The organism is Leisingera sp., from assembly GCF_982940295.1.
The window spans coordinates 1-54,774 of sequence record NZ_CEYXRG010000005.1 but is presented as its reverse complement, the minus strand read 5'-3'; the positions used below and the strand labels follow the sequence as shown (position 1 = coordinate 54,774).

The window sequence follows — 54,774 nt, the reverse complement described above, 5'->3', positions numbered from 1 at the left end:
ATGCTCGATCGCCTCATAGATCTGCCGGGTGCAAAGCATTGCGCCGATTGGCTGGTAGCCGGCGCCCAAGCCCTTGGCGATGCAGAGGATATCGGGCGCCACGCCGTCCGCCTCGCAGGCAAACAGATGCCCGGTGCGGCCCATGCCGCACATCACCTCGTCCAGGATCAGCAGCACGCCGTATTGGTCGCAGATCTCGCGGATGCGCTTGAAATAACCCTCAACCGCCGGCACCGCGCCAGAGGTGGCGCCGACCACAGGCTCCGCCATAAAGGCCATCACGGTCTCGGGGCCGAGGCGGAGGATTTCCGCCTCCAGCTCATTCGCCACCCGCTGGCCATAGTCGTAGCTGCTCTCCCCCTCTGCCCGGCCCACATACTCATAGCAGGGCGAGATATGGGAGATGTCGATCAGCAGCGGTGCGAACTGGGTGCGGCGCCACTCGTTGCCGCCTGCCGCCAGCGCGCCAAGGGTGTTGCCGTGGTAGCTCTGCTTGCGGGCGATGATATGGCGGCGCTGCGGCTCTCCGCGCTCCAGGTGGTACTGGCGGGCGAGCTTGATCGCGGCCTCGGTGGCCTCCGACCCGCCGGAGACGAAATAGACCCGGTCGATGTCGCCCGGCGCGTTGGCCACCAGCAGGTCCGCCAGTTCCTCCGCCGGTTCCGAGGTGAGAAAGCCGGTATGGGCAAAGGCCAGCTTGCCGACCTGCTCCTGCACCGCCTTGATCACATCGGCGTCGGAATGGCCCAGGCAGGAGACTGCCGCGCCGCCGGAACCGTCGAAATAGCGCTTGCCGTCCGCGTCGATCAGATAGCAGCCGTCACCGGCAACAGCGGTGGGCAGGCTGGCTTTGGTGTGGCGGGGAAAGACATGGCTCATGATCAGCACTCCTTGAGGGTATGGCCCTGGGCCGCAGCGGCCTGAACGAGGGCGGCAACCGAGGCCGCATTATCTGCCAGCAGCCCGCCCTGTGGTGTTTCGATGTTATTCTCAAATCCGATTCGCGCATCCCCTCCGGCGGCAACCGCCGCCAGCAGGCAGGCCTGCTCATACCGGCCAAAGGCGCAGACGGTCCAGTTGAGGCGCAGATCCGCTGCGGCGTCCTGGAAGACGGCGAGCCCTTCGGGCCGTGCCAGAACCGGCGGGTTGTATTTACCCAGAACAAAGATCGCATCGCGCATGCCATCTGGAACGGTGCCGTCCTGATACCAGACGCGCAGCTGGGAAATGCAGTCCGGACCATAGAGGATGTGCTGCACCTGAGTGCCTGCTTCGGCGCACAGGGCATAGGCGCGCGCGGCCAGCCCCGCATCCCGCGCCATTTCCCGCACCGAGACAGAGGCCGCCGCCGGTCGCAGCGCCTCCAGACAGGCAAACTGGGCTGCCACATCGTAGAGGCCCGCGCTTTCCGTGGTGATCTGCACCGCCATCGCCGGAGCGCTTTCCCGCACCGCATCAAGGGCTTCACGGTAGCGGCCCGCATCCAGCGAATGCCGCCCCTCATCATCGCGCACATGCAGGTGCAGCGCATGGGCCCCTGCCGCAAAACAGGCCGCTGCGGTCTCCGCCGTTTGCTGCGGCGTGACCGGCAGCTGCGGATGATCCCCGCGTCCCCGCCGGGCCCCGTTGGGCGCCACCATCAAACTGTATTCCGCCACCGGTTTCCTCCTTTGCCGACTGACCCGCAGCGACTCGCGTCCGGGCTGCCCGCAGCTTGACCAGCAGCACAGAAGCTCTCAAGGCGGGAATATCAGAACATTTGTTTTCTTACCCGCACCGGCGGGCCGCTGGCCCATGACGTCAACCGGCCGCCTCTGGACCTAAGCAAGCACATGCTCTGGCCCTAACGAATTCCGCGAAACTGACGTTTCTGGTACATAATACGCCTTAAAGCCCGTGTAGGGTGCCGGGCAGCCCGATTCACTTCCAATGCCGAAAGGACATGTCATGGACGGCACGTTCAACGAAAACGATCTCTCCCGCGTGGTGGAGGCCGACAAGGCCCACATGTGGCACCACCTGTTCCAGCACAAGGCGCTGGAAAGCGCCGACCCGCGCATCATTGTCGAGGGCAAGGGCATGCGCGTCTGGGATCAGAACGGCAAGGAGTTCCTGGATGCGGTTTCCGGCGGCGTCTGGACCGTCAACGTTGGCTATGGCCGCGAAAGCGTCTGCAAGGCCGTCTACGACCAGCTGATGAAGGTCTGCTATTTCGCCAACTCCGCGGGCTCCATTCCCGGCGCGCTGTTTGCCGAAAAGCTGATCGAGAAGATGCCGGGCATGACCCGCGTTTACTACACCAACTCCGGATCGGAGGCCAACGAGAAGGCCTTCAAGATGATCCGCCAGATCGCCCACAAGAAATACGGCGGCAAGAAAACCAAGATCCTGTACCGCGACCGTGACTATCACGGCTCCACCCTGGCGACCATGTCGGCGGGCGGCCAGGACGAGCGCAACGCGCAGTACGGTCCCTTCGCGCCGGACTTTGTCCGCGTGCCGCACTGCATGGAGTACCGCAAGCATGAGCTGGGCCTGGAGCACCTGTCCGGCCGCGAGTTCGGTATTGCCGCTGCGGACGCCATTGAAGAAGTCATCCTGCGTGAAGGCCCGGAAACCGTCGGCGCGCTGTGCCTGGAGCCGGTGACCGCCGGCGGCGGTGTCATTGAGGCCCCCGAGGGTTACTGGGAGCGTGTGCAGGAGATCTGCAAGAAGCACGACGTGCTGCTGCACATCGACGAAGTGGTCTGCGGCGTCGGGCGCACCGGCAAATGGTTCGGCTACCAGCAGTACGGCATCAAGCCCGATTTCGTGACCATGGCCAAGGGCGTGGCCTCCGGCTATGCGGCAATTGCCTGCATGGTGACCACCGAGGAAGTCTTTGAGATGTTCAAAGACGACGCGGGCGATCCGATGAACTACTTCCGCGACATCTCCACCTTCGGAGGCTGCACCGCGGGCCCCGCGGCGGCGCTGGAAAACATGCGCATCATCGAGGACGAGAACCTGCTGGAAAACACCGTGGCCATGGGTGAGCGGATGCTGAACAACCTGCGCGCGCTGCAGGAGAAGCACGCCGTGATCGGCGATGTGCGCGGCAAGGGCCTGTTCCTGGGCGCCGAGCTGGTTCAGGACCGCGAAACCAAAGAGCCGGTGGACGAGAAGCTGGCGCAGCAGGTGGTCGCGGAATGCGGCGCGCAGGGCGTGATCATCGGCGTCACCAACCGCTCGCTGCCGGGCCGCAACAACACCCTGTGCTTCAGCCCGGCGCTGATCGCCACCGCAGACGACATCGACGCGATCTGCGATGCGGTCGACAAGGCCCTGACCAAAGTTTTCGGCTGACACCTCTCCCTGTTGGACGAACAAACTGCGCCCCGGTAAATCCGGGGCGCTTTTTTGTTCGGGACACCGCGGCTTAGACCAGACGCACGGCAACCCCGCCGTCCACTGCCACGGGCGCCCCGGTCACAAAGCTGGCGCGGTCGGACAGCAAGAACAGCGCCGCCTGGGCAATTTCTTTCGGAGCGGCCATCCGTTTCATCGGGTGCAGCCCTGCGATAAAGCTGTGGGTTTCCGGATCATCGCCTGCCATTGCCGTCTTGGTCCCGCCCGGCAGCACGGCATTCACCCGGATGCCATCCGCTGCCAAATCCGAGGCGAGTGACTGGACCAGCCCGGCCAGCCCGGCCTTGGACGCGGCATAAGCCCCCATACCCGGCATCCCGCCGTTGCTGACTCCGACAAAGGATCCGGTGAAGACCAGCGATCCGCCGCCCCGCTCTTTCAGAGCCGGAACTTGCGCTTTGGCACAATAAAAGGCGCCGGTCAGGTTGGCGGCTATCACCGCGTTCCAATTGGCGGCTTCCATGTGCTCTACCGGCCCGGTCTCCCCCATCATACCCGCGTTGTTAAAGGCACCATCCAACCCGCCGAACTCTTCGGTGGCAAGCGCCGCCAGCGCCTGAGAATAGGCCTCGCTGGTGACATCGCCAGCCAGAAAGGCTGCATGGCCGCCGCTTTGATTTATCTGCCCCGCAAGGGTTTCCAGTTCAGCCTGCCGCCGGGCCCCCAGAACCACATTGGCTCCTTCTGCCGCAAACAGCAGCGCTGCGGCGGCGCCAATGCCACTGCTGGCCCCGGTTATGATCAGTGTCTTGTTCTGAAGTTCCATCGTCATAGCCTCCGTTGATTGGGTGGCTCTGACCTAAGCGCCGCGCGCGGCGCCGCTCGACCCGCTTCCTGCTCTTCCCGCCTGGGGCGGGTCCTTTACCGCAAGAAACGGGTCAAAGCGGGGAATTGGCGGCGGCCCGGGTCAAGGGGACCGTAAGCCCCGCCGGCAGGCGGCAGGCTTCGCCTGTTCGCGAGCGAAACGTTCCCCGAGAACATTTCCGGGAAGCCCGCTCATCCTTGGCGCGCCTTCCTCAAGACAAAGCGGATTTGGCATCTTAGGGGCAAGCTTGCCCCTAAGACCCTTCTCAGCAAAACGGACAGCGCCGCGCGTCAGCGCGGCGCTGGGCCCAACGGGAGCGGGGCAATCTTTGATTGCGTCGCGACGGGCGGGAGTGCCCCGTTCCGCCGCCACCTCTCAGATCAGCTGAAACAGGATGCCAGACAAGACCGCTCCGCTCACCCCAAGTCCCAGGTAGGCCGCGAAGACCTTGGGCTTGACCAGCGACCAGACCGCGGCCATGGCCGGGACCGAGCTGACCGCGCCTGCCACCATAAAGGCCATTGCGGCACCTGCGCTCATCCCCTGCTCCATCAGCCCCGCCAGCAGCGGCGGCGCGACATAGGAGTTCAGATAGGCAGGCATCCCGACAAGCGCCGCGGTCGCAATCGGCAGCACACCTTCGCCGCCCACCAGCCCGGCGATCACCCCAGCCGGAACATAATGGACCAGGAGCGATTCCAGCACATAGGCCAGCGCCAGCCATCTCAGCAGGAACAGACCGTTGGACACAAACTCTTCGCGGAACTTCACCCGGCGCTGTGCCTCGGTCCAGAACCGCCAGTTCGGCTTAGCGTCCGGCTTCGGCCCGCCGCAGCCGCAGCAGCCTGTGCTTTGCTGCTTGCGCAGCGGGTTAGCAAAAACCCCATGACCCCGCAGCAGCTTGATGGCAAAGCCGCCAAACAGTCCCAGCGCCACTGCCGCCACCGCCTTGCCAATGGCGAAGGGCCAGCCCAATGCGCCTGCGGTGATCAGCAGAGTCGGCGGGTCGATCAGCGGCGAGGACAGCCAGAACGCCATCACCGCCGACAGCGGCGCGCCCAGCGCCAGAAGGCCGGCAATGAACGGGATCACCTCGCAAGAGCAGAACGGCGCCAGCCCGCCGAACAGCGCCGCCAGCAGGATCATCCGCGTCTCGCGCCCCTCAAAGGCACGCGCCACCATCGCCTCCGCCCCCGTCGCTTTCAGATAGGCCAGCAGCAGCACCGCAAACAATATGTATCGCGCGGTGCTGCCCAGCGCTGCCAGGGTGAACTCCACGACCGAGCGGAAGTTGCCCGGATCAAGGATGGCTGCGCCTGCCAGCAGCGCAAGGCTCAGCGCCCAAGGCGTCTTCAGCCAGTTGCCCAGTGATTTTGCCTTACCGGGGTTTTGTGTCAGTTCAGCCATCGTTTGCCGCCTTTTTGCCTGCATCTGCGCAGCATTCGCTGAGAATGAAACCGGCCAATGCCTCCAGCCGGGAGAATTCGGCGCGGCTGATAGTCGACCGCCCCACGCGCTCCTGCGCCACCACACCGGCTCCGGTAAGGAATTTCAGATGATGCGCCAAGGTCGAAGGCGCAATGCCGGTGCGCTCCTGGATGTCCCCGACCGTCAGCCCGGCCTCGCCCGCCCGGATCAGGCAGCGCAACACCTGCAGCCGCGCCTCCGATCCCATCGCGGCAAAACCCTGTGCGGCTTCTTCCCATTGCATGATGTCAGCTCCGATTGATTCGACTAAACTAGTTTTATGGTTTTATTGATCGGTATTCAAGAGCGCTGCATATTATCCGTAACACGACCTGCCGGCCGAGAATTGCAGATCAGATTGCGAAGCCACAGCAAGGCGCAGATTTCCCTAAACTGGCCCTAAGTCCAGATTGCACCGCGTTTAAGTCCACCCTAAGGTGGCGCGCATGGCCATCTCCGTTGACACATTCTTCCTCAACCCGGACGCCCAGGGCACCCTGCAGGCGCAGATCCAGGAAATGATTGCCGAGGGCATTCTGTCCGGCCGGTTCCGGGTCGGGGAGAAGCTGCCGTCCTCGCGCAAGCTGGCGGCGCATCTTGGCATCAGCCGGATCACTGTGACGCTGGCCTATACCGAGCTTCTGGCCAACGATTACCTCACTTCACGCGGGCGCTCGGGGTATTTCGTGTCGGAAAACGCCCCGGTGCCACCCTCCTATACGCCGCAACAGAAGGCCGGCGATGCGATGGACTGGGACAAGGTGCTGGCGCGCAGCTTTTCCGGCGGCGACACGCCGCGCAAACCCCAGGACTGGCGCGACTACCGCTATCCGTTCATCTACGGGCAGGCGGACGCGTCGCTGTTCGACCACGCCAACTGGCGGCTGTGCGCGCTCAGGGCGCTGGGGCAAAAGGATTTCGCGGCGCTGGCAAACGACTACTTTGATCAGGATGACCCGCTGCTGATCGAGTACATCGCCCGCCACACGCTGCCGCGGCGCGGGATCACCGCGCGGCCGGAAGAAATCCTGATCACGCTGGGTGCCCAGAACGCGCTGTGGATCACATGCCAGCTGCTGCTGAACCGCAACCGCCAGGCCACGGTAGAGGACCCGGCCTATTACACCCTGCGCGACCAGGTGGTGCAAACCCGCTGCCATGTGGACTGTATTCCGGTGGACGAAGGCGGGCTGCCGCCGGAGGAGATCCCGGACGGCACCGATGTGATCTTCTGCACTCCCAGCCACCAGAGTCCGACCACCTTCACCATGCCGATGGAGCGGCGCAAGGAGCTGCTGCGGCGGGCCGGCGATATCGACGCGGTGATTGTCGAGGATGACTACGAGTTCGAGATGTCGTTCCTCGGCGCCCCCTCGCCATCGCTGAAATCGCTCGATACCGAGGGGCGTGTGATCTATGCAGGCAGCTTCTCCAAGTCGCTGTTTCCGGGTCTGCGTCTGGGGTATCTGGTTGGATCGGAGCCGTTTATCCGTCAGGCAAGGGCGTTGCGCGCCAGCGTGCTGCGGCATCCGCCGGGCCATGTCCAGCGCACGGTCGCCTATTTCCTGTCGCTGGGACACTACGATGCGCAGATCCGCCGTACTGCAAAAGTGCTGCATGACCGGCGCGCGGTCATCGAGGACGCCATCCGCAAGCACGGGCTGGAGATTGCAGGCGTCGGCGGTTACGGCGGCTCCGCCCTGTGGATGCGCGCACCCGACGGGGTGGACACTTCGGCCGTGGCGGAGCGGCTGAAAGAGAAAAGCGTGATCATCGAACCCGGCGCGCCGTTCTTTGCCGCCGGGAACCGCAAGCAAAACCACTACCGGCTTGGTTACTCCTCGATCCCCGCCACCCGGATCGAACCCGGTCTCGCCCTGCTTGCCCAGGCGCTGAAGCAAGGCTGAACCCCGCATTTCGGGAAAATCGCGAAAAAATGATACTCTCAGTATCATTTTTTAAACGCCATTGGGAATAGCCTCCCCATCGGGTGACTGGCTGAACTATATTGGAAAATACCGGTTCACTGGCTCTATGGGCGGGCATTTGGACCTATCCCACCGGGTCAACTGGCCCTAACCCGGCCCTGCCCCGCCCCCTAAACCAGAGTCAATTCCGGCCTCCGCGCCCGGAGGAATTTCGCGTCTCACTCAGGAGAACCCCGCCATGAAAATGACCACCGAAGAAGCCTTTGTCAAAACGCTGCAGATGCATGGCATCCAGCACGCGTTCGGCATCATCGGCTCCGCAATGATGCCGATTTCGGACATCTTCCCTGCCGCAGGCATCACCTTCTGGGACTGCGCCCACGAAGGCTCCGGCGGCATGATGGCGGACGGCTATACCCGCGCCACCGGCAAGATGTCGATGATGATCGCCCAGAACGGCCCCGGCATCACCAACTTCGTCACCGCCGTCAAAACCGCCTACTGGAACCACACCCCGCTGCTGCTGGTCACCCCGCAGGCGGCCAACAAGACCATCGGCCAGGGCGGCTTCCAGGAGATGGAGCAGATGCGCATGTTCGCCGACTGCGTCTGCTACCAGGAGGAAGTGCGCGACCCGACCCGCGTGGCGGAAGTGCTGAACCGGGTGATCATGAACGCCAAGCGCGCCTCGGCGCCGGCCCAGCTGAACATCCCGCGTGACATGTGGACCCAGGTGATCGACATCGAACTGCCCGCCATCGTCGAGTTCGAGCGCCCCTCCGGCGGCGAGACCGCCGTGGCCGAAGCGGCGAAACTGCTCTCTGAGGCGAAGAACCCGGTGATCCTGAACGGTGCCGGCGTCGTCCTGTCCAAGGGCGGCATCGAAGCGTCCAAGGATCTGGCCGAGCGCCTGGATGCTCCGGTCTGCGTTGGCTACCAGCACAACGACGCCTTCCCCGGCTCGCACCCGCTGTTTGCAGGCCCGCTGGGCTACAACGGCTCCAAGGCCGGCATGGAGCTGATCAAGGACGCCGACGTGGTGCTGTGTCTTGGCACCCGCCTGAACCCGTTCTCCACCCTGCCCGGCTATGGCATGGAGTACTGGCCGGCCAACGCCAAGATCATCCAGGTTGACATCAACCCGGACCGTATCGGCCTGACCAAGAAAGTCTCCGTCGGCATCATCGGCGACGCCGCCAAGGTGGCGCAGGGCATCCTGGCACAGCTGTCTGACACCGCAGGCGACGAGGGCCGTGCCGAGCGCAAGAACCGTATCGCGGAAACCAAATCCCGCTGGGCCCAGCAGCTGACCGAGATGACCCACGAGGACGACGATCCGGGCACCACCTGGAACGAGCGCGCCCGTGCCGACAAGCCGGACTGGATGAGCCCCCGCATGGCGTGGCGCGCAATCCAGGCTGCCCTGCCGAAAGAGGCGATCATCTCCTCTGACATCGGCAACAACTGCGCCATCGGCAACGCCTACCCCTCGTTCGAGGAAGGCCGCAAATACCTGGCTCCTGGCCTGTTCGGCCCCTGCGGCTACGGCCTGCCGGCGGTTGTCGGCGCCAAGATCGGCAACCCGGACACTCCGGTTGTCGGCTTCTCCGGCGACGGTGCCTTTGGCATCGCGGTGAACGAGCTGACCGCCATCGGCCGCGGCGAGTGGCCCGCCGTGACCCAGATCGTCTTCCGCAACTACCAGTGGGGCGCGGAAAAGCGGAACTCCACCCTGTGGTTCGATGACAACTTCGTCGGCACAGAGCTGGACCAGCAGGTCTCCTATGCCGGCATCGCTCAGGCCTGCGGCCTGAAAGGCGTGGTCGCCCGCACCATGGACGAGCTGACCTCGGCGCTGGCCCAGGCCATCGAAGACCAGAAGAACGGCACCACCACCCTGATCGAAGCGATGATCAACCAGGAGCTGGGTGAGCCGTTCCGCCGTGACGCCATGAAGAAGCCGGTCCGCGTGGCAGGCATCGACAAGGCGGACATGCGCGAACAGCAGGTCTGACGCCCGTGCCCCTGCCCTTTGACCTCTCAATGGGCCAGGGGGCCTATCTGGCCGCCGCGTTGTTCGCGGCGGCCCTGATCCGGGGCTTTTCCGGCTTCGGGTTCTCCGCGATCTTCATCATCCTGGCGGCGCTGACCACCAATCCGCTGCCGCTGATCCCGGTGGTGTTTTCCTGCGAAATCGCCATGACCGCCCTTCAGGCCAGGGGGATCCGCCCGCATATCGACTGGCACCGGGCCATAGCCCTGCTGGGCGGGGCTGCCATCGCCACCGTTCCCGCCATCGCGATCATGGCGCGTCTGGGCGAACAGGAAGCGCGGCTGGCGATCTCCAGCCTGATCCTGGTGCTAAGCCTGGTGCTGCTGAGCGGCTGGCAGCTGGCGCGCCCGGTGGGGCGCAACGGCAATGTGGGTGTGGGCGCCATTGCAGGCATTGCCAACAGTGCCGGCGTTGGCGGCCTGCCGGTGGCGGCCTTTCTGACCGCGCAGCCGGTGCCGCCCGCGGTGTTCCGCGCCACCATGATCGTGTTCCTGACCGGCATCGACGTGATGGCGCTGCCGGTTATGGCCGCAAACGGGCTGGTTGGGCCGGAAACCCTGACCGGCATCCTGCTGGCCTTTCCCATTCTGGGTCTCGGCATCTGGGCCGGGTCTCATGGCTTCCAGGCGGTCTCCCAAAGGCTGTTCCGCCGCGCGGTGGTGCTGATGCTGACCGCGCTGTCACTGATCAATATCGCTCGGCTGGCGCTCTGACCGCCCGCCCTGCCCCGAAACCGCTGTTACAGGACGCACGCCCGTGACCCAGACCTCGTCCCCGCTCGAACTGCTGCAGGCTGAAGCCCCCGCATCACGTCCCGTCGTCGTGCTGAGCGAAGGCACCGATCCCCGCGTCGTTGCGGGTGCCCTGGCGGCGCATCGGGCCGGTATCGCCGATGTGATCCTGGTCGGTCCGCAGGCTGAGGTAGAGGCTGCCCTGCAGGCCGAAGGCGCCCGCGCCGGCAAGGGCGTGGCGATCCATGACCCGGCAACCTCGGAGCTGACTGAGGCCTTCGCGGCCGAGTATTTTGAGCTTCGCAAACACAAGGGCGTTGATGCGGCCAAGGCCCGCGCCGCCGCCGAAACCCCGCTGGTCTATGCTGCCATGCTCGTGCGAATGGGCCATGCTGCCGGCACCGTCGGCGGTGCTGTTCATACCACCGGAGACGTGGTGCGCAGCGCCATTCAGGTGATCGGTATGGCGCCGGATGCGGGCATGGTCTCATCCTTCTTCCTGATGTACCCGCCCGAAGGCGCGCCCGCGGGCGCCCGGGCCATGCTCTATTCCGATTGCGGGCTGGTCATTGACCCCAGCCCTGCCGAGATGGTCTCGATCGCCGCCGCCTCCGCTCAATCGGCCCGCGCCCTGCTGCGGGTGGACCCCAAGCTTGCATTCCTCAGCTTCTCCACCACCGGCAGCGCCAAGCACCCCGCGGTGGACAAGGTGACCGAGGCCCTGAGCCTGTTCCGGGAAGCGCATCCTGACCTGCCGGCAGATGGCGAACTGCAATTTGACGCAGCCTTTGTGCCCGCGGTTGGAGAGCGCAAGTCGCCCGGATCCAGCGTCGCGGGCCAGGCCAACGTGATGATCTTCCCGAACCTGGATGCAGGCAACATCGGCTACAAGATCACCCAGCGGCTGGGCGGTTATTCCGCCATCGGCCCGGTCCTGCAGGGGCTGGCCAAACCGGCCAACGACCTGTCCCGCGGCTGCAGCGCCGAGGATGTCACCCAGATTATCGCCGTCACCATTCTGCAGGCGAACCCGTAAATCTACCCTTCGGGCGCAGCACACTCTTGACCAGAGGCCAGAATGTGCACCCCATGGGTCAATCAGGAAAGTTTCCCGCCATGTCCGTTCTGGCACAGATAACATCTCTGCAATCGGGTGAATTGCAAAACAAACTCCGCCAGCTCCTGCCAGGGGTGGCGGTTTCGGCGCTTGTGGCCGTCACTGCGCAGTTCCTTGCGGAGCATTACGCAACACCGGCCATGCTGCTGGCGCTGCTGCTGGGGATTGCCGTCAGCTTCCTGGGAGAAGAGGGCAAGACAGTGCCCGGCATTGCCTTTTCCGCCCGCTCGCTGCTGCGGCTGGGGGTGGCGCTCCTGGGGGTGCGGGTGTCGATGGTGCTGATGATGGGGCTTGGCTGGGACCTGATCGCGCTGGTCGTTGGCGGCGTGATCGCCACCATCGCGTTCGGCCTCGCCGTGGCCCGGTTCTTTGGCCACAAGTGGCGCTTTGCCTTTCTGACCGCGGGCTCCGTGGCGATTTGCGGCGCGTCGGCTGCGATGGCGATCAGTGCCATCCTGCCCCGAGATGAGCGCTCCGAGGAGCGGCTGATCTTTACCGTGATGGGCGTCACTGTGCTGTCGACCGTGGCGATGATCGCCTATCCGATCCTGGTGAACCTGCTGGAGCTGAACTCGATCCAGGCCGGTGTGTTCCTGGGCGGCACCATCCATGACGTGGCACAGGTGGTCGGCGCGGGCTTTTCGATTTCCGAGCAGACGGGCGACACGGCCACCCTGGTCAAGCTGATGAGGGTGGCGATGCTCGCCCCCATCGTGCTCGCGGCTTCGCTGATGATCCGCTCCTTCGCTGAGCTGCCCAGCGACGGCAAGCGGCCGCCAATCCTGCCGGGCTTTGTGATCGCATTTCTGGTGCTGGCCGGGCTCAACTCCTTTGGGCTGATCCCGTCGGCCGTTACCGAATTCCTCAGCCAGGCCTCGCGCTGGCTGCTGCTCACCGCGATTGCCGCGGTGGGAATGAAAACAAATCTGAAACAGGTCCTGGCCGTAGGAGGCGCGGCCATTGCCCTGATCATCGTCGAAACTCTGTTCATTGCCGGGCTGATCCTGGCGGGGATTGAGCTGTTGACCTGATCGGGGAGACCAGAAGGGAGGCCAGATGACATTCCAGCAACCCCGGGTGGACACGTCCCCCCCTGTATCCGATGAGGTGCGGAAAACCACCTGCTACATGTGCGCCTGCCGTTGCGGCATTAACGTGCACATGAAGGATGGAAAGGTCGCCTATATCGAGGGCAACCGCGACCACCCGGTGAACAAGGGTGTCCTGTGCGCCAAGGGGTCTGCGGGGATCATGCAGGTGAATGCCCCCTCGCGGCTGCGCGCCCCGCTCAAGCGGGTGGGGCCGCGCGGATCCGGCGAGTTCCGGGAGATTTCCTGGGACGAGGCGATCAGCACCGCCGTCGGCTGGCTGAACGAGCTGCACGAAACCGCGCCGCAGAAACTGGCCTTCTTCACCGGGCGCGACCAGAGCCAGAGCTTCACCAGTTTCTGGGCCCAGAATTTCGGCACTCCGAATTACGCTGCGCACGGCGGCTTCTGCTCGGTTAACATGGCAACCGCCGGCATCTACACGATGGGCGGCGCGTTCTGGGAATTCGGCCAGCCCGACTGGGAGCACACCAAGCTGTTCATGCTGTTCGGCGTGGCCGAGGATCATGACTCCAACCCGATCAAGATGGGCATCGGCAAGATCAAGAAGCACGGCGCGCGGGTGATCGGCGTCAATCCGATCCGTTCCGGCTATAATGCGGTGGCGGATGACTGGGTCGGCATCACCCCGGGCACCGACGGGCTGTTCATCCTGTCGCTGATCCACGTGCTGATGAAGGCGGGGAAGATCGACCTCGACTACCTCAGCCGCTACACCAACGCGCCGGTGCTGATCAACGCCTCCGAAGGCCCGGACAAGGGCCTGTTCCTGCGCGACGGTGACGGCAAGATGCTGGTGATCGACCGCAACACCGGCGAGCTCACGCCCTTTGACCAGCCCGGCGTGCGCCCGGACCTGACCGCGGTTTACGAGAAGGACGGCGTCACCCACCGCCCGGTCTTCCACCTGATGGCAGAGCGGTATCTGTCGCCGGACTACGCGCCCGAGGCTATTGCCGGCAAATGCGGCATCCCCGCCAAGCGCATCCGCGCCATCGCCGGCGAACTGGCCCGCGTTGCCTTTGACGAGGCGTTTGAACTGGACGTCGAATGGACCGACTTCCGCGGCGAGAAACACAGCAAGATGACCGGCCGCCCGGTGTCGATGCACGCGATGCGCGGGGTGTCGGCGCACGCCAACGGCTTCCAGACCTGCCGCGCGCTGCATGTGCTGCAGATCCTTCTGGGCACCGTTGAGGTGCCCGGGGGCTTCCGCTTTAAACCGCCCTACCCCAAACCGGTTGAGGCCCACCCCACCCCGCACGGCGACCGCCGACCCGGCCGCCCGCTGGATGGCCCGCATCTGGGCTTCCCGCGCGGCCCCGAGGATCTGCTGCTGGACGAAAACGGCAAGCCCCAGCGTATCGACAAGGCGTTCACCTGGGAAAACCCGATGTCGGCGCACGGGCTGATGCACATGGTGATCTCCAACGCCCATGCGGGCGATCCGTACAAGATCGACACGCTGTTCATGTACATGGCCAACATGTCGTGGAACTCCTCGATGAACACCAAGGGCGTGATGGAGATGCTGAGCGCCCGCAACGACGACGGCGGCTACATGATCCCGCACATCATCTACTCCGACGCCTACTCGTCGGAGATGGTTGCCTATGCCGATCTGATCCTGCCTGACACCACCTATCTGGAACGCCACGATTGCATTTCGCTGCTGGACCGTCCGATCTGCGAGGCGGATGCGGCCGCCGATGCGATCCGCTGGCCTGTGATCGAGCCCGACCGGGACGTGCGCGGTTTCCAGTCGGTGCTGATCGAGCTGGCCAACCGGATGAGCCTGCCGGGCTTCACCAACGATGACGGCAGCCCCAAGTGGAAGGATTACGCCGACTACATCGTCAACCACGAGCGCAAGCCCGGCATCGGCCCGCTGGCAGGCTTCCGCGGGCAAAACGGCGACAAGGAAGGCCGTGGCGAGGTGAACCCGGACCAGCTGAACCGCTACATCGAAAACGGCGGCTTCTATGTGGCGCATATCCCGGAAGGCGCGGATTACTACAAACCCTGGAATGCCGCCTATCAGGACTGGGCGGTGGGCATGGGGCTGTTTGACAGCCCGCAGCCCTATCTGTTCCAGCTTTACGCCGAGCCGATGCGCAAGTTCCAGCTCGCTGCCGAAGGCCACGGCGAGCGGCAGCCGCCGGAGCACCTGCGCCAGCGGGTCAAGGACGTGATGGACCCATTGCCGATCTGGTACGAGACCGACCAGCAGGGCAACGAGGGCTTCACCGTTAACGCGCTGACCCAGCGGCCGATGGCAATGTACCACTCCTGGGGCACCCAGAACGCCTGGCTGCGCCAGCTGCATGGCCGCAATCCGCTATATGTGCCGACCAAGCTGATGCGGGAGCACGGGCTGCAGGACGGCGACTGGGCCAAGGTCACCTCACCGCACGGCGAGATCACCGTGCCGGTGATGGAGATGGCGGCGCTCAACGAAAACACCGTCTGGACCTGGAACGCCATCGGCAAGCGCAAGGGTGCCTGGGCGCTGGAAGAAGACGCGCCGGAGGCCACCAAGGGTTTCTTGCTCAACCATCTGATACACGAGCTGCTGCCGCCCAAGGGCGACGGTATGCGGTGGGCCAACTCTGACCCGATCACCGGCCAGGCGGCCTGGTTCGACCTGAAGGTCAAAATCGAAAAAGCCGCCGCCCCGGACAGCCTGCAGGAAAGCCAGCCAGCCTTCCCGGCGCAGAAGTCGCCGGTCGGCACCGGCCCTGAGGAACTGAAATGGAAGGTCGGCAAATGATGGGAGCAATTTTCTTCGAAGAAAATTGCCAAGAAAATTGGAATTTTCTTGGCTCCGCACTCTGCACTGGGGGTACGCAATGACTGAGCTTCCCGCCAAGACAGACCGCAAGATGGGCCTGGTCATCGACCTGGACACTTGCGTTGGCTGCCATGCTTGCGTGATCTCCTGCAAGGGCTGGAACACCGAAAATTACGGTGCGCCGCTGAGCGATCAGGACCCCTATGGCGGCGATCCCTCGGGCACGTTCCTGAACCGGGTCCATTCTTATGAGATCCAGCCGGAGCAGGGCCATGCCCAGCTGATCCACTTCCCCAAATCCTGCCTGCACTGCGAAGACGCGCCCTGCGTCACCGTCTGCCCCACCGGCGCCAGCTACAAGCGTGCTGAGGACGGCATCGTGCTGGTGAACGAGGATCACTGCATAGGCTGCGGCCTGTGCGCCTGGTCCTGCCCCTACGGCGCGCGGGAACTGGACTTGGCCGAAGGTGTGATGAAGAAATGCACGCTCTGCGTTGACCGGATCTATAACGAGAACCTGCCGGAGGTGGACCGCATCCCCTCCTGCGTGCGGACCTGCCCGGCGGGTGCCCGCCACTTCGGCGATCTGGGCGACCCGGACAGCGATGTCTCCAAACTGGTGGCAGAGCGCGGCGGCATGGATCTGATGCCGGAAATGGGCACCAAACCGGTCAACAAATATCTGCCGCCCCGGCCCAAGGACAGGATCGAGGATCAGATCGACATCCTCGCCCCGCTGCTGGCACCGGTTGCCGAAGAGCCGCAGGGGTTTCTGGGCTGGCTGGACAAGGCGCTCGACAAGCTTCCGGGCCAATCTTCGGGAGGAGCGAACTGATGCATCCTGCACCATCCGTCATATTGTTCACCACCCTCTCCGGCCTGGGTTTTGGCCTGCTGTTCTTTCTCGGCCTTGGCCAGCCCGCAGTGACCGGCGCGGTGGCCTTTGTATTCTACGCCATCGCCTACGCGCTGGCCGTGGGCGGGCTGCTGGCCTCTACCTTCCACCTGGGCCGCCCGGAGCGGGCCTGGCGGGCGCTCACCCAGTGGAGGACCAGCTGGCTGTCCCGCGAGGGCATTTGTGCTGTTGCGGCGCTGATTGTCATGGGCCTATACGCGCTCGGCGCGGTCTTCCTGAACAGCCATTGGACACCTCTCGGCTGGATCGGTGCAGGCCTGAGCCTCGCCACCGTCTTCACCACCTCGATGATCTACACCCAGCTCAAGACCATCCCACGGTGGAACATGGAGCTGACACCCGCGGTGTTCCTCTCCTTCAGCCTGGCGGGCGGTGCGCTGCTGGCCGGGGCAGAAGGCTTGGCACCCTGGCTGCTGGCCATCGCAGGCGCGGTGCAGCTGGCCTACTGGGCCAAGGGCGACCGGGCGCTGGAAAACTCCGGAACCAATCTCGGCACGGCCACCGGCCTGGGGGACCGCGGCGCGGTGCGGGCCTTTGAGCCGCCGCATACCGGTTCCAACTACCTCTTGCGCGAGTTTGTGCATGTGGTGGGCCGCAAGCACGCGCAGAAGCTGCGGATCATTGCTTTTGCCCTCGGCTTTGCGCTGCCGCTGCTGCTGATCCTGACGCCGGTCCAGGGTTTTGCGGTCAAACATCTGTTTGCAGCCCTTGCAGTGCTCTCCCACCTCGCAGGCGTTGCGGTCTCGCGCTGGCTGTTCTTTGCCCAGGCCGAACATGTGGTCGGCCTCTACTACGGCAAACGCTGACACGATCCGGGGCGCCAGTCTCAGGTGCCCCGGAACTTTTTTCAGCATTTTTTCAGGCAGCATGTCACAAACCGCCCCGCTGCCTCGTCCTGTTCCTGAAGCCATCAGAAAGGAACAGATTGATGACCCCGCGCCTCGACACTTTCGCCGTCGCCCCCGACCTGTTTAAACCGATGCTGGAGCAGGAAAACCTGTTCAAGGACAGCGGCCTGGAGCACAGCCTGGTGGAGCTGGTGAAACTGCGCGCCTCGCAGATCAACGGCTGCGCTTTCTGCATCCACATGCACAGCCACGACCTGCGCGCCCATGGCGAAAGCGAAGACCGGATGCAGCTCTTGAACGCGTGGCGCGAGTCCAGCCTCTACTCGGGCCGCGAACGCGCCGCCCTGGCCTGGACTGAGGCGCTCACCCGGGTGGAAACCAGCGGTGCACCGGACGCGGATTACGAGGCTGTAGCGCAGCTGTTCTCCCCGCGAGAGCAGGTGGTTCTGACGCTGCTGGTCAGCGCGATCAACGCCTGGAACCGGATTGCAATCGGCTTCCGCACCCCGCATCCTGCCGCGCAGGAGGCCAATGCCGCGTGACCGCACCTGCACTAAATGACGGAACCGATGCGTTCCTGACCGCGCGGCCGCGATTATTCGCGGCCGCCTACCGCATGCTGGGCACCGTCAGCGACGCCGAGGACATCCTGCAGGACGCCTACCTGCGCTGGCAGACGGCACCGCAGGCAGAGGTGAAGGACGCCACAGGCTATTTGATGCGGATAACCACACGGCTGTGTCTCGACCAGCTGAAGTCCGCCCGCGCCCGGCGCGAGACTTATCCCGGCGAATGGCTGCCCGAGCCGCTGCTGACCGAAGACGCGACTGAGAAGCTCGATCACGACGTCTCGGTTGCGCTGCTTCTGGCGCTGGAAACCCTCTCACCGCTGGAGCGCGCCGCCTTTCTGCTGCATGACATTTTTGACAGCGCCTACGGCGAAATCGGTGCCGCGCTGAACCGCAGCCCCGATGCTTGCCGGCAGCTGGCCGCCCGGGCACGGCGCAAAGTCCAGCAGCTCCGGCCGCAGGCGCCTGCCGACCCGGATCAGGGGCGGGACTTGGCCGAAGCCTTTTTTCGCGCGTCCAAAACCGGAGACACCGCGGCGCTGACGCAGCTTTTGGCGCAGGATGTGCAGCTGATCTCCGATGGCGGCGGCAAGGCGATGGCCACGCTGAACCCGATTTACGGGCTGGAACGGGTGCTGCGGCTGTGCGAGGGGCTGGCCCGCAAAGCAGGGCGCAACCTGCCGGACCGCTGGCGGCTGTGCCAGCTGAACGGCCTGCCTGCCATTCTCAGCCGCGAACCGGACGGAATTCTTCAGGCGATAGCGCTGGAAGTCCGGAACGGGCGGATTGTCCGCATTTATGTAACGCGCAACCCGGACAAGATGCGGCATCTGGCGGACACGCTGAATTAGGCAGGAGGGGCCAGCCCCTCTTGCCCCTGCAGGGGCAATTCACCCCGGGATATTTTCAGCCAGATGAACAGAGGATCCCGGAAAGAAAGCGGGCGGCGCTCCGTGAGGAGGCCGCCCGGCAATTTCTGAATACGCCTGTGGTCAGAGCAGCCCCGCGTGGGCCATGGCAGCGTCAATGGCCGCCTTGGTGCTGTCTTCCAGAGTGGTCAGCGGCGAACGGACCTCTTCGCTGCACATGCCGAGTTTCGACAGTCCGTATTTGGCACCGGCCAAGCCGGGCTCGATGAAGATTGCCTCATGCAGCGGCATCAGCTTGTCCTGATACTCCAGCGCCTTGGCATAGTCGCCTGCCAGGGTTGCGGCCTGGAATTCGGCGCAGAGCTTCGGCGCCACGTTGGCGGTTACCGAAATGCAGCCGACGCCGCCGTGGGCGTTGAAGCCCAGTGCAGTGGCATCCTCGCCGGAAAGCTGGATGAAATCCGCACCGCAAGAGGCACGCTGCTGGCTGACGCGGGCCAGATCGCCGGTTGCGTCCTTCACACCCGCGATGCGCGGCAGCTTGGCCAGCTCACCCATGGTCGCAGGCGTCATATCGACAACCGAGCGGCCGGGGATGTTGTAGATGATGATCGGAATTCCGGCACAATCGTGGGCCGCGGTGAAATGCTGCACCATGCCGCGCTGGGTCGGCTTGTTGTAGTAGGGCGTCACAACCAGGGCCGCATCGGCGCCGACCTTCTCCGCGAATTCCACGAAGCGAATCATCTCGACGGTGTTGTTGGAGCCCGCACCGGCAATAACCGGCACCCGGCCTGCTGCGGCCTTGACCACTTCGGCGATGACAGTTTCATGCTCCTCGTGGGTCAGTGTCGGGCTTTCACCGGTCGTGCCGACCGGCACCAGGGCGCTGGAGCCCTCGGCAATCTGCCATTCCACCAAGCGTTTGAGCGCATCCAGATCCAGCTCGCCGTTCGAAAACGGGGTGACGAGTGCTGGCATAGAGCCTTTGAACATGGGCACGCTCCCTTTGCTGCAGGTGCAGGCGGCAATCCGCCGCCGTCAAGATACGGAATGCCGGTGATTTGAGTTGATACCGGCACGCCAATGAGTAACGTTCAAGCCTCTATCCCCGGACCGCTGGAAAATGCAAGAGATGACACGCATCCTGGCCCTTATTCTGCTGATATCCGCGGCTCTGCCCGCACCCCCCGCGCAGGCGCGCGATCTTGGCACCGCGCTGGAGCTGATGCGGTCCGAGAAATGGGACAGGGCCGCCCGCGAGGCCGGGGCACAGCGGAGCATTGCCCGCGATATCATCGAATGGCACCGGCTGCGCGCCGGGCTGGGGTCGGCGGGCGATGTGATGGCGTTTTTGCAGCGGCGCCCGGACTGGCCGGGGCTGGCTTATCTGCGGCGCCAGAACGAGGACGTGATTGCCGCCACCGGCCGCGAGACCATCCTGGCGTTTTATGCGGACGCGCGGCCGCAAACCGCCGAGGGCGCGCTGAGCCTGGGCAAGGCGCTGATTGACGATGGGCGGCGCGGCGATGGTGAGGCGGAGATCGTGCTGGCCTGGCGCACTATGGCGATGGGCAGCGCCATTCAGGATCTGTATCTGCGCGACTTCGCCAAACTGCTGAAGCCTCATCACACCGCGCGGCTGGACCGGCTGTTGTGGGAGGACCACCTTGTCAGCTCCAAGCGGATGCTGCCTCTGGTGCCCGAGGGCGAGCGCAAACTGGCGGAGGCGCGCATCGCCCTGCAGGAGCGCGCGCCCGGCGTTGATGCAAAGATCGAGGCCATTCCAGACCGGCTGCAGGGATCGGCGGGCCTCGCCTATGACCGGTTTGCCTGGCGCGACCGCAAACGGCTGCAGGACAGTGCCATTGCCATGATGATGGACCGCAGCACCAGCGCCGAAAGCCTGGGCGAGCCCGGCAAATGGCTGCGCCGCCGCCGCGATCTGGCCCGGCAGGTGATGCGGGACGGCGATCATGAGCGGGCCTATCAGCTGGCGGCCTATCACTTCTCTACCCCCGCAGACGGCTATGGCTATTCCGATTGCGAATGGCTGGCCGGCTACATCGCCCTGCAAAAGCTGCGCGACCCGGAACTCGCCGCAATGCATTTTGAGCGTTTCCTTGCCTCGGTCGAAACTCCGATCTCGATCGGCCGCGGCGGTTACTGGCTGGGCCGCGCATATGCTGCAATGGGCGAGGCCGACAAGGCGCATGAGGCCTATGCCAAGGGGGCAGAATATCAGACGTCTTTCTATGGGCTGCTGGCGGCCGAGAAACTGGGCCGGCCCTTTGACCCGGCGCTGGTGAAACCTGCACCGCTGCCGGATTGGCGGTCCGCGGGCTTCATGAAGTCCTCAGTGGCCGAGGCCGGTTTGCTGCTGCTCAAGGCGGATGATTTGGCGCTGGCCGAACGCTTCTTTACTCATCTGGTCGAGGACCTGCCGCCGGTGCAGGCGCGCCAGCTGGGGCAGATGGCGGTGGAGCTGAACCAGCCGCACCTGGCGGTGATGATCGCCAAACGTGCCGCCCGTGGCGGAGTGGAGCTGGAGGGCGCTTATTACCCGCTGCACCCCGTTGCCAGGCGGCAGCTGCCGATGGCCGAAGAAATGACCCTGGCGATTGCCCGGCGCGAAAGCGAGTTCGACCCGGCGGTGATCAGCCATGCCGGCGCGCGCGGGCTGATGCAGGTGATGCCTGCCACTGCAAAACTGGTGGCGACCGAGCTGGGCATCCTGGCGGGCCACAAAACCTCCCGCCTGACGGCGGAGTGGGACTACAACGCCAAGCTGGGGGCGAACTACCTGGCCGGGCTGGCCGGCAAGTTCCGCGGCAACGTGGTGATGATGGCCGCGGGCTACAACGCCGGGCCGCACCGCCCCGCGTCCTGGATGGAACGCTATGGCGATCCGCGCGGCGGCACCCCCGATATCATCGACTGGATCGAGCACATCCCGTTCAACGAGACCCGCAACTACGTGATGCGGGTCACCGAAAGCCTGCCGGTCTACCGAGCGCGGCTGGGCAAGACGCCGCTGCCGGTGCCGTTTTCGCAAGAACTGCGCGGCTCAACGCTTCACGCGTTCGCGCCATAGGGTGAACAGCCCCGCCGCGATGATGACCCCCGCGCCGATGGCCACATTGGTACGGATCACCTCGCCGAACACTGCCATGCCCAGGATCGCCGCCCAGATCAGGTGGAAATAGGCAAACGGCTGCACCGCGCTGGCCTCGGCCATCTCGTAGCATTTGATCAGCAGCCAGTGGCCGGTCACGCCGGAGACGCACAGAAGGGCCATCCAGAACCAGTCCCGCTGGCTCATCGGCTCCCAGAACCAGATGCCGATGGCGGTCATGAAGACCATGCCGGCGACCCCGGTCCAGAAGAAGCTGGTGGCGGTGCTGTCCTTGCGCGCGGCATAGCGGGTGACCAGGCCATACACGGCAAACATCAGCGCCGAGATAAAGGGGATCACCGCCGCCGGATTGAACACGCCCATGCCCGGCTGCAGGATTATCAGCACGCCGATCAGGCCGACCCCGATCGCCGCCCACCGCCGCCAGCCGACGCTTTCCCCCAGCACAGGGCCGCTGAGTGCAGCCACCAGCAGCGGATAGCAAATGAAAACGGCTTGGCTTTCGATCAGGCCGAGAATGGTAAAGCCGTAGACCGCCACGCAGATTTCGCCGACCAGAAGCACACCGCGGAAGATCTGCAGCCAAAGCTGATCGGTACGGGCGGCCTCCTTTATCCCGCCCTGCGCACGTGCTGCCAGAAACACCACAAAGGCGGCAAAGAACCAGTAGCGCACCATCACGACCATGTAGGTGTTATAGGTGCCCGCCAGATGGCGCGAGATACCGTCCTGCAGGGCAAAGACAATGGTCGCGCCGATCATCAGCAGGATGCCCAGCGGCACGTTGTTCTGCTGCACCCGGGGCTGGGGCAGGCTCTTGGCCTGTGGAACCATGCTCATCGCAGTACCGCCTTTGTCATATGCCGCTTTCGCCCGTAGCCGGGAATGCGGGTCACTTCGAATCCTGCCGCCTCCAGCCCGCGGCGCACGAACCCCGCCGCGGTATAGGTCGCAGCCGTTCCGCCCGGCGCGGTGTGCGCGGCAACCTGGGCCATCAGGGCCTCCTCCCACAGTTCGGGGTTCTTGGCCGGCGAAAACCCGTCCAGAAACCAGGCATCCGCCTGCCCTGTCCACTCCGGCAGCGACATCCGGGCGTCGCCCTGGATCACCTCCAGTTGCAGGCTGCCCAGATCGCAAGCCCCGGTGCCCTGCCACTTGGCCAGAAACCGCTCTGCCCACGGAGCGACCGCCGGAAACGCCTCCAGCGCCTTGGCCATGTCGGCAGGCGCCATCGGGAAGGCCTCGAAACTGGTGAAGCGCAGCGGCCCCGCCTGCCCCGCCGCCTCCCAGGCGCGCCAGACGGCCAGCATGTTGAGGCCGGTGCCAAAGCCCAGTTCGGCAATCCGGAACCCCGGCGCAAACCGGTCCGGCAGGCCGTTGCCCGCCAGGAACACATGCTCCGTTTCCGCCAGCCCGTCCTGGATCGAGAAATAGGGATCATCGAACTGATCCGACACCGGAACGGTGCCATCGCGCCAGCTGAGGCGGGCCTGCTGGTCTGCCATGCTATAATCCCCTAAGTGGTTGTCCGGAACGGCGCGACACTGGCGAAAGGAATACCAAATGGCAATGGCAGATGTAACGGTGCGCGGAGCGGGCATCTTCGGCCTGTCAATCGCCTGGCTCTGCGCCCGGCTCGGTGCAAAGGTGCAGGTGGTGGATCCTTACGGCGCAGGCTCTGGCTCCAGCGGCGGGCTGGTCGGCGCGCTGGCGCCCCATGTGCCGGAAAACTGGAACCCCAAGAAGCAGTTCCAGCTGGAAAGCCTGCTGATGGCCGAGAGCTTCTGGGAGGAAGTTGAGGCGACCGGCGGCGTTTCCCCCGGCTACGGGCGCACCGGACGGCTGCAGCCGATCAACGACGACCGCACGCTGGAGCTTGCCCGCCAGCGCGAACAAACCGCCCGCGAGTTCTGGAAGGACGAGGCCGAATGGCGCGTCTGCGAGGCCGCGTCCTTGGGTCCCTGGGTGCCGCCCAGCGCCACCGGCTATGTCATCCACGACACCCTCAGCGCCCGCATGCACCCGCGCCGCGCCTGCGCCGCACTGGTATCTGCCCTTGCGGTGATGGGCGTCGAGGTGCAGCCGGAAGCGCCCGATCAGGGCAAGGTGGTGCACGCCAAGGGCTATGCAGGTCTGCTGGAGCTGAACGAGCGTTTCGGCAAGACCATCGGCGGCGGCGTCAAGGGCCAGGCCGCGCTTCTGCGCTTCCACGAGGGCGAGGTGCCACAGCTTTACGCCGACAGCCTGCACATCATCCCGCACGCGGACGGCACCCTCGCCATCGGCTCCACATCCGAGCGCGAGTTCGAGGATGGCAAAACTACCGATGCCCAGCTCGACGACGTGATCGAGCGCGCCCGTGCCGCGGTGCCGGTGCTGCACGGCGCCGAGGTGATCGAACGCTGGGCCGGGGTGCGGCCCCGCGCCAAGTCCCGCGCGCCGATGCTGGGCGCCTGGCCCGGCCGCGACGGACACTTTATCGCCAACGGCGGTTTCAAGATCGGCTTCGGCATGGCCCCCAAGGCGGCCCTTGTGATGGCGGATCTTCTGCTGGAGGGTAAGGACAGCATTCCCGAGGGCTTCCGGGTCGAAGACAACCTTTAAGCCCAGCCCTTTCAGCCCTTTGACGGGTCAAGGGCGGCACAGCCGTCGCGCGGCACGCGCGGTTACCACTGACGCGTCAAAGAAGCCCTTACAATCGAACTCGCGCTTTGAAGAGCAAACCTGCTCTGCAAACGCTTCTCAGCCAAACCCCCGCGCCGCGCAGCGGCGCCACGCCCAAGCACCTAATCTGCCCTCTCAGGGCAGCTTGGGGCGCGGGAGCCCCTCGATTCAGCCTTTGGTAACCGCCACGGCACTCATGCACTGCCGCCCGTCCGGTCCGCGTACCCACAGGTCCTGGCCCTTGCGGCACAGCGTTGCGTTTTCGAAATGCATCAGCGGCGAGGACGCCCGGAAAGAGAACTCCGCCAGCGGTCCCATCAGCTCCTCCGCAAGCAGCATCAGATGCTGCGCGAGCAAGGGGCCATGCACCACCAGTCCCTCATACCCCTCAACATCACGGGCGTAGTCCAGGTCATAGTGGATCCTGTGCCCGTTGAAGGTCAGCGCCGAGTAGCGGAACAGCAGGGTTGAACTGAAGGACACCTCCCGCGCTTCCGTCTCATCGGTCCGCGCCACCGGCGGCACCGGTTTCGGCGCGACGGGGTCAGGGTCTTCGCGGTAGACCAGGTCATGCCATTCGGTGAGGCAGAGCCTCCCTTCTTGGCGGATCTCATGGCGCAGTGTCACCAGACCCAAGGGTCCGGTGCGGCCAGTCTTCTGCTCCGCTTTTTCCAGCACCGAGGACTTCTCTGCCGCAATCCCGGCCCGCAAAGCCCCCTCGAACCGCAGCCGTCCGCCAGCCCACATCCGGCGCGGCAGCCCCATGTCCGGAATCAGCCCGGCGCCGCCCACCTTGGGGTGGCCGTCTCGGCCCAGCGCCTCCGGCGGTAACGGTGCCCAGAAATAGAGCTGGTGAAAGAACGGCGGCAGCTCGCTGCCGGCGGTAATGTCCGGCGCCCGCCCCAGCGCCGCCTGAAACGCGGCGGCCCGGGCCGGGTCCATCATATCGGTCAGATGCTGCGCGGGGGCGGCGGCGGTATCACTGGTCATGCCGCCACCTTAGCCGCGCCCGGCCGCGAGGCAAGCTCAGCGGTCGAGCTCGGCGCGCAGTTTCTGCATCAGCTTGGTCAGCGTCGCCTCATACTGCTCGCTGGTCAGCCGGCCGGTCTCATCGAATTCCTTGCTGGAGCCTGCCAGATGCACCCCCGGACCGGGCAGCACGCGCGGCTGGAACGGCACCAGGAAACCGCGCAGCAGCGCCTGCGCCTGCTCGCCTCCCGCGCGGCCCGCCGCCGCCGACATCACCGCAACCGGCTTGTCCGCCCAAGGATTGCCCTCGGTCCGGCTCACCCAGTCGAGCGCATTCTTCAGCACCCCCGACGGCCCCTTGTTGTATTCCGGGGTGGAGATCACCACCGCGTTTGCCGCCGCAATCTGATCCGCAAGCTTCTGCACTGCGGGCGGGATACCATCCGCCGCCTCGGCGTCGCCATCATACAGCGGCAGATTCAGATCCGCCTCTGCCACCGACGCGGGCCCGAACACCCGTACCGCCTCCGCCAGCAGCTTGCGATTGGTCGCCTCGCGGCGCAGCGAGCCGGAAATGGTGAGCAATACGGGGTCAGCCATGGGAGATTCCTTCTGTTCGCGTCTCTGTTGCACCCATCATGCAGGAGACAGCCCCCGGTACGAAACAGCTATCGGCGCGCAGGCTATGTGCAGCGTTACGGCAATCGGGCCGGGAGCGCATAAAAAACAGCCCGCCCCACTGGGGGACGGGCTGCGAATACTGCCGTCAGGTGCCGGATCAGGCCGCCTGCGGGATCACCACCACCTCGACGCGGCGGTTACGGGCCTTGCCCTCCGGCGTCAGGTTGGAGGCCACGGGCTGCTCCTCGCCCCGGCCGATGATGCGCATGCGGTGGTAGGGCACGCCGCCGGCCTGGATGTGGCTGGCCACTGCGTTGGCGCGGCGCTCCGAGAGGCCCTGGTTGTAGCCGGCATCGCCATCGCTGTCGGTATGGCCGATCACCTGGATGGTGCTGTTGGGGTAGCGCACGAGGCTGTCGGCCACCCGGCGCAAATCACCCTGCACCGCCGGGGCCACCGCAGCGCTGTCGGTGGCAAAGGTCAGGTCATTGGGGAACGACAGGATCAGCCGGTCGCCGGTGTTGACAATGGTGATCGAGTCATTGGCGAGCGTCTGGCGCAGCTCGCGCTCCTGCGCGTCCAGCTGGTTGCCGATCACGCTGCCGGCGGCGGCACCGACCAGGGCACCGGTTGCCGCGCCAAGGCCACGGTCGGAATCATTGGCGATCGCACCGACACCCGCACCGATGAGGCCGCCCAGAACTGCGCCCTTCTGGGTGTTGCTGCCCGGCGTGCCGACGGTTGCGGGATCCGTACAGGCGCTCAGGCCCAGTGCTGCGGCGACAATACCAGCCGTGGTGAGTTTCATCTGCATCATCAAATTGCCTTCTGCTTTCTAAGGTCCGGGCGGTGCCCGGCGGTCGGGACGAATATCGTGCCGGCACCGCGCCTACTCAAGACAGGGTCTCGATGTTTCGGCGAAATACCGCGCAAAATCCGCGTAAACACCGCATTTTAGGGTGCAAAGGCAAAGTCCCAGCCCTCCTGTTCCATCCACAGTTTGCGCAAGGCACCGGCTTCAGGGGCAAAGCCGTCCTCCAGTATGCCCGCCGCGAGCATCCGGTCGGTGCGGAAGTGGCGGAAACCGCCGCGCAGTTCGCACCAGGCCGCCAGCATGGTGCAGTCGATATGATAGATCAGTGCCAGAGGCCGCAGGGTGCGGCAGCTCTCGCCGCTCTCCGGGCTGAGGTAGGTGAGCTGCAGCTTGCGGCTTTCCCGCACCGCCTGGCGCAGCAGCGCCTTGGAGACGCAGCCCTGCTCAGGGTCGTCCAACGGCGCGCCCCAGGGCGCCACCTGCAGCCAGTCGGCAGTTGCATGGACATCCTTGATCTTGTGGCTCACCCGCTGTGCCGCCTTCTGCAAGGCGCCGTCCCCGGTGCGCATCAGCATCGCCAGGCCGACATGCAGCGCCTCCAGCTCTTCCTCGTCGAAATTCAGCGGCGGCAAGTCGTAGCCGTTGCGCAGCATGTAGCCGATCCCCGCCTCGCCCTCCACTGGCGTGCGCATCGCTTGCAGCGCTGAAATATCGCGGTAGATCGTGCGTTTGCTGACCTCCAGGGCCTCCGCAAGGTCCTCCGCCCGCACCGGTGCCGTGGCGGTGCGCAGGATCTGGATGATTTCAAACAAGCGGCCGGTGCGGGGCATGGGGCAGGCTCCAGTGACAGTCTGCTGACACTCTAGCACATACCACTGACAACAGCCTGTCAGCAGTGCTATGGTTTTCTGGCCTCCTCAAGAAGGAGAAACCCCATGCTGAGTTACGACTGGATCGTGCTGATCACCCTGGGACTGGACCGCTGGGAATCCCAGCGCCGCCCATTGGTCCCGCATGAAATTGAGCTTGAGGCAGCGCGCAGGCGCCACGAGACGCAACAGGCGGCCAAGCCCGCCCGCCAAGGATTCCTGGAGCACCTGTTCAGCCGGCGGCGCGCACTTCCTGCGCCGCGCTGTCCTCGTCCCGCGCGGCCTCGTAAGCAAGCATCGCGCGTTTGACCGGCAGGCCCCAGTGGTAGCCTCCCAGCGCCCCGGACTTGCGCAAGGCACGGTGGCAGGGGATCAGCCAGCTGACCGGGTTGCGCCCCACCGCCGTGCCAACGGCCCGAACCGCCTTGGGAGAGCCGATCGCCTGGGCCAGCTCAGAGTAGGTCGTGACATGGCCGGAGGGGATGCGCAGCAGCGCCTCCCAGACCTTGATCTGCAACGGCGCGCCGATCATGTGCAGCGCGGTCTCACCCTTCTGGGCAAAGGCTGCCTCCGCCAGCGGGCGCAAATATACTGGATCCTCAACAAACTCCGCCTGCGGCCAGCGGGCGCGCATATCGGCCATCGCTGGCTCTGCCCCGGTTTCGGCAGCAAAGGCCAGCCCGCAGATGCCCTTTTCGGTTCCCATCACCAAGGCCAGGCCAAAAGGACTGTCGAACCAGCCCCAGAAGATCCGCAGGCCACCGCCCTTGCGCGCATACTCGCCGGGGCTCATCGCCTCCCAGCGCAGGAACAGGTCGTGCAGCCGCCCGGACCCGGACAGCCCCACCGCGTGCGAGGCCTCCAGCGTGGTGAACCGGTCGCGCAGCAGCGCTTTGGCATGACCCAGCCTCAGGTACTGCTGGTAGCGCTTGGGAGAGACGCCAACCCACGCCGAGAACAGCCGCTGGAAATGCGCCGGGCTCATGTCCATACGAGTGGCCAGCTGCTCCAGCGTCAGATCCTCGCCGCCATCGTCGATCAGCTCAATCGCCCGCCGCATGACGCCGTAATGATAGGTGTTTTCCCGCGCTTCGATATTCATCGCTGTGTCCTTCGGCTGTCTTGAGTGCCAAGGTACCGCGCGCGCGGCCGGCATTCGACCCGGAACTTGCGAAATCCCCCGCCCCGCGTGCTAGCTTCGCAAAGGGAGGCCGGGCCATGATCATTGCAGTGCTGGACGATGCGGGAAGGCTGTTGCGCGATGACGCGCCAGAAGCCGTCTTTCCCTGGTGGAGCTTCACCAAGCCGGCCATTGCAGCGCTGGTCCTGCAAGCAGCTGAAAACGGGCTGCTTGAACTTGATGCACCGCTGCCCGGCTGGCCTTTCACCACGCAGCAACTGCTGCAGCACCGCGCGGGCCTGCGCGACTATGGCCCCCTGCCCGCCTACAAGGCCGCAGTCGCGGGCCGCCAGCCTCCTTGGCCCGCCAGCCGCCTTCTGGCCGAGGCCCGCGCCAGTGAGCTTGCTTATCCCTCTGGTGAGGGCTGGCTGTACTCGAACCTCGGCTATCTGCTGCTGCGCCTTCAGCTGGAAGAGCTGCACGGCTGCGGACTGGCGGAAATCCTGCAGCAGCACATCCTCCGCCCCCTGGGCCTCAGCGCCTGGCTGGCCCAAACAGCCGCGGATTTCGAAGTCCTGCACTGGGAGGCAGACGGATACCACCCCGGCTGGGTCTATCACGGCTGCCTGACTGGGACGGCCTCGGATGCCGTTCTGCTGCTGCATGGGCTTTTGAACGGCAAATTGCTCAGCCCCGCTGCTCGCGCGGCCATGCTGGACCAGCAGATGCGGGCGGGCCCTATTCCCGGCCGGGTGTGGCTCGAGACCGGCTACGGTCTTGGCATCATGAACGGCACGGCAGAGGGCGCGGGCCGCATCATCGGCCACACCGGCTGCGGCCCTTTCTGTGCCAATCTGGTCGCGCAGTTCCCGGATCTACCCGGGCGGCCGATCGCAGCGGTCTTTGCCGAAGGCGGCGACGAAACACCCGCCGAATTCGCCGCGGTGCAGGCTGCGCTGGAGGTTGCCGGGCCGCCCTCGCGAAACACCCGGTAATCGGATTTTCAGAGACAAAATAAATTGCGCTTTAAGGTCTGACCTGTACATATGGCGCGCGATGGCCAAGCAACTCGATTATCATACGCTCCGCGAGATCTTCACGCGGTTCCAGGCAGCTGAGCCCGAACCCAAGGGCGAGCTGGAGCATGTCAACGCCTACACGCTGGTGGTGGCGGTGGCGCTGTCGGCACAGGCCACAGACGCCGGCGTGAACAAGGCAACCCGCGAATTGTTCAAAATCGCGGACACTCCGCAGAAAATGCTGGACCTGGGCGAGGAACGCCTGATCGAGCATATCAAGACCATCGGCCTTTACCGCAACAAGGCCAAGAATGTGATCAAGCTGTCAAAGATCCTGGTGGAGGACTACGGCGGCGAGGTGCCCAATTCCCGCGCCGCACTGCAGTCCCTGCCGGGTGTCGGGCGCAAGACCGCCAATGTGGTCCTGAACATGTGGTGGAAGCAGCCCGCGCAGGCGGTGGATACCCATATCTTCCGCGTCGGCAACCGCTCCGGCATCGCGCCGGGCAAGGACGTGGATGCGGTCGAACGCGCGATAGAGGACAATATCCCCGCCGATTTTCAGCAGCACGCCCATCACTGGCTGATCCTGCATGGCCGCTACCACTGCAAAGCGCGCAAGCCGATGTGCGGCAGCTGTCTGATCCGCGACCTCTGCATGTATGAGGACAAGAACCTGTGAGCCGCAGGCGCAGATATTCAGCCGCGACCCTGCCGCCCAGTCACCTGACTGAAGCCGGCATTTCCGTTTCTCAAGACAAGCCCGCCGGACCCGGCGCAACACTCCCCGAGGAGGGCAGCCTATGACCAAAACCTATCAGCTCGTCGGTATCGGCAACGCCGTCGTCGATGTGATCGCGCAATGCGAGGACAGTTTCCTGGCCGAACAGGGCATCGAAAAAGGCATCATGCAGCTGATCGAACGCGACCGCTGCGAGGATCTTTATGCGGCGATGGGAAACCGGGTGCTGACCCCCGGCGGCTCTGTGGCGAACACCATTGCCGGCGCCGGCGCGCTGGGGCTGGAGGCCGCCTTCATCGGCCGGGTCCGCGACGATGCACTGGGAAGTTTCTATGCCGATGCGATGAACAACGAGGGCGTGGCTTTCGTGAACCCGCCGGTTGCCGACGGCGAGCTGCCGACCTCGCGGTCGATGATTTTTGTGTCGCCGGACGGTGAGCGTTCGATGAACACCTACCTGGGCATTTCCTCGGAGGTGAGTTCAGCAGACGTGCCGCAAGAGGTGGCCGGCAATGCTCAGATCATGTTCCTGGAGGGCTACCTGTTTGACAAGGACAAGGGCAAAACAGCCTTCCTGGAGGCCGCACGCGACTGCCGCGAGGGCGGCGGCAAGGTCGGCATCTCGATCTCCGATCCGTTCTGCGTCGAACGCCACCGGGCCGATTTCCTGAATCTGATCGCCAACGAGCTGGATTTCGTGATCGGCAACCAGGACGAGATCTGCGCCCTGTTCGAAACCAGCGACCTGGAAGACGCGATGGCAAAGACTGCTGCGATCTGCCCGCTGGTGGTCTGCACCCGCTCCGGCGACGGGGTCACAGTTCTGAACGAAGGTGTGCGGGTCGACGTTCCGGTCGAGACGATCGTGCCGGTGGATGCCACCGGGGCAGGCGACCAGTTTGCCGCCGGGTTCCTGTTCGGCATGGCCACTGGCCGCAGCATGGAAATCTGCGCGCGGATGGGCTGCATCTGCGCGGGCGAGGTGATCCGCCACATCGGCCCGCGCCCGGAAACCCAAGTGCTGCACCTGCTGGAAGAGGCCGGGCTGGTTTAAGGGCAGCCAGCGGCTCCCGCCCGTCGAAACCGCACCTGACGGTGCAATTTCTCCCGTTGGGCGTGGGGGCGGGGGGGGGCGCCCCCCCCCCCCCCCCCCCCCCCCCCCCCGCCCGCCGTCCGCAGGACGCAAGGGCGTCAGCCCGCGCAGGATCACAGGCTCAACCCGGGTGATCCGTTTCAGATTGATCGGCTGCCGCCTGAGCCTTGCTCAGAAGCCCGGTCAAGGCCTCCACTTCCTCAGCACTCAGCCCTGCGAGCAGCCGTGTCTGGGTCTGCACATGCGCTGTCACCGCCCGATCGATCAATGCAAACCCCTCCTCCGTCAGTCCGACCAGGAAACTGCGACTGTCTTCCGGGTTCACCTCACGCTTGACCAGCCCGTCCGCTTCCAGCCGGTCAATCCGGTTGGTCATGGTGCCGGAGGCCACCATCGTCGCCTTCAGCAGTTCCCCCGGTGACAACGTGAAGGGGGCTCCGGAGCGGCGCAAGGTGGCCAGCACATCGAACTTGGCCGCGTTCAGCCCGAATTCTGCGAAAGTCTTATGCATCCCCCGCTGATAAGCCAGGTACAGCCGCGCCACCCGGCCGATAACCCCCATGGCCGTGACATCCAGGTCCGGCCGCTCTCGTCCCCATTGCTGGGTGATAAAATCCACATGGTCCATGCAACTGGTTTAGGCCTTTACATCTTGACGTCAAGATAAAATGCATTATCTCGACTTCAAGACAAGGAGAGACACATGCCCATCCGGACCCTTTTGCTGACGGCGCTGGCCCCTGCCATTTGGGGCAGCAGCTATATCGTGACGACAACCCTCCTGCCCGGCCACTCGCCGCTGGTGGTGGCCCTTCTGCGGGCACTGCCTGCGGGGCTTTTGCTGTTGCTGCTGGTGCGCCAGCTGCCGCCGCTCAAATGGCTGCCGCGGCTGTTGGTTCTGGGCGCGCTGAATTTCTCGCTGTTCTGGGTGCTCTTGTTCCTGTCGGCTTACCGCCTGCCCGGTGGTGTTGCCGCGACCTTGGGCGCGGTGCAGCCGCTGATCGTGGTATTCCTGTCGGCGCTTTTGCTGAAGACGCAGATCCGCGCCGCCGCCGTCGCTGCCGCCCTTCTGAGCATGGCAGGCGTCGCACTGCTGGTTCTCACACCAGCGGCCAAGCTCGACACGCTGGGCGTTTTTGCTGGGCTTGGCGGCGCGGTTTCGATGGCCGCAGGCGTGGTGCTGACCCGCAAGTGGCAGCCGCCGGTGCCGCCCCTCACCTTCACCGCCTGGCAGCTGACCGCGGGCGGGTTGCTGCTGGTCCCCGTTGCGCTGTGGGCGGTGCCGGAGCTGCCCGTCTTCACCGCCGCGAACATCCTCGGTCTCGCATATATGAGCCTGATCGGCGGTGCGCTGACCTACATCCTGTGGTTCAGCGGACTGGCCCGGATCGACCCATCGCAGGTTTCGCTGCTGGGTGTGCTCAGCCCGCTTTCCGCGGTGATCCTCGGCTGGCTGCTGCTGGGGGAAACGCTGACGCCCAACCAGACGCTGGGTGCGCTGCTGGCGCTGTTCAGCCTGTGGCTTGGCCAATCCCGGCTGCAGCTGCGCGCGAAACGCGCCGCAGCCCCGGCAGAGTAACCCCCGTCACCGCGGCATAGCGGGCTCACAGGCCCCGCCGCGGTGGCACTCCAGCACCTGCCGCCGGACTTCGGCAGTGTCAGCAAAAACAGACCCTCCGCAGGCAGCCGCGCGGACCATCAGCTCCTGCCCGCGCTGCTCGGCAAACAAAACATAATCCGCACCGGACGTCATGCCGCCGCACCAGGGGCCGAGGCATTCCACCTCCAGCACCGCCGGAACATTGACCCGCCCGGAGAAATACTTGCCTTCCAGCATCTTGCCCGAGAGCTGTGCCGGAATGCGGGTCAGCGGCGGAGTGTCGTTCGGATCGTCCGAATGAGACTGCGGCAGCAGGCTTTCGTCGAACCGCAGTTTGCCCGCGATGACGTTGTAGACGCTGTCCGACTGTGCGGCGTGCAGATAGGCGTCGGCAGGTCCCCACGGAAGACAGCTAAGAGCCGCGGCGGGGCTTGCAGACATTGCCGAAACGAACGCCGCGGCCAAAACTCCCAGGGCAGCGCCTGGCCTTGGGAAGGTGCGAAGCGCCTTCCCAGGGGAAAGGTCAGACGCTGCCCGGCCTGCCCGCCGGGCGAAACATCCGGCAAGAAACCCCGGCAATCCCATCTCACAAGTACTCCCGGAACTCAGCCACCACCCGCGCATAGACCTCGCGCTTGAAGGGCACGATCTTCTCCACCAGGCTTTCGACCGGCTGCCAGCACCAGGCGGAGAATTCCGGGTGGTCGGTCTCGATATTGACCTGATCATCGGTCCCCAGGAACCGCATCAGATACCACTTCTGCTCCTGCCCGCGGTACTTGCCGCCCCAGAAACTGGGCACAACATCGTGCGGCAGGTCATAAGGCAGCCAGCCATTGCTTTCCGCAATGATCTCCACCAGCTCCGGCGCGACGCCGGTTTCTTCCTCCAGCTCGCGCAAGGCCGCAATCCGCGGGTCCTCTCCGGCATCAATCCCGCCCTGCGGCATCTGCCAGGCGTCCTGGTAACGGTCCTTGCGCTGGCCGACAAACACCGCGCCCTCGGCATTGATCAGCATCACCCCGACATTCGGGCGGTAGGGCAGCTTGGCAATATCTTCCGGCGTCATCCGGCTCTCCTCAGTATACGCTGGAACAACCTTAGACCGCTTGCCGCCGGGGCACGCAAGAGGGTGACGCGGCGTTTGCCCGTGACAAGCCGCCCCCGCCTCGTGATCCTAGGGGCAACTGCCAGGGAGAGTTTCGAGATGACTGCGTACCCCAACCTTCTTGCCCCGCTGGATCTGGGCTTTACCACGCTGAAGAACCGGGTGCTGATGGGCTCCATGCACACCGGGCTGGAGGAGACCGGCGACTGGAACCGGGTGGCCGAATTCTATGCCGCCCGCGCCCGCGGCGGTGTGGCCCTGATGGTGACCGGCGGGATCGGCCCGAACCTGGAAGGCTCGGTGCTGCCGGGCGCCTCGATGATGACCTCGGCCAAGGACGTCGAAAATCACCGCGTGGTGACGGACCGGGTGCATGAGGCGGGCGGCCGGATCGCCATGCAGATCCTGCACGCAGGCCGCTATGCCTATGGGCCGAAATGCGTCGGCCCCAGCCCGGTGAAGTCGCCGATCTCCCCTTTCCCGCCGAATGAGCTGGACGAAGAAGGCATCGAAAAGCAGATCGCGGACATCGTGAATGCCGCCCGGCTGGCGCAGGAAGCCGGCTATGACGGGGTCGAGATCATGGGGAGCGAAGGTTACTTCCTCAATCAGTTCCTGGTCACCCGCACCAACAAGCGCACCGACCGCTGGGGCGGCTCCTACGAGAACCGGATGCGCCTGCCGATCGAGGTCGTGCGCCGCACCCGCGAGGCGGTGGGGACCGACTTCATCATCATATACCGCCTGTCGATGATCGACCTGGTGCCGGAAGGCTCGACTCACGAGGAAGTCGTGCAGCTGGCGCAGGAGATCGAAAAGGCGGGCGCGACGATCCTCAACACCGGCATCGGCTGGCACGAGGCCCGTATACCAACTATCGCCACCAGCGTTCCGCGCGCGGCCTTTGCCTGGGTCACCAAGAAGCTTATGGGTAAAGTCAGTATTCCTGTGATCACCTCCAACCGCATCAATACGCCGGAGGTCGCGGAGGAGGTGCTGGCAGACGGCTGCGCCGACATGGTCTCCATGGCGCGCCCGATGCTGGCGGATGCGGATTTCGTCGCCAAGGCCGAAGCGGGCCAGGCGGACCATATCGCCCCCTGTATCGCCTGCAATCAGGCCTGCCTCGACCATACCTTCAGCGGCAAGCTTACCTCCTGCCTGGTTAACCCGCGCGCCTGCCACGAGACCGAGCTGGTGATCGAACCGGCAGCAACCGCCAGGACCGTGGCCATCGTCGGCGCCGGTCCTGCCGGTCTGTCCACCGCGCTGACGGCGGCGCAGCGGGGCCACAAGGTCACGCTGTTCGACCGCGCCGATGAAATCGGCGGCCAGCTCAATATGGCCAAGCAGGTGCCGGGCAAGGAGGAATTCTGGGGCCTGGTGGACTGGTACCGGGTGATGCTGGCCGATGCAGGCATCACGCTGGAGCTGGGCCGCGAGGTTTCGGCGGATGATCTGACCGGTTTCGACGAGGTGGTGATTGCCACCGGCGTCCTGCCGCGCGATCCGGCTATCCCGGGCCAGGACCGCGACAATGTGCTGAGCTACATCGACGTGCTGCGCCACAAGAAACCGGTGGGCAAACGCGTCGCCGTGATCGGCGCCGGCGGCATCGGCTTTGACGTCTCCGAATTCCTGCTGGAAGAGGGCCACAGCCCTGCCACCGACCTGCCGCTGTGGATGCAGGAGTGGGGCGTTTCCGACCCGGCCGAGCACCGCGCAGGCCTTGCCCCCGAAGGCCCGCAGCCCGCCGCTCCTGCCCGCCGCGTGACGCTGCTGCAGCGCAAGGCGGAACGGCACGGCAAACGGCTTGGCAAGACCACCGGCTGGATCCACCGCGCCACGCTCAAGATGAAGGACGTCGAATTCCTCGGCGGCGTGAACTACGAGAAGATCGACGACGAGGGCCTGCACGTGAGCTTCGGCGAGGCCCGCGAGAACCCCACGGTTGTGCCGGCAGATACCATCGTGCTCTGCGCAGGCCAGGTCTCCGAGCGGTCGCTGGCGGATCAGCTGGCTGAACGCGGCATCACCGCCCATGTGATCGGCGGCGCCGACGTCGCGGCAGAGCTGGACGCCAAACGCGCCATCAACCAGGGCACCCGGCTGGCCGCCGGGCTCTGAACTGCGGCGCAACGCCGCAAACCGCTGGTTCTGCGCCCCCGTCCGGAACACCTCCGGGCGGGGGCGCGTTTGTTCTGCAGCGCCGTCCGGACGGGCGGCTTGGCATTTCAGAACAGAAAGGAGCCCGTTATGCCCAAAATCGCAGATGCAAAGATCCTGATCATTGCCACCCATGGGTTCGAGCAGTCGGAACTGGAATTCCCGCGCGACCAGCTGCGGGTAAAGGGTGCGGAGGTCCATGTCGCAACGCTCGATGGCAAGCCGGCGAAAGGCTGGGAAGGCAGCGATTGGGGGCGCGAGGCCGATGCCGATCTGAAGATCGCTGATGCCAAGGCCGATGGTTACGACGCCTTGGTGATCCCGGGCGGCCAGATCAACCCGGATCTGCTGCGGGTGGAAGACGATGTCATCAATCTGGTCAAAGCCTTTCATGACAACGGCAAGGTGATCGCCGCTGTGTGCCACGCCCCTTGGGTGCTGGCCGAGGCCGGTGTTGCCAAGGGCCGTGACATGACGTCCTTCCATTCGATCAAGACCGACATTTCCAACGCCGGCGCCAACTGGAAGGACGCAGAGGTCGTGGCAGATCAGGGCATCGTAACCAGCCGCCAGCCCGAGGATCTGAAGGCGTTCGTATCAAAAATCACCGAAGAAATCGAAGAAGGCACGCACGCGCGCACAGCAGCCTGACCGGTTTCCGTCCCGCCCCGCGCTTTCCGCGCGGGGGGCTGACTTGGTGCCGCCGGGATCAGCCGTGTGCGGCACGGCTGTCTGCCGGGGCTGCGCCCCGAATGTTCATACCGTAGTCGCGGATCACCCCGGCCACCCGCAGCCGGTAGCCCGCAAAGATCCCGGCCCGCCCCTTGTCCTGGGCGGCCCGGTGCTCCGGCAGCTGCCGCCAGCGCTGCACTGCCGCCTCATCCCGCCAGAAGGACAGCGACAGCAGCTTGTCCGGGCTGCTCAAGCTCTGGAACCGTTCCACCGACAGAAACCCGTCCACCTGCTCCAGCAGCGGCCGCAGCTCCGCGGCAATCTCCAGATAGCTTTCTTTCTTCCCGCGGGCGATCTCCACCTCGAAAATCACGGCAATCATCTGCGCCTCCTTTACCGGGCCTGCCCATGCGGTGCCGAGGCCTTCTTGAGCCAGGTCCGGTCCTCACGCAGCAAAAACCGCTCCTTCCGGGCAAATTCGTAGTTCTCGCGCCCTAGCGGATCAGCCGCCAGCCGCGCGCGGTAAGCCTCATACTCCGCAAGGCTCTCCACATTATAAATCCCATAGGCCAGCGTCGAGGAGCCTTCATGCGGCGCGTAGTACCCCACCAGATCCCCCCCGCAGCGCGGGATCGCCTGCCCCCAGTTGCGGGCGTATTGTTCGAACTGCGCCCTTTTAGCGGGGTCGATATGGTAGCGGATGATGCAGGTCAGCATGATGGGTCCTCAGGTTGTTCAGGACCACCTCCCTAACCTGCCCCACCAACCGGATGCTTCGGTGCAGGCCGAACCGTCACTCCACCGTGATGGTAATCTGCTCCGAAACAATCGGGGTTGAGTGCGGCACATGCCCCGCATCGCCCAGCACCAGTTGCAGCGTGTGACGGCCCGGGGACAGCTCCAGCGTCACTTCGGTCTGACCGCCGCCGAAGTGCAGGTGGTTATCATCCGACGGCAGGCCAAAGGCCAGCTCATCAGCGCCATCCTCCCCCTCGCCCAGCGGCGGGCGGTCGATCAGCAGATGATGGTGGCCTGTGTTTTCTTTCTCTACCCCCGACGGCGCCACCCCCATTCCCGACAGGCCAAAGACCAGCGTCACGGGCGATGTGACCGTGTCCCCGTCCTGGATATTCGCAAAATAGACCTCGGCCTCCGGGTTCGAAGCCGTCTCCCCGCCAGCCCACAGCGGAGCCGCCAGGCAAACAGACAAGGCAGCCGCAATCAGCAGTTTCATATCCGGTCCTCCAGAAATTTGCTCAACCAACAGGACAAAGCTAGCGGCTCACCCGGGCCTGGCAATCCTGCCGCTCGCAACGAATGCGCAAAAATGCGGCAGCCGTCCGGAGTACCGCCGCATCTTTCATCCTTCCGCTTGCCTGCTGCCCCTGCCAGCGGCAGTGTCACCGCGCGGCAGCGGAGCGGGAGCCGGTCATGGTATTTGCAGTCATTCTGATGGGCCTCACCCCCAGCTTCCTGATGGTCGGGCTCGGCGGCATCGTCCGCAACCGGCTGGCGCCGCAGGCCTGGCAGGGCCTCGACAAGCTGAATTTCGAGGTGCTGTTCCCGGCCCTGCTGTTCTTTGCCGCCAGCGGCCGGCCCATAGCGGTGGCGGATCTGGGCCGCATCGGCCCGGCGGTTTGGAGCATCCTCGCCCTGGCTTTGGGGCTGGGCCTGCTGGCACGCCGCTTTGGCCCTGAAAAATTCCTCGATTTTGCCGGTGCCTGGCAGGCCGCCTGGCGCTTCAACACCGCCATTGCCTTTGTCGCTCTGCCCTCGGTCGGCACAGAGCTGACAGGGCAGATGGCCGTCGCCATCGGCATGGCGGTGCCGGTGGCCAATGTTCTGGCGGTAAGCGCCCTGTCGCGCGGCGGCAGCCTGTCCTTGCGGCAGACCGCGCTGAAGGTAGCGCTGAACCCTTTCCTGCTGGCCTCGGTCGCAGGTGTCGCCGTGGGATTGTCGGGCTACAAGATCCCCGCGCCGGTCCTGGCCCCGGCGGAGATGCTGGCGCACGCAGCGATTCCCATCGCGCTGCTCTCCATCGGCGCCACCATGAACTGGCGGGCGCTTGCGCGGCTCGACCTGTTCAACGGCTACCTGTGCCTGGTGCGGCTGGTGCTGGTGCCGGCTGCAACCCTCGCCGCCTGCCTGCTGCTGCAAACGGACCCCGGCTTTTCCGCGGTTCTGGTGTTGTTTGCCGCCCTGCCGACCGCCTCGGCGGCACATGTTCTGGCCTCCGCCTTTGGCGCCGACCGCACGCTCGCAGCCACGCTTATCGCGCAATCCACATTGCTCAGCGCAATTACCCTGCCTCTGTGGATCCTGATCATCAAACTCGTGCTTTGAGGTTGCGTAAATGCCCGTCCGCGCTGGCAAATCCGGCCGGCAGGCCGTTTCCACCGCGCAAACGATCCGCGCAAAACCCTGCAATTATCCCACCCCCGCCCCGATCTTGCCCGATTTCCCCGGCAACACTGAGCCCAACACGGATTTACGAGGATGGGCGAACATGGACCGACTGACCGAGATGGAGGCCTTTGCCAATGTGGTGGACCAGGGCGGCTTCACCGATGCGGCACGCAAGATGGGGATTTCTAAGTCGGCGGTCTCCAAGCACGTCTCCAGCCTGGAGGCCCGCCTGGGCGCGCGCCTTTTGAACCGCACCACCCGCCGGGTGTCGCCGACCGAGATCGGTCTTGCCTACTACGACCGCGCCCGCCGGGTGCTGAACGATGCGGGTGAGGCGGACGCGCTGGTCACCTCGATGCAATCGGCACCTTCAGGCCTGCTGCGGATTTCGGTCGCCACCGACTTCGGCGTGAACCACCTGTCGCCGGTGCTGTCGGACTTCCTGCGTGACTTCCCTGACATCACCGTCAACATGGTGCTGAATAACCGCTATGTGGAGCTGATCTCTGAAGGGTTCGACATGGCAGTGCGGATCGGCGAGCTGGAGGACAGCTCCCTGCGCGCCCGCAAGCTGACCGAGACCACCAAGCGGATGATCGCCTCCCCCGCTTATCTGGAGAAATTCGGCCGCCCGCAGAAGATCGACGAGCTGAACAACCACAAGCTGCTGCATTACTCCAGCCAGTCCAGCGGCAACGTCTGGAAGATCACCGCCCCGTCGGGAGAAAAGCGCCAGGTGCGCACCTCAGGCTGGCTGTCGGTGAATGATGGCCAGTCACTGCTGACCGCGGCTATTTCCGGCCTCGGCATCGCCTATCTGCCCAGCTACCTCTACGCAGAAGCGATGGAGGAGGGACTGGTCGAGGATGTGATGCCCAGCCTGCCGGTCGAAACCCAAGGCATCTACGCGGTCTACCCGCCCGGCAAGTTCACCCAGCCCAAGGTGCGGGCCTTCATCGACTTCCTGGTCGCAGCCTTTGCCGACCGCGACCCGTCCGAATGGAAAACCTGAACCGGTTCCCCTTAAGGACCGGACCAAGACATCCCTCGAAGACCTGCCCCCGCGCCCTCGCGGGGGCTTTTTTCGCCTTTGCCCAAGGCGTTCGCCGGCAAGGCGATGGACAGGCTTCCGTTGGGTCCAGCGGCTGCATTGCAAATGCAGACCAGGATTGAAGCCACAAGTGGCTTATCTACAGACCTGCCTGAAGCGCGCGCGCCACTTCCAGGCACCGGCACGCCAGTCACTGAACGGCCCCCGGCGACCGGGTTTGGTCCGCTCCCCGGTTAACAGCCTGTTGAAGGCCAGCTGCCAGCGCCGCCAGCGGGCCATGCACCGCCGAATGCAGCCGGAACGATTTGGTGCTCTGGCAGCACTTCCGCCCGCCGCAAGAGCATGTGCCATGCTCCCGCGTCCGTTGGGCCCGGCTCGGCGCGCCGCGCCGCGCCGGGCCCAACCCCCCCAAGGGGTCTTGGCCGCGCCAAGGCACCTGCGGGGACGGGAGCCCCTTGTTATTCTCATGCCATTCGCGGCTAACCGCCGAGCAGCACCGCTTCCACACGCCGGTTGGCTTCGCGCCCCTCCGGGATAAGGTTGCTGGCAATCGGAGCCATGAACCCGGCACCGGCAACATCTATGCGCGCCTCATCGGCCTCATAGGCTTCGACCAGCCGCTCCTTCACCGATTGCGCCCGGCGCTGGGAAATACCGGCATTCTGCTGCTGCGATCCGACCGTGTCGGTATGGCCCACCAGCAGCAGCCGGTATCCGGGGTTGGCGGCCAGGTAATCTGCAAGCTGCTTCAGGCTGTCATAGCGCCCCTCCCGCAACCGGGTGGAGCCGCTCTCGAACACCAGATCGCTCAGCACCGCGTGGCCGCGGACCTCCAGCACCTTGGCCAGCTCAACCGGCCGCACAGGGGCGGGTGCCTTTGCGGCGGGCTTGACCTCCGGCGCCTCCGCACCGCCCGGCTGCACGGTGATCATCTGCACATAAGCCGTGCCGCCTGCCCGCGACACCAGGATCGAGACCGCTTGCCCGTCCTTGGCTGCCGACAGGAAGTGATAGCGGGAGATATCGACCATCATATCCGGAGCCGGCACCACTTCGATTCCGAAGCGGAAGCCAAAGCCGCCGCAATCGCGCGCCGCGCAGTCGAGCAGCACCTCATACCCCTGCGCCAGCAGCTGCTCCCGCATCGGCGCCTGGATCTCCAGCACCGTGCCGCCGCCCTCCAGACGCCAGGTGCGGCGCAAAATCCGGCCCTCAAACCGCTGCGACGGCACCTCGTCCGCCGCCTCCGGCCCCACTGGAAGCTGATAGACACCCAGCACTGTCACGCGTTCGGACACAGCAGCCGCACCGGCCGGCAGAGTCATCTCCACAGCTCCGGCGATGCCGGGCAGCAGCACCGCCGCGGTGAGGCCAGCCAAGGCCGCCAGGCGTCTTAGCGGCACTGGCTGTGATATTCCGGATTGGGCACCATGGCGGTTGCGCTGGCCACCCGGTTGGACATGTTGAAGAAGCCGGCGACATTGGCGATGTCCCAGATGTCCCGGTCGCTAAAGCCCGCGACCCGCAGCGCTTGCCTGTCCGCTTCTTCAATCTCCGCGCTGGCCGTGGTCATCTTGGCGGCAAAATCCAGCATCGCCCGCTGCCGCGCGTCCAGCGGCGCCACCCGGTAGTTCATCACCAGCATCTCGCCCAGCTGCGGGTCCCCCGACAGCTGCCGCACCGCCGCGCCATGCGCCACCAGGCAATAGAAGCAGCGGTTGATCGAGGAGACCACCACCGCGATCATCTCCCGCTCCAGCTTGCTGAGGCCGCTGTCCGCCAGCATCAGATCGTTATACATGCCTGTGAATGCGTTGAGCTTATCAATGTCAAAGGCATTGGCCTTCAGGACATTGGGCACAAATCCTAGCTTCTCGACGCAGATGTCGAAATACTTCTGTGTTTCCGGCGGCAGCGGGTCCACCATCGGCAGGTCAAGGGCTGTGGGCTGGGTCTGGTCAGTCATCGCGGTCAATCGCCTTCCTTCAAAATCCGGTAGTGGTACTGTCCGGTGCAATCCATCCCGAGGGAAGCGTAAAGCCCGTTTGCGCCCTCGTTACGTTTCGTACAGAGCACCGCCAGTTCGCTGGCGCCGTTTTCCACGGCCCAGAACGCGGCCTGGCGCATCATCCAGCCGCCCATACCGGCCCGGCGCTGATGCGGCAGGATCTCAAGCGCATGCACCATCGCGACGCCGTCATGAATGGCCACAAATCCGGCACTGGCCGGTTTATCCCTATGGCGCCCAAGCAGCCCCGTCTTCGGCCCCTGCACCCGCCGCATTACCGCGAGGCGCTCCGGCCCGATACCGGCCTGTTCCCAGATCTCGCGCTGGATCGCCAGCGGCTCCCAGACGCAAAAGGCGGTGACACGCGGCACCGGAATGTCCGTCAGCCGCTCCGCCGGGCAAGTCCACAGGTTGACCGGATCCTTCACCACGTAGCCGCGCGCCTCCAGCTGCGCGTCCAGCTCCGCCTCGCCGTCGCGGATCATGAACAGGCAGTCCTGCCCCATGGCGCGCATTGCCTCTTCCGCCGCTGCGATCTGCGCGTCTGTGACCGGGCCGGACACCGTTGCCGCCGACACCCGGCTGCCGCCGCCCTGCCCCTCGCGCAGGGTTACGGGACCAACCTCGCGCACCGACGCGGGCGGCCAGGTCGCCTCGGTCACGGTGTAGTATCGGGGGTCGGTCATCACTGCTCCAGCTCCTTTGCCAGCTCCGTCATCGCTGCGTCGATCCGTGCGCCATCGGTGCCGCGGATCACCACGTTGGCGCCGAACACACCATCCTTCTGAAACGGATAGCAACCCACCGACAAGTCCTCATAAGCCTCTGCCAGCAGGCGCAGCGGCCCGGCAATCTCGCCCTCGCCGCGCAGCACCCGCAGGGTCTGCGACAGCATCGGCTGGCCGCCGGTAAGCGTCGGCATCACGCTGGCCACCATCGCCTGAAAGATCATCGGCACCCCGGCCATCACATGCACATTGCCAAGGGTGAACCCCGGCGCCGCCGATACCGGATTGTCGATCAGCTCAGCGCCATCCGGGATTCGTGCCATCCGCAGCCGGGCCGCGTTCAATTCCAGCCCTTGCGTATCGTAATGCGCCTGCAGGATCACCCGCGCGTCGTCACGCACGTCCAGATGCGCGCCGAAGGCCTTGGCGATGCAATCGGCGGTGATGTCATCATGGGTCGGCCCGATGCCGCCGCTGGTGAAGACATGGTCATAGGCTCCGGCCAGTGCCTTGACCGCGGTGATGATCGCCGCCTCATCGTCGCTGACGATACGGACTTCCTTCAGGTCGATGCCATGCTTGGCCAGCTCACCGGCCAGGTAATGCATGTTGGCATCGCGGGTGCGTCCCGACAGGATTTCGTCTCCGATCACCAGCATGGCAGCCGTCGGGTTGGCCATGATCTTCCTCCCTTGATACCTCGTTCCCGCAGGTATAGGCCCGTTGTCATGCGCTTTGAAACCCCTCTGATCCCCGCCGTGCTGATCCGCCGCTACAAACGCTTTCTCGCCGATTGCCGGCTGGAGGACGGGCAAGAGGTCACCGCCCATTGCGCCAACCCCGGCAGCATGATGGGGCTGGCAGAACCGGGCATGAAAATCTGGCTGGAGCCGAACGACGATCCGAAGAAAAAGCTGAAGTACGGCTGGCGTCTGGTCGAGCATGAGGGCGGCCATTTCACCGGGGTCGACACCTCGGTGCCGAACCGCGCCCTTCGCGCCGCGCTTGAGGCCGGGGAGATCGCAGAGCTTGCCGCCTACAAGACCGTGCGGGCAGAGGTGAAATACGGAGAGAAGAGCCGCATCGACTTTCTGCTGAGCCAGGACGGCCTGCCCGATTGCTATGTCGAGGTGAAAAGCGTGACGCTCTCGCGCCAGCCGGGCCTGGCGGAGTTTCCCGACAGCGTCACCGCGCGCGGCACCAAGCACCTGGGCGAACTCGCCAGCATGGTGGCTCAGGGTCACAGGGCAGTGATGCTGTATCTGGTGCAGCGCACCGACTGCGGCCGGTTCCAGCTGGCCGCGGATATTGACCCCGCCTACGCCGATGCCTTTGCCAGCGCTCATGCCGCAGGGGTGGAGCGGCTGGTGCTGAGCACGAAGATTTCACCGCAAGGCGTCGAGGCCGGCGCCCCCATCGCCGCCGGGGAGTAACGGCGAGGGGGCTGGCGCGCCTGCTCAGGCGGCCTTGCTGGCCTCGTCCTCCTGCGCGTCCGGTTCGGCCTGCACGATGGTGCGCGTCGGGAAGGGAATATCGACCCCGGCCGCATCCAGCGCTTCTTTCACCTTGCGCTTCATGTCGGCCTGATACTGGAAGTACTCCTCCGCATCGACCCAAACCCGCACCAGGAAATCAACCGAGCTGCTGTTCAGCTCATTCACCTGAATGAACGGCTCCGGCTCGCTGTGCGAGCGGCTGTCGCTCATGATGGTCTCGCGGATTACCCGCTCGGCCACCGCCAGGTTGGCGCCGTAGCCGACGCCAAACGTCCACTCTGCCCTGCGTGTATCAAACGATGAGTAGTTTGTAATGGTGTTACCCCAAACCTCAGAGTTGGGAATGATCACCTTCAGATTGCTGAGGCCCGCAAGGACGGTGTTGTTAAGGTTGATGTCCATCACAGTGCCCATCTCACCGTCCACTTCGATGAAATCGCCCAGCTTGAACGGCCGGAACAGGATGATCATCACACCCGCAGCAACATTGGATAGTGCCCCCTGCATCGCCAGGCCGATCGCCAGCCCCGCAGCACCGATGGCCGCGATGATCGAGGTGGTCTTGACGCCAAAAGTGTTCAGAACAAACAGAACCGCAAAGGCGAGCACAACATAGCGCGCCAGATTGCCGAGGAAGTGAAAGAGAGTAACGTCCAGATTGGCATGCGTATCGCCCAGCGTGACGATCCGCCGCTTGACCCAGCTCGCAACGATAAAGCCCGCCAGCAGGATCACCACTGCAGCCACAACGCTGCCCAGCATCTCGGCCAGGAACTCCAGGGTCACCAGGTCGGAAAGTGATTTTCCACCATAAATTTCAGTCTGCATCAGATCGTTGAAGCTGTTCATGCCGCTGCCTCTCTCCGTTTCGCCGCAGTTGCCCTCACCACTTGTAACGCGGTGCGGCGGAAAAAGTTCCCAGGTGCCGCCCCTGCCCCCTCTGGCCCTTTTGCCGGGAACCCCTTACATAGCTACGCAAAGACACCCGATGGAGCTCCGCCCGATGAGATCGAAAGACGGCCGCACGACCAAGGACGGCATCCGCATTCATGAGCCCGGCGATTTTGCGGGCATGCACAAGGCGGGGGCGCTTGCCGCGCGCATTCTGGACGATATCGCAGCCCATGTGGTCCCGGGCCAGACCACCGGAGAGCTCGACCGCCTGATTACCCGGATGGTCGAGGATGCAGGCGCCACCTCCGCCACCATCGGCTACAAGGGCTATCAGCACGCCAGCTGCATCTCGGTGAACCACGTGGTCTGCCACGGCATCCCCGGCGACAAGAAGCTGAAGGACGGCGATATCCTGAACATTGACGTGACGGTGATTGTCGACGGCTGGTTCGGCGACACCTCGCGGATGTTCGTGGCGGGCAAGCTCAGCCGCAAGGCAGAGCGGCTGATTCAGGTTACCCACGATTCGCTGATGATGGGGATTGAGGCAGTGAAGCCCGGCAATACCTTCGGCGACATCGGCCACGCGATCCAGACCTATGCCGAGAGCCAGCGGATGAGCGTTGTGCGCGATTTCTGCGGCCACGGCCTGGGCCAGGTGTTCCACGCGCCGCCCAACGTCCTGCACTACGGCCGCCCCGGCACCGGCCCGGTGCTGGAAGAGGGCATGTTCTTCACCATCGAGCCGATGATCAACCTGGGCCGCCCGGAAACCAAGATCCTGGCGGATGAGTGGACCGCCGTCACCCGCGACAAGTCGCTGTCGGCGCAGTTTGAGCATTCGATCGGGGTAACTGCTGACGGGGCAGAGATTTTCACCCTGTCGCCGGCCGGAAAATTCCATCCGACCTACGGCTGAGCCGCTACTGCCGCAGCGGGGGCCAGCCCCCGCACCCCCGGGATATTTTCAGCCAGATGAAGGCCGGATCCCGTCAGGAACCGGCGTCGTCCTGCCCTTCGGCTTCCTGTATCCGCCAAAGGGCCAGAAGCAAGGTGCCGTCCGCCCAAGGTGTCACCGCATCCTGGATAAACAGCGGAGACCGCGCTGGTTTCGGTTTGGGTTTTGTCCCGGCTTCGGCCTTGGTCACAGGCGGCAGGAACGGCGTACGCAGTGTCTGTTCCATGCCCCGAACAATAGCACGCCCGGCTCAGATCGACAAAAGCGCGGGCACCTCTGCCATATCGCTGAAGACCTCCGCCCCCAGCGCCGCAAGCTTTTGGCCGCCGCCGTGGGGCGCATAGCCGAGGCAGCGCATGCCCGCGCGCACCGCGGCGGTGACACCGCTGCCGCTGTCCTCGATCACCAGGCAGTCGCGCGCCTGCACCCCGAAATGGCTGGCGGCCGCCAGGAACAGGCCCGGTTCCGGCTTAGCCACCCCTAGGGAATGGGCAGAAAACATCGCCTGCGGGTGGAACCGCTCCCACAGCCCGTTCTGGCCCAGGGTGATGCGCATCTTGTCCTCGCTGCTGTTGGAGGCAACGCAGACCGGGATGCCATTTTCATCAAGCCGCGCCAGAAGATCGGGAATGCCCGGAGACAGCGGAACACCCTGTTCCAGAAGGGCATAGGTCTCGGCATAGACTTCGCTGATCCAGTCCTCCGGCAGGTCCGCACCCAGGCTGCGGGCCTTGTCCATGACCCCGGCCATGGTGCTGCCGACGAAATACGCCATCGACTGCTCCATGGTCAGCTCCAGCCCGTGCCGGGCCAGGTTGCCGGTCAGCGCCTGATTGGACGTTGGCTCGCTGTCGACCAGCACGCCGTCGCAATCGAAAATCACCAGTTTCGGGGTCGGATATGTTTTGGGCATGAAAGAGCGCCTTTGCTGAAAAACTTGTTTTGAACCACAGGTCTATTCGGCAATCAGGACCCCGGCAAACTCGGCGCTGCGGGTTTCCGCCTGAGCCTTCACATTCAGGCCCTTTCCTGAAACAGCCCGAAACAAAAAAATGCAGGGGAAGCCCCTGCATTTCATATCTTTCACCGGTCTAGCTAAGCTCAGAACTTGCAGCGCTTTTTCTTGGCCAGTGCGACCAGCACTTCATGGCGCTTGTTTGCCGCGTTCATGGCCTCGTTTGCGTTGGAGTAATTGCCGATGACCGCCGGCCAGAACAGGATCGCCGCCGCCACATTTGCGCCCGATGCGGTCTTGCCTTTCTTGGCCTCGGCGCGGATCTCGTCCAGCTGACCCATCTGTGTCTTGATCTCTTCACAGGTCAGCGAGCTGTCGTCGATGTTGTTGGTGGTGACAACGTCAGGAGACACGCAGCCAGCCAGGAAAAGCGAACCAGCGGCCAGCAGGCCAAGGATTTTTGCAGTTTTCATGTGAAACCTTTTTAAACCGTCTGAATTGACGGACATTTGATTAAAATCACGGGGTTGTTACCCATGCTGAGATGTATTTGCAAATAGAAAATCAATTATTTGGCGAAAACGCCCATTCGCGCAGGCACCTGTTTTACTGCCGCCACATCAAAGAGATATGGGTGTCGCCGTACTTGCGGCTGTCGTGCAGTTCGAACCCTTCCGGCACGGCCATCGGCGCGCTTTCCTCCCAGACCACGAGAGCGTCATCCGCCACCCAGCCGCCTGCCACCGCGGCGGCCAAGGCTTTCTCCCCCAGCGCCTTGCCGTAAGGCGGATCGAGGAAGATCAGGTCAAAGGGCGCGCCCGGGTTATGCCCCAGCTTCAGCGCATCGCGGCGTGTCAGGGTGCAGCGGTCCCCGGCCCGGCAGATGCCAATGTTCTTTCGGATCAGCCCGGTGGAAACCCGGCCGTCGTCGACAAACACCACCTCCGCCGCGCCGCGCGACAGGGCCTCCAGCCCCAAGGCGCCGGTGCCCGCAAACAGGTCCAGCACCCGGGCGCCGGGGATGGCGCCGGTGTGCATCAGCACATTGAACAGGCTTTCGCGCACCCGGTCGGTGGTGGGGCGCAGATGGGCGCCCGCATCCCCCTTGCCCACCGCGGCCAGAGCCCGGCCGCGGAACTCTCCTGCGATGATCCTCACGCCTTCAGAAGCGGCTTCAGGTCAGCGGAAGGGTTGGAAACCACGGTCTTGTCCGCGGTCTTGCCCATGTCGATCAGCCGCTTGGCCACCATGTAAGCGCGCGGGTCGTTCATCGCGTCAACTGCCACCAGCTGATCACCGGCGTAGTACCAGAACGAGACTTGCTGGCCTTCGCCCTGACGGGTGACCACGTCGTCATAGCCGGTGTTGAGACCCGCGATCTGCAGCTTGACGTCATACTGATCCGACCAGAACCAGGGCGTCGCGATATAGTCCTTGGCCGCGCCCAGCATGTTCTGCGCCACGACCTCCGCCTGGTCGATGGCATTGGGCACGCTTTCCAGGCGGATGCGGCTGCCCTGGAACGGGAAGGAGGCGCAATCGCCCGCGGCCCAGATGGACGCATCCGAGGTGCGGCCCTGAGCATCCGTCTTGATGCCGTTGTCCAGCTCCAGCCCAGCCATCTCCGCCAGCTGCGTGGCCGGGGTGATGCCAACACCCACCACGACAAAATCCACGTCCAGCACCTCACCGCCGCTCAGCACCGCGCGGGTCACCTTGCCGCCCTCGCCTTCGAGCCGCTCCAGGCCGACGCCTTCGCGGATGTCCACGCCGTGGGAGGTATGAAGGTTGCGGAAGAAATCCGATGTTTCCGGCGCCGCGACACGCTGCAGAATGCGGTCTGCCATTTCGACCAGAGTCACTTGCACGCCGCGCTTGGCACAGACTGCCGCTGCCTCCAGACCGATATAGCCGCCGCCGACGATCAGCGCGCGCTTGCCTTCGGTTACATGCGGCGCCATCGCATCGACGTCGGTCAGCCCGCGCACAACATAGACGCCCTCCAGACCACCGCCGATCGCAGCCGGCAGGCGGCGCGGGTCGGAGCCGGTAGTCAGCGCCAGCTGGTCGTAGGAAATCACCTCATCGCCCAGCGAGACCGTCTTGGCCGCCGGGTCGATCGCGGTTACCCGCTGGCCCAGCTTCAGGGTGATGTTGTTTTCAGCATAAAAGCTCTCGGGCCGCAGGAAAAGCCGCTCCACTTCCATCTCGCCCAGCAGATAAGCCTTGGACAGCGGCGGGCGCTGATAGGGCAGCCCTGTTTCTGCGCCGATCAGGGTAATTTCCCCCTCAAACCCGTCTTTGCGCAGCTTTGCCACCAGCGAGGACCCCGCCTGCCCCGCTCCAATCACGACGATGTGGGACATCTCTGCTTGCCTCCCGCAATAGTTCCCGTCACGCTTCCAACGGACCCTATATACCGAGGGCCCCAAAACGCAATCACGAGAAAGAGGAACGTGCAATGATTTCTGTTGGAGACCAGCTGCCCGACGCCGTGCTGACGCGGATCGGAGACGACGGGCCGGAGCAAGTTCAGCTGTCAAGCAAGCTGAAGGGGCGGAAAGTGGTGATATTTGCGGTTCCTGGCGCCTTTACCAGCACCTGCCATTCGGCCCATGTGCCCAGCTTCATCCGCACCAAAGATCAGTTCGCCGCGAAAGGTGTGGATGAAATCATCTGCCTGGCCGGCAATGACCCGTTCGTTATGTCCATCTGGGGCGACAACACCGGCGCGACCGACGCCGGGATCACCATGCTGTCGGACGCCGAATGCACCTTTACCGAGGCGATCGGCATGCGTTTCGATGCGCCTCCCGCCGGTTTGATCGGCCGCTCACTGCGTTATGCGATGCTGGTGGAGGACGGCGAAGTGAAGATCCTGAACAAGGAAGAAAACCCCGGCCAGTGCGAGCTGTCGGCCGGCGAAGGACTGCTGGACTCGATGGGCTGAGGCCTGGCTTTCTGCGGCTGCCAGTGCGGGCGGCCGCAGGCGCAAACCCTTAACAAAACATGAAAAATCAGGTCAGCAGCTCTGCCGCAATGTTTCGCGCGCGAAACATTCGGACAGCAGTGCTGACCTATGTGCGTGGCGCGGGCTCAGCCTTGCGGCTCGCCGTACAGCCCATCCATCTTGCGCGCCAGCTTGGCATCCTGGGCGCTGATGCCATCCACGTCATGGGTGGTCAGCACCACCGTCACCTTGTTGTAGACGTTGCTCCATTCCGGATGGTGGTTCCACTTTTCCGCCCAGATCGCGGCGCGGGTCATCCAGCCGAAGGCATCGGCGAAATTGCTGAACTTGAAGGTCTTGGTGATGGCATCGCGGCCTTCCACCATTTCCCAGCCGGTGGCAAACAGCGGCTCCAGCAGCGGGCCGCGGGTGGCGTCGGACAGTTTTTCCGTCATTCTTGCTCCTCCACATGCGCTTTGCGGAACGGGCCGTAATCGGTCAGGATTTCGATCTCTTCCTCAGTGGCGGCCCGCTCAGCCTCGAGGTAGCGTCCGACGGCCCCGGCAAACCCGGGATCGCCGATCCAGTGCAAGCTATAGGTCTGGCACGGCAAATAGCCGCGCGCCAGCTTGTGCTCACCCTGCGCGCCGGCTTCGATCCGGTCAAGCCCCAGGGCGATGGCCAATTCTATGGCCTGATAATAGCACAGTTCGAAATGCAGGCACGGATGGTGCTCGACGCAGCCCCAGTAGCGGCCATAAAGCGTATTCCGGCCTATGAAATTCAGCGCTCCGGCCACATAGCGCCCGTTGCGCCACGCCAGAATCAGCGCCAAGTCCTGCGCCAGCGTCCGGTGCGCAATATCGAAGAATTGCCGGGTCAGATAAGGCGAGCCCCATTTGCGCGCGCCGGTATCCTGATAGAATTCCCAGAACGCATCCCAATGTTCGGGCCGCAGGCTGCTGCCCTGAAAGACCTGGATCTCGCCGCCGAAGCACTGCGCCTGCATCCGCTCCTTGCGGATGTTCTTGCGCTTGCGCGACGACAGCGCCCGCATGAAAGCCTCGAAGTCGCTATATCCCTGGTTCTGCCAGTGGAACTGCTGGGTGGTGCGGAGCATCAGCCCCATTTCCTCGCCCAGCCGCGCCTCATCCGCGGTGCAGAAGGTCACGTGCAGCGACGACAGGTTGTTGTCCGCCGCCAGCTGCACTGCGCCCTGCAGCAGTGCAGAGTGGCCTATGCCGTCAAATCCGGGCCGCACCAGGAACCGCCGCCCGGTAGCCGGCGTAAAGGGCACAGCGATCTGCAGCTTGGGGTAATAATGCCCGCCGGCCTGTTCATAGGCATGTGCCCAGTTGTGGTCAAAGATGTACTCGCCCTGGCTGTGCCCCTTGGCATAAAGCGGCGCGCAGGCGATCAGGCGGCCGTCCTGATAGGCGGTCAGATACTGCGGCTGCCAGCCGGTGCCCGGCCCGACAGAGCCGCTGTCTTCCAGCGCGCTCAGGAAACGGTGGGTTGTAAAAGGGTCGCTGGGGCGGCCCCCATCCGCCGCTTCGGGACAGGCGCAGGCGTCCCACTCCGCCGCCGCGACCTGCGACAGCGACGATAGCACCCGGATTTCGATTTGCGCCTGGGACATGCCTTTCCTCCGCACCACTTCACAGATGTGGGGTGCGGCTTAGCCTGATCAAGATGTTAGCGGAGACAGGTACTGTTCGAAGGTCACATTGTCGGCAAAGGCACGGGCCGCGGCCTCCTCTGCCGGCGACGTCACGGTCCAGCACAGAACCGGCACGCCTTCGTTGCGCAGCGCCTGCACCCGCGGCCGGGCCAGGTCGCCGGCCTCGTGGCTGATAAAGCTGGATCCGGTACGCTCAAAATCCGGGATCGCGCGCAAATCATCGCACATGGCGCGGGGCAGCTCCGGCCAGTCCGCCGGATCATAGGCGCTGGTGGTGAGCCCGCGCGGAAGTTCGGGTGCCAGGCGGGACAGTTCCGCCACCGAATGCGGGTTGAAGGACATCAGCGCCACCGGGCCGCGATAGCCCTCCAATGTCTTGGCCGCAGCCTGTTCCAGCGCCCCATTGGTGACCCCCATCTGGCCGTGCTGGTCCTTCAGCTCGATCAGCAGCGGCACCCGGCCGGCCACCAGCTCCAGCACTTCGGCCAGATCCGGAATGCCTTCACCATCGCCGCCCTTCAGCGGGATGGACGCCAGTTCCTCGCGGCTTCGCGCACGGACCGGACCGGCAGCTTCTGCCAGCCGGTCCAGCGCATAGTCGTGAAACACCATCGCGCAGCCGTCGCCGGACAGCTGCAGGTCGATCTCGATGCCATAGCCTGCGGCCAGCGCTGCCCGCACCGCAGCGCGGCTGTTCTCCGGGCGCCCGTCCGCCGCATCGTGCAGGGCACGGTGGGCCAGCGGGACGTTCAGGAAGGCAGCAGGCAGGGCAGGTCTCATTTGATCTGGAAGACTCCGTCGATTTCAACTGCAACGCCCAGCGGCAGAGAGGGCGAGCTGACGGCGGAGCGCGCGTGGCGGCCAATGTCGCCGAGTGCTTCGACCAGGAAGTCGGAGGCGCCGTTCACGACCTGCGGCTGCTGGGTGAAATCAGCAGTCGAGTTGACAAAGGCGCCCAGCTTGACCACCCGCACGAGCCGGTCCAGATCGCCGCCGCAAGCCGCCTTGAGCTGTGCCAGCAGCGCAATCGCGCAGCGTTTGGCCGCGGCCTGCCCGGCCTCGACATCCATATCGCCGCCAAGGGTTCCGGTGATCAGGCCGTTGTCATCGGCCGAAATCTGGCCGGAGATATACACCATGTCGCCCGCGACGACATATGGCACATAGTTTGCTGCCGGTGCCGGCGCGTCGGGCAGGGTCACCCCCAGCTCTTTCAGTTTCGCTTCGATGCTCATGGCCGAGTTCCTCCGAGTCTTTGCTGGCCGGGACGCTACCCGGCGCGGCGGCTTTCGGAAAGAGCAAATGCGAAACCCTTTCGCGCCTTTCCGCCCCGCTGGTCCGGCAGGTGAACGGCGCCGGTTTCATGCAATGAAACCGGCCATGAAAAGTCCGATTTTTCATGGCCGGAAACCGCGCCGGTTTCCGGCTGCCGTCAGCTTTCGCGGAAGGCTTTCACGAAATAATCGGACAGCGGTTTGACCAGGTAAGCCATGGGTGAGCGGTCGGCGGTGCGGATGTAGCTTTCCACCGGCATCCCCGGAATCAGCACGGTACCCTCAGGCAGCCGCTCGCGCTCGCCTGGATTGAGCTCGATCTCGGCACGGTAGTAGGACACCCCGCTGCCCTGATCCTCAAACGCATCCGCTGAAACCTGGGTCACATGGCCGAACAGCTCCGGAGTGCTGCGCTGATCCAGCGCCGAGAAGCGCAGGGTCACCTCCTGCCCTGTATAAAGCTGGTCGATATCGGTCGGCGCCACCTGCGCCGCAATCACCAGCGGCCGGTCCTGCGGCACCAGGTACAGCACCGGGTCGGCCGGGCGGATCACCGAGCGCGGCGTCTGCACCTGGAGCCCGTAGACGATCCCAGACACCGGCGCAGTGATATCCAGCCGCTCCAGCCGCTGCCGCAGCGAGCGGCGGGTTTCAGCCAGCTCCAGCTCCTGCGAGCGCAGGTCGCGCAGGCGGGTGATCGCCTCCTCGCGCTGGCCGGTGGCCAGTTTCAGGATCTCGATGTCGATCTCGGTGATCCGCCCCTCGGCCTGTGCCTCTGAGGCGACCAGCTCACCCAGCTGCCCTTCCAGGTTGGCCTGGGTGCGGCGCAGGTTCAGCACCGTCGCCGCCTGCGCCAGGCCGCGGTCCAGCAGCGATTGCTGGTTGCTGAGCTCTTCATTGATCAGCTCCAGCTGAACTTTCATCGACTGCTGCTGTGCCTGGACGCCGCGGATCTGCTCCTCGATCTGCACCCGGCGTTTCTCCAGCTGCTCGATCTCGCGGGCGGTGGTGGCCCTGCGGGCCTGGAACAGACGCTGCTGGCCATCCACCAGATCCTTGACCTCCGGCTGGCTTTCGGCGGCTTTCAACAGCTCCGGGTCAAAGGTGATTTCCTCGGCCTCGTCCCGCTCCGCCTCCAGCCGGCCGCGGCGCGCCATCAGCTCGAACAG

58 protein-coding genes (1 of these 58 only partly in view) are annotated in these 54,774 nt (G+C 64.7%); 24 read left to right on the top strand and 34 right to left on the bottom strand.

Going from position 1 to position 54,774, the window contains the following annotated elements:
- Together AC4HIX_RS06260 and AC4HIX_RS06255 are read right to left on the bottom strand one after the other, a co-directional pair.
- Positions 1-879, bottom strand: the 5' portion of a protein-coding gene (locus tag AC4HIX_RS06260; protein ID WP_490398324.1) for an aspartate aminotransferase family protein. Its footprint begins 450 nt before the window's first position; only the first 879 of its 1,329 coding nucleotides appear in the window; the start codon lies at positions 877-879; its stop codon lies off the left edge, out of view.
- A gap of 2 nt (positions 880-881) precedes the next feature.
- Positions 882-1,658: a beta-keto acid cleavage family enzyme gene (locus AC4HIX_RS06255; protein WP_490398323.1), complete on the bottom strand. Its 777-nt coding sequence runs from the start codon at positions 1,656-1,658 to the stop codon at positions 882-884.
- 289 nt (positions 1,659-1,947) lie between these two features.
- On the opposite strand from AC4HIX_RS06255, the gene AC4HIX_RS06250 reads away from it, so the two are divergent.
- Positions 1,948-3,345 carry an aminotransferase family protein gene (locus AC4HIX_RS06250; protein ID WP_490398322.1) on the top strand — a complete coding sequence of 466 codons (1,398 nt, stop codon included), beginning with the start codon at positions 1,948-1,950 and terminating at the stop codon, positions 3,343-3,345.
- Between the two features lie 73 nt (positions 3,346-3,418).
- Here AC4HIX_RS06250 and AC4HIX_RS06245 read toward each other — a convergent pair whose 3' ends face one another.
- The 3 genes from AC4HIX_RS06245 to AC4HIX_RS06235 all read right to left on the bottom strand — a co-directional run bounded on the left by AC4HIX_RS06245 (position 3,419) and on the right by AC4HIX_RS06235 (position 5,924).
- Positions 3,419-4,174: an SDR family oxidoreductase gene (locus AC4HIX_RS06245; RefSeq protein WP_490398467.1), complete on the bottom strand. Its 756-nt coding sequence runs from the start codon at positions 4,172-4,174 to the stop codon at positions 3,419-3,421.
- A 414-nt stretch (positions 4,175-4,588) separates the two neighbouring features.
- Positions 4,589-5,620 carry a permease gene (locus AC4HIX_RS06240; RefSeq protein ID WP_490398321.1) on the bottom strand — a complete coding sequence of 344 codons (1,032 nt, stop codon included), beginning with the start codon at positions 5,618-5,620 and terminating at the stop codon, positions 4,589-4,591.
- Positions 5,613-5,924 (bottom strand): ArsR/SmtB family transcription factor, encoded by a 312-nt coding sequence (locus AC4HIX_RS06235; RefSeq protein ID WP_475049665.1) that lies wholly within the window; start codon positions 5,922-5,924, stop codon positions 5,613-5,615. The genes AC4HIX_RS06240 and AC4HIX_RS06235 overlap by 8 nt, the downstream gene beginning before the upstream one ends.
- Positions 5,925-6,126: 202 nt before the next feature.
- Here AC4HIX_RS06235 and pdxR point away from each other — a divergent pair, with 202 nt between their 5' ends.
- The 10 genes from pdxR to AC4HIX_RS06185 all read left to right on the top strand — a co-directional run bounded on the left by pdxR (position 6,127) and on the right by AC4HIX_RS06185 (position 18,593).
- Positions 6,127-7,587 carry a MocR-like pyridoxine biosynthesis transcription factor PdxR gene (gene pdxR / locus AC4HIX_RS06230; protein WP_490398320.1) on the top strand — a complete coding sequence of 487 codons (1,461 nt, stop codon included), beginning with the start codon at positions 6,127-6,129 and terminating at the stop codon, positions 7,585-7,587.
- 259 nt (positions 7,588-7,846) lie between these two features.
- Entirely contained in the window at positions 7,847-9,622 is a 1,776-nt protein-coding gene (gene xsc / locus AC4HIX_RS06225) for a sulfoacetaldehyde acetyltransferase (protein WP_490398319.1), read from the top strand.
- Between the two features lie 5 nt (positions 9,623-9,627).
- Complete coding sequence (locus AC4HIX_RS06220; protein ID WP_490398318.1) at positions 9,628-10,374, top strand: TSUP family transporter; 747 nt, start codon at positions 9,628-9,630, stop codon at positions 10,372-10,374.
- A gap of 43 nt (positions 10,375-10,417) precedes the next feature.
- On the top strand, positions 10,418-11,428 hold the full coding sequence (gene pta, locus AC4HIX_RS06215) for a phosphate acetyltransferase (RefSeq protein ID WP_490398317.1): 1,011 nt from the start codon (positions 10,418-10,420) through the stop codon (positions 11,426-11,428).
- An 80-nt stretch (positions 11,429-11,508) separates the two neighbouring features.
- On the top strand, positions 11,509-12,540 hold the full coding sequence (locus AC4HIX_RS06210; protein ID WP_490398316.1) for a YeiH family protein: 1,032 nt from the start codon (positions 11,509-11,511) through the stop codon (positions 12,538-12,540).
- A 25-nt stretch (positions 12,541-12,565) separates the two neighbouring features.
- Complete coding sequence (locus AC4HIX_RS06205; RefSeq protein WP_490398315.1) at positions 12,566-15,388, top strand: molybdopterin oxidoreductase family protein; 2,823 nt, start codon at positions 12,566-12,568, stop codon at positions 15,386-15,388.
- A gap of 79 nt (positions 15,389-15,467) precedes the next feature.
- On the top strand, positions 15,468-16,244 hold the full coding sequence (locus AC4HIX_RS06200) for a 4Fe-4S dicluster domain-containing protein (RefSeq protein ID WP_490398314.1): 777 nt from the start codon (positions 15,468-15,470) through the stop codon (positions 16,242-16,244).
- A complete protein-coding gene (locus AC4HIX_RS06195; RefSeq protein WP_490398313.1) occupies positions 16,244-17,131 on the top strand; it encodes a dimethyl sulfoxide reductase anchor subunit family protein in 888 nt (295 codons plus the stop codon). The genes AC4HIX_RS06200 and AC4HIX_RS06195 overlap by 1 nt, the downstream gene beginning before the upstream one ends.
- 122 nt (positions 17,132-17,253) lie before the next feature.
- A complete protein-coding gene (locus AC4HIX_RS06190) occupies positions 17,254-17,715 on the top strand; it encodes a carboxymuconolactone decarboxylase family protein (protein WP_490398312.1) in 462 nt (153 codons plus the stop codon).
- The gene (locus AC4HIX_RS06185) at positions 17,712-18,593 is read left to right on the top strand and encodes a sigma-70 family RNA polymerase sigma factor (protein ID WP_490398311.1); all 882 of its coding nucleotides are present in this window, start codon (positions 17,712-17,714) and stop codon (positions 18,591-18,593) included. The genes AC4HIX_RS06190 and AC4HIX_RS06185 overlap by 4 nt, the downstream gene beginning before the upstream one ends.
- 141 nt (positions 18,594-18,734) lie before the next feature.
- On the opposite strand, the gene dapA is transcribed toward AC4HIX_RS06185, so the two are convergent.
- Positions 18,735-19,607: a 4-hydroxy-tetrahydrodipicolinate synthase gene (gene dapA, locus AC4HIX_RS06180; RefSeq protein ID WP_490398310.1), complete on the bottom strand. Its 873-nt coding sequence runs from the start codon at positions 19,605-19,607 to the stop codon at positions 18,735-18,737.
- A 139-nt stretch (positions 19,608-19,746) separates the two neighbouring features.
- Here dapA and AC4HIX_RS06175 point away from each other — a divergent pair, with 139 nt between their 5' ends.
- Complete coding sequence (locus AC4HIX_RS06175) at positions 19,747-21,705, top strand: lytic transglycosylase domain-containing protein (protein WP_490398309.1); 1,959 nt, start codon at positions 19,747-19,749, stop codon at positions 21,703-21,705.
- Here AC4HIX_RS06175 and AC4HIX_RS06170 read toward each other — a convergent pair.
- Together AC4HIX_RS06170 and mnmC2 are read right to left on the bottom strand one after the other, a co-directional pair.
- Positions 21,679-22,587 carry a DMT family transporter gene (locus AC4HIX_RS06170; protein WP_475049641.1) on the bottom strand — a complete coding sequence of 303 codons (909 nt, stop codon included), beginning with the start codon at positions 22,585-22,587 and terminating at the stop codon, positions 21,679-21,681. The genes AC4HIX_RS06175 and AC4HIX_RS06170 overlap by 27 nt on opposite strands.
- On the bottom strand, positions 22,584-23,252 hold the full coding sequence (gene mnmC2, locus AC4HIX_RS06165; RefSeq protein WP_490398308.1) for a tRNA (5-methylaminomethyl-2-thiouridine)(34)-methyltransferase MnmC2: 669 nt from the start codon (positions 23,250-23,252) through the stop codon (positions 22,584-22,586). The genes AC4HIX_RS06170 and mnmC2 overlap by 4 nt, the downstream gene beginning before the upstream one ends.
- A gap of 58 nt (positions 23,253-23,310) precedes the next feature.
- Here mnmC2 and AC4HIX_RS06160 point away from each other — a divergent pair, with 58 nt between their 5' ends.
- Positions 23,311-24,351: an NAD(P)/FAD-dependent oxidoreductase gene (locus AC4HIX_RS06160; RefSeq protein WP_490398307.1), complete on the top strand. Its 1,041-nt coding sequence runs from the start codon at positions 23,311-23,313 to the stop codon at positions 24,349-24,351.
- 228 nt (positions 24,352-24,579) lie between these two features.
- Here the strand turns inward: AC4HIX_RS06160 and AC4HIX_RS06155 are convergent, their stop codons facing one another.
- The 5 genes from AC4HIX_RS06155 to AC4HIX_RS06135 form a co-directional block, all read right to left on the bottom strand.
- Positions 24,580-25,401: an HTD2 family dehydratase gene (locus AC4HIX_RS06155; protein WP_490398306.1), complete on the bottom strand. Its 822-nt coding sequence runs from the start codon at positions 25,399-25,401 to the stop codon at positions 24,580-24,582.
- 36 nt (positions 25,402-25,437) lie between these two features.
- On the bottom strand, positions 25,438-25,980 hold the full coding sequence (locus AC4HIX_RS06150; RefSeq protein ID WP_490398305.1) for an NADPH-dependent FMN reductase: 543 nt from the start codon (positions 25,978-25,980) through the stop codon (positions 25,438-25,440).
- Between the two features lie 178 nt (positions 25,981-26,158).
- Positions 26,159-26,818 carry a YiaD family glycine zipper/OmpA-like lipoprotein gene (locus AC4HIX_RS06145; protein ID WP_475049629.1) on the bottom strand — a complete coding sequence of 220 codons (660 nt, stop codon included), beginning with the start codon at positions 26,816-26,818 and terminating at the stop codon, positions 26,159-26,161.
- 137 nt (positions 26,819-26,955) lie between these two features.
- The gene (locus AC4HIX_RS06140; RefSeq protein ID WP_475049626.1) at positions 26,956-27,645 is read right to left on the bottom strand and encodes a helix-turn-helix transcriptional regulator; all 690 of its coding nucleotides are present in this window, start codon (positions 27,643-27,645) and stop codon (positions 26,956-26,958) included.
- Between the two features lie 271 nt (positions 27,646-27,916).
- Positions 27,917-28,786 carry a methylated-DNA--[protein]-cysteine S-methyltransferase gene (locus AC4HIX_RS06135; protein ID WP_475049625.1) on the bottom strand — a complete coding sequence of 290 codons (870 nt, stop codon included), beginning with the start codon at positions 28,784-28,786 and terminating at the stop codon, positions 27,917-27,919.
- A 116-nt stretch (positions 28,787-28,902) separates the two neighbouring features.
- On the opposite strand from AC4HIX_RS06135, the gene AC4HIX_RS06130 reads away from it, so the two are divergent.
- From AC4HIX_RS06130 to AC4HIX_RS06120, 3 genes are all read left to right on the top strand, one after another.
- A complete protein-coding gene (locus AC4HIX_RS06130; RefSeq protein WP_490398304.1) occupies positions 28,903-29,799 on the top strand; it encodes a serine hydrolase domain-containing protein in 897 nt (298 codons plus the stop codon).
- Between the two features lie 61 nt (positions 29,800-29,860).
- Positions 29,861-30,505 carry an endonuclease III gene (gene nth, locus AC4HIX_RS06125; protein WP_475049621.1) on the top strand — a complete coding sequence of 215 codons (645 nt, stop codon included), beginning with the start codon at positions 29,861-29,863 and terminating at the stop codon, positions 30,503-30,505.
- A 121-nt stretch (positions 30,506-30,626) separates the two neighbouring features.
- A complete protein-coding gene (locus AC4HIX_RS06120; RefSeq protein ID WP_490398303.1) occupies positions 30,627-31,619 on the top strand; it encodes an adenosine kinase in 993 nt (330 codons plus the stop codon).
- 160 nt (positions 31,620-31,779) lie between these two features.
- Here the strand turns inward: AC4HIX_RS06120 and AC4HIX_RS06115 are convergent, their stop codons facing one another.
- Positions 31,780-32,286, bottom strand: a complete 507-nt coding sequence (locus tag AC4HIX_RS06115; protein WP_475049618.1) for a MarR family winged helix-turn-helix transcriptional regulator — start codon at positions 32,284-32,286, stop codon at positions 31,780-31,782.
- A gap of 75 nt (positions 32,287-32,361) precedes the next feature.
- Between AC4HIX_RS06115 and AC4HIX_RS06110 the strand changes: the two genes are divergently transcribed.
- Entirely contained in the window at positions 32,362-33,237 is an 876-nt protein-coding gene (locus tag AC4HIX_RS06110; RefSeq protein WP_490398302.1) for an EamA family transporter, read from the top strand.
- Positions 33,238-33,243: 6 nt separating this feature from the next.
- Here the strand turns inward: AC4HIX_RS06110 and AC4HIX_RS06105 are convergent, their stop codons facing one another.
- Together AC4HIX_RS06105 and AC4HIX_RS06100 are read right to left on the bottom strand one after the other, a co-directional pair.
- Complete coding sequence (locus AC4HIX_RS06105) at positions 33,244-33,699, bottom strand: hypothetical protein (protein ID WP_490398301.1); 456 nt, start codon at positions 33,697-33,699, stop codon at positions 33,244-33,246.
- Positions 33,700-33,844: 145 nt separating this feature from the next.
- Positions 33,845-34,327, bottom strand: a complete 483-nt coding sequence (locus AC4HIX_RS06100) for an RNA pyrophosphohydrolase (protein WP_490398300.1) — start codon at positions 34,325-34,327, stop codon at positions 33,845-33,847.
- Between the two features lie 138 nt (positions 34,328-34,465).
- Between AC4HIX_RS06100 and AC4HIX_RS06095 the strand changes: the two genes are divergently transcribed.
- Positions 34,466-36,493 (top strand): FAD-dependent oxidoreductase, encoded by a 2,028-nt coding sequence (locus tag AC4HIX_RS06095; protein ID WP_490398299.1) that lies wholly within the window; start codon positions 34,466-34,468, stop codon positions 36,491-36,493.
- A gap of 129 nt (positions 36,494-36,622) precedes the next feature.
- Positions 36,623-37,183: a type 1 glutamine amidotransferase domain-containing protein gene (locus tag AC4HIX_RS06090; protein ID WP_490398298.1), complete on the top strand. Its 561-nt coding sequence runs from the start codon at positions 36,623-36,625 to the stop codon at positions 37,181-37,183.
- A gap of 58 nt (positions 37,184-37,241) precedes the next feature.
- On the opposite strand, the gene AC4HIX_RS06085 is transcribed toward AC4HIX_RS06090, so the two are convergent.
- The 3 genes from AC4HIX_RS06085 to AC4HIX_RS06075 form a co-directional block, all read right to left on the bottom strand.
- Positions 37,242-37,586: an antibiotic biosynthesis monooxygenase family protein gene (locus AC4HIX_RS06085; protein WP_490398297.1), complete on the bottom strand. Its 345-nt coding sequence runs from the start codon at positions 37,584-37,586 to the stop codon at positions 37,242-37,244.
- 11 nt (positions 37,587-37,597) lie between these two features.
- Complete coding sequence (locus tag AC4HIX_RS06080) at positions 37,598-37,921, bottom strand: NIPSNAP family protein (protein WP_490398296.1); 324 nt, start codon at positions 37,919-37,921, stop codon at positions 37,598-37,600.
- 76 nt (positions 37,922-37,997) lie between these two features.
- Entirely contained in the window at positions 37,998-38,438 is a 441-nt protein-coding gene (locus AC4HIX_RS06075; protein WP_475049602.1) for a DUF4399 domain-containing protein, read from the bottom strand.
- Between the two features lie 197 nt (positions 38,439-38,635).
- On the opposite strand from AC4HIX_RS06075, the gene AC4HIX_RS06070 reads away from it, so the two are divergent.
- The gene (locus AC4HIX_RS06070) at positions 38,636-39,547 is read left to right on the top strand and encodes an AEC family transporter (protein WP_490398295.1); all 912 of its coding nucleotides are present in this window, start codon (positions 38,636-38,638) and stop codon (positions 39,545-39,547) included.
- A 163-nt stretch (positions 39,548-39,710) separates the two neighbouring features.
- A complete protein-coding gene (locus tag AC4HIX_RS06065) occupies positions 39,711-40,622 on the top strand; it encodes a LysR family transcriptional regulator (protein WP_027244808.1) in 912 nt (303 codons plus the stop codon).
- A 518-nt stretch (positions 40,623-41,140) separates the two neighbouring features.
- Here the strand turns inward: AC4HIX_RS06065 and AC4HIX_RS06060 are convergent.
- From AC4HIX_RS06060 to AC4HIX_RS06045, 4 genes are read right to left on the bottom strand one after another with little or no spacing between them, the layout of a single operon-like run.
- Entirely contained in the window at positions 41,141-42,064 is a 924-nt protein-coding gene (locus AC4HIX_RS06060) for an OmpA family protein (protein ID WP_490398294.1), read from the bottom strand.
- Positions 42,055-42,627, bottom strand: a complete 573-nt coding sequence (locus AC4HIX_RS06055; protein WP_475049591.1) for a peroxidase-related enzyme — start codon at positions 42,625-42,627, stop codon at positions 42,055-42,057. The genes AC4HIX_RS06060 and AC4HIX_RS06055 overlap by 10 nt, the downstream gene beginning before the upstream one ends.
- 5 nt (positions 42,628-42,632) lie before the next feature.
- Positions 42,633-43,355, bottom strand: a complete 723-nt coding sequence (locus AC4HIX_RS06050) for a GNAT family N-acetyltransferase (protein ID WP_490398293.1) — start codon at positions 43,353-43,355, stop codon at positions 42,633-42,635.
- Positions 43,355-44,077 carry a competence/damage-inducible protein A gene (locus AC4HIX_RS06045; protein ID WP_490398292.1) on the bottom strand — a complete coding sequence of 241 codons (723 nt, stop codon included), beginning with the start codon at positions 44,075-44,077 and terminating at the stop codon, positions 43,355-43,357. Before AC4HIX_RS06045 ends, AC4HIX_RS06050 begins: the two co-directional genes overlap by 1 nt.
- A 48-nt stretch (positions 44,078-44,125) precedes the next feature.
- On the opposite strand from AC4HIX_RS06045, the gene sfsA reads away from it, so the two are divergent.
- Positions 44,126-44,830: a DNA/RNA nuclease SfsA gene (gene sfsA, locus AC4HIX_RS06040; protein WP_490398291.1), complete on the top strand. Its 705-nt coding sequence runs from the start codon at positions 44,126-44,128 to the stop codon at positions 44,828-44,830.
- 24 nt (positions 44,831-44,854) lie between these two features.
- On the opposite strand, the gene AC4HIX_RS06035 is transcribed toward sfsA, so the two are convergent.
- Positions 44,855-45,742, bottom strand: a complete 888-nt coding sequence (locus tag AC4HIX_RS06035; protein ID WP_490398290.1) for a mechanosensitive ion channel family protein — start codon at positions 45,740-45,742, stop codon at positions 44,855-44,857.
- 154 nt (positions 45,743-45,896) lie between these two features.
- Between AC4HIX_RS06035 and map the strand changes: the two genes are divergently transcribed.
- Positions 45,897-46,706 (top strand): type I methionyl aminopeptidase, encoded by an 810-nt coding sequence (gene map / locus AC4HIX_RS06030; protein WP_490398289.1) that lies wholly within the window; start codon positions 45,897-45,899, stop codon positions 46,704-46,706.
- Between the two features lie 73 nt (positions 46,707-46,779).
- Here map and AC4HIX_RS06025 read toward each other — a convergent pair whose 3' ends face one another.
- From AC4HIX_RS06025 to AC4HIX_RS06005, 5 genes are all read right to left on the bottom strand, one after another.
- Positions 46,780-46,971 (bottom strand): hypothetical protein, encoded by a 192-nt coding sequence (locus tag AC4HIX_RS06025; protein WP_475049527.1) that lies wholly within the window; start codon positions 46,969-46,971, stop codon positions 46,780-46,782.
- 24 nt (positions 46,972-46,995) lie between these two features.
- Positions 46,996-47,658 (bottom strand): HAD family hydrolase, encoded by a 663-nt coding sequence (locus AC4HIX_RS06020; protein WP_490398288.1) that lies wholly within the window; start codon positions 47,656-47,658, stop codon positions 46,996-46,998.
- Between the two features lie 188 nt (positions 47,659-47,846).
- Complete coding sequence (locus tag AC4HIX_RS06015; RefSeq protein WP_475049522.1) at positions 47,847-48,173, bottom strand: YgdI/YgdR family lipoprotein; 327 nt, start codon at positions 48,171-48,173, stop codon at positions 47,847-47,849.
- 133 nt (positions 48,174-48,306) lie between these two features.
- On the bottom strand, positions 48,307-48,858 hold the full coding sequence (gene rsmD / locus AC4HIX_RS06010; protein ID WP_490398287.1) for a 16S rRNA (guanine(966)-N(2))-methyltransferase RsmD: 552 nt from the start codon (positions 48,856-48,858) through the stop codon (positions 48,307-48,309).
- On the bottom strand, positions 48,855-50,066 hold the full coding sequence (locus AC4HIX_RS06005) for an NAD(P)/FAD-dependent oxidoreductase (protein ID WP_490398286.1): 1,212 nt from the start codon (positions 50,064-50,066) through the stop codon (positions 48,855-48,857). The genes rsmD and AC4HIX_RS06005 overlap by 4 nt, the downstream gene beginning before the upstream one ends.
- Positions 50,067-50,161: 95 nt before the next feature.
- Between AC4HIX_RS06005 and AC4HIX_RS06000 the strand changes: the two genes are divergently transcribed.
- Positions 50,162-50,650 carry a peroxiredoxin gene (locus tag AC4HIX_RS06000; RefSeq protein ID WP_475049516.1) on the top strand — a complete coding sequence of 163 codons (489 nt, stop codon included), beginning with the start codon at positions 50,162-50,164 and terminating at the stop codon, positions 50,648-50,650.
- A gap of 146 nt (positions 50,651-50,796) precedes the next feature.
- On the opposite strand, the gene AC4HIX_RS05995 is transcribed toward AC4HIX_RS06000, so the two are convergent.
- The 5 genes from AC4HIX_RS05995 to AC4HIX_RS05975 form a co-directional block, all read right to left on the bottom strand.
- Positions 50,797-51,105, bottom strand: coding sequence for a 4a-hydroxytetrahydrobiopterin dehydratase (locus AC4HIX_RS05995; RefSeq protein ID WP_490398285.1), 309 nt, complete (start codon positions 51,103-51,105; stop codon positions 50,797-50,799).
- Positions 51,102-52,289, bottom strand: a complete 1,188-nt coding sequence (locus AC4HIX_RS05990) for a GNAT family N-acetyltransferase (RefSeq protein ID WP_490398284.1) — start codon at positions 52,287-52,289, stop codon at positions 51,102-51,104. Before AC4HIX_RS05990 ends, AC4HIX_RS05995 begins: the two co-directional genes overlap by 4 nt.
- A gap of 48 nt (positions 52,290-52,337) precedes the next feature.
- Positions 52,338-53,111, bottom strand: coding sequence for a glycerophosphodiester phosphodiesterase family protein (locus tag AC4HIX_RS05985; protein ID WP_490398283.1), 774 nt, complete (start codon positions 53,109-53,111; stop codon positions 52,338-52,340).
- The gene (locus AC4HIX_RS05980) at positions 53,108-53,566 is read right to left on the bottom strand and encodes a RidA family protein (protein ID WP_490398282.1); all 459 of its coding nucleotides are present in this window, start codon (positions 53,564-53,566) and stop codon (positions 53,108-53,110) included. Before AC4HIX_RS05980 ends, AC4HIX_RS05985 begins: the two co-directional genes overlap by 4 nt.
- Positions 53,567-53,763: 197 nt before the next feature.
- On the bottom strand, positions 53,764-54,774 hold a 1,011-nt coding region (locus tag AC4HIX_RS05975), incomplete at its 5' end, for an HlyD family type I secretion periplasmic adaptor subunit (protein WP_490398281.1).

Bases quoted from the DNA above. Each gene is read 5' to 3' on its own strand.
- AC4HIX_RS06250 (WP_490398322.1), top strand. From the start codon at position 1,948: ATGGACGGCACGTTCAACGAAAACGATCTCTCCCGCGTGGTGGAGGCC.
- AC4HIX_RS06245 (WP_490398467.1), bottom strand. From the start codon at position 4,174: ATGGAACTTCAGAACAAGACACTGATCATAACCGGGGCCAGCAGTGGC.
- AC4HIX_RS06240 (WP_490398321.1), bottom strand. From the start codon at position 5,620: ATGGCTGAACTGACACAAAACCCCGGTAAGGCAAAATCACTGGGCAAC.
- AC4HIX_RS06235 (WP_475049665.1), bottom strand. From the start codon at position 5,924: ATGCAATGGGAAGAAGCCGCACAGGGTTTTGCCGCGATGGGATCGGAG.
- pdxR (WP_490398320.1), top strand. From the start codon at position 6,127: ATGGCCATCTCCGTTGACACATTCTTCCTCAACCCGGACGCCCAGGGC.
- xsc (WP_490398319.1), top strand. From the start codon at position 7,847: ATGAAAATGACCACCGAAGAAGCCTTTGTCAAAACGCTGCAGATGCAT.
- AC4HIX_RS06210 (WP_490398316.1), top strand. From the start codon at position 11,509: ATGTCCGTTCTGGCACAGATAACATCTCTGCAATCGGGTGAATTGCAA.
- AC4HIX_RS06205 (WP_490398315.1), top strand. From the start codon at position 12,566: ATGACATTCCAGCAACCCCGGGTGGACACGTCCCCCCCTGTATCCGAT.
- AC4HIX_RS06200 (WP_490398314.1), top strand. From the start codon at position 15,468: ATGACTGAGCTTCCCGCCAAGACAGACCGCAAGATGGGCCTGGTCATC.
- AC4HIX_RS06195 (WP_490398313.1), top strand. From the start codon at position 16,244: ATGCATCCTGCACCATCCGTCATATTGTTCACCACCCTCTCCGGCCTG.
- AC4HIX_RS06190 (WP_490398312.1), top strand. From the start codon at position 17,254: ATGACCCCGCGCCTCGACACTTTCGCCGTCGCCCCCGACCTGTTTAAA.
- dapA (WP_490398310.1), bottom strand. From the start codon at position 19,607: ATGTTCAAAGGCTCTATGCCAGCACTCGTCACCCCGTTTTCGAACGGC.
- AC4HIX_RS06175 (WP_490398309.1), top strand. From the start codon at position 19,747: ATGACACGCATCCTGGCCCTTATTCTGCTGATATCCGCGGCTCTGCCC.
- AC4HIX_RS06170 (WP_475049641.1), bottom strand. From the start codon at position 22,587: ATGAGCATGGTTCCACAGGCCAAGAGCCTGCCCCAGCCCCGGGTGCAG.
- mnmC2 (WP_490398308.1), bottom strand. From the start codon at position 23,252: ATGGCAGACCAGCAGGCCCGCCTCAGCTGGCGCGATGGCACCGTTCCG.
- AC4HIX_RS06160 (WP_490398307.1), top strand. From the start codon at position 23,311: ATGGCAATGGCAGATGTAACGGTGCGCGGAGCGGGCATCTTCGGCCTG.
- AC4HIX_RS06155 (WP_490398306.1), bottom strand. From the start codon at position 25,401: ATGACCAGTGATACCGCCGCCGCCCCCGCGCAGCATCTGACCGATATG.
- AC4HIX_RS06150 (WP_490398305.1), bottom strand. From the start codon at position 25,980: ATGGCTGACCCCGTATTGCTCACCATTTCCGGCTCGCTGCGCCGCGAG.
- AC4HIX_RS06145 (WP_475049629.1), bottom strand. From the start codon at position 26,818: ATGATGCAGATGAAACTCACCACGGCTGGTATTGTCGCCGCAGCACTG.
- AC4HIX_RS06140 (WP_475049626.1), bottom strand. From the start codon at position 27,645: ATGCCCCGCACCGGCCGCTTGTTTGAAATCATCCAGATCCTGCGCACC.
- AC4HIX_RS06135 (WP_475049625.1), bottom strand. From the start codon at position 28,786: ATGAATATCGAAGCGCGGGAAAACACCTATCATTACGGCGTCATGCGG.
- AC4HIX_RS06130 (WP_490398304.1), top strand. From the start codon at position 28,903: ATGATCATTGCAGTGCTGGACGATGCGGGAAGGCTGTTGCGCGATGAC.
- nth (WP_475049621.1), top strand. From the start codon at position 29,861: ATGGCCAAGCAACTCGATTATCATACGCTCCGCGAGATCTTCACGCGG.
- AC4HIX_RS06120 (WP_490398303.1), top strand. From the start codon at position 30,627: ATGACCAAAACCTATCAGCTCGTCGGTATCGGCAACGCCGTCGTCGAT.
- AC4HIX_RS06115 (WP_475049618.1), bottom strand. From the start codon at position 32,286: ATGGACCATGTGGATTTTATCACCCAGCAATGGGGACGAGAGCGGCCG.
- AC4HIX_RS06110 (WP_490398302.1), top strand. From the start codon at position 32,362: ATGCCCATCCGGACCCTTTTGCTGACGGCGCTGGCCCCTGCCATTTGG.
- AC4HIX_RS06105 (WP_490398301.1), bottom strand. From the start codon at position 33,699: ATGTCTGCAAGCCCCGCCGCGGCTCTTAGCTGTCTTCCGTGGGGACCT.
- AC4HIX_RS06100 (WP_490398300.1), bottom strand. From the start codon at position 34,327: ATGACGCCGGAAGATATTGCCAAGCTGCCCTACCGCCCGAATGTCGGG.
- AC4HIX_RS06095 (WP_490398299.1), top strand. From the start codon at position 34,466: ATGACTGCGTACCCCAACCTTCTTGCCCCGCTGGATCTGGGCTTTACC.
- AC4HIX_RS06090 (WP_490398298.1), top strand. From the start codon at position 36,623: ATGCCCAAAATCGCAGATGCAAAGATCCTGATCATTGCCACCCATGGG.
- AC4HIX_RS06085 (WP_490398297.1), bottom strand. From the start codon at position 37,586: ATGATTGCCGTGATTTTCGAGGTGGAGATCGCCCGCGGGAAGAAAGAA.
- AC4HIX_RS06080 (WP_490398296.1), bottom strand. From the start codon at position 37,921: ATGCTGACCTGCATCATCCGCTACCATATCGACCCCGCTAAAAGGGCG.
- AC4HIX_RS06075 (WP_475049602.1), bottom strand. From the start codon at position 38,438: ATGAAACTGCTGATTGCGGCTGCCTTGTCTGTTTGCCTGGCGGCTCCG.
- AC4HIX_RS06070 (WP_490398295.1), top strand. From the start codon at position 38,636: ATGGTATTTGCAGTCATTCTGATGGGCCTCACCCCCAGCTTCCTGATG.
- AC4HIX_RS06065 (WP_027244808.1), top strand. From the start codon at position 39,711: ATGGACCGACTGACCGAGATGGAGGCCTTTGCCAATGTGGTGGACCAG.
- AC4HIX_RS06055 (WP_475049591.1), bottom strand. From the start codon at position 42,627: ATGACTGACCAGACCCAGCCCACAGCCCTTGACCTGCCGATGGTGGAC.
- AC4HIX_RS06050 (WP_490398293.1), bottom strand. From the start codon at position 43,355: ATGACCGACCCCCGATACTACACCGTGACCGAGGCGACCTGGCCGCCC.
- AC4HIX_RS06045 (WP_490398292.1), bottom strand. From the start codon at position 44,077: ATGGCCAACCCGACGGCTGCCATGCTGGTGATCGGAGACGAAATCCTG.
- sfsA (WP_490398291.1), top strand. From the start codon at position 44,126: ATGCGCTTTGAAACCCCTCTGATCCCCGCCGTGCTGATCCGCCGCTAC.
- AC4HIX_RS06035 (WP_490398290.1), bottom strand. From the start codon at position 45,742: ATGAACAGCTTCAACGATCTGATGCAGACTGAAATTTATGGTGGAAAA.
- map (WP_490398289.1), top strand. From the start codon at position 45,897: ATGAGATCGAAAGACGGCCGCACGACCAAGGACGGCATCCGCATTCAT.
- AC4HIX_RS06025 (WP_475049527.1), bottom strand. From the start codon at position 46,971: ATGGAACAGACACTGCGTACGCCGTTCCTGCCGCCTGTGACCAAGGCC.
- AC4HIX_RS06020 (WP_490398288.1), bottom strand. From the start codon at position 47,658: ATGCCCAAAACATATCCGACCCCGAAACTGGTGATTTTCGATTGCGAC.
- AC4HIX_RS06015 (WP_475049522.1), bottom strand. From the start codon at position 48,173: ATGAAAACTGCAAAAATCCTTGGCCTGCTGGCCGCTGGTTCGCTTTTC.
- AC4HIX_RS06005 (WP_490398286.1), bottom strand. From the start codon at position 50,066: ATGTCCCACATCGTCGTGATTGGAGCGGGGCAGGCGGGGTCCTCGCTG.
- AC4HIX_RS06000 (WP_475049516.1), top strand. From the start codon at position 50,162: ATGATTTCTGTTGGAGACCAGCTGCCCGACGCCGTGCTGACGCGGATC.
- AC4HIX_RS05995 (WP_490398285.1), bottom strand. From the start codon at position 51,105: ATGACGGAAAAACTGTCCGACGCCACCCGCGGCCCGCTGCTGGAGCCG.
- AC4HIX_RS05990 (WP_490398284.1), bottom strand. From the start codon at position 52,289: ATGTCCCAGGCGCAAATCGAAATCCGGGTGCTATCGTCGCTGTCGCAG.
- AC4HIX_RS05985 (WP_490398283.1), bottom strand. From the start codon at position 53,111: ATGAGACCTGCCCTGCCTGCTGCCTTCCTGAACGTCCCGCTGGCCCAC.
- AC4HIX_RS05980 (WP_490398282.1), bottom strand. From the start codon at position 53,566: ATGAGCATCGAAGCGAAACTGAAAGAGCTGGGGGTGACCCTGCCCGAC.